51 protein-coding genes (2 of these 51 only partly in view) are annotated in these 57072 nt (G+C 72.4%); 27 read left to right on the top strand and 24 right to left on the bottom strand.

The annotated features are described in order from the left end of the window. A protein-coding gene (locus ABTX18_RS29605; RefSeq protein WP_352125837.1) for a hypothetical protein crosses the window boundary here: on the bottom strand, positions 1–417 show its 5' portion. Its footprint begins 9 nt before the window's first position; the window shows 417 of its 426 coding nt (coding positions 1–417); the start codon lies at positions 415–417; the stop codon falls past the left edge of the window. An 81-nt stretch (positions 418–498) separates the two neighbouring features. On the opposite strand from ABTX18_RS29605, the gene ABTX18_RS29600 reads away from it, so the two are divergent. The 4 genes from ABTX18_RS29600 to ABTX18_RS29585 all read left to right on the top strand — a co-directional run bounded on the left by ABTX18_RS29600 (position 499) and on the right by ABTX18_RS29585 (position 3459). Further along, positions 499–1311, top strand: a complete 813-nt coding sequence (locus tag ABTX18_RS29600; protein WP_503061231.1) for a helix-turn-helix domain-containing protein — start codon at positions 499–501, stop codon at positions 1309–1311. Further along, on the top strand, positions 1308–1487 hold the full coding sequence (locus tag ABTX18_RS29595) for a DUF397 domain-containing protein (protein ID WP_352125836.1): 180 nt from the start codon (positions 1308–1310) through the stop codon (positions 1485–1487). Before ABTX18_RS29600 ends, ABTX18_RS29595 begins: the two co-directional genes overlap by 4 nt. A 4-nt stretch (positions 1488–1491) precedes the next feature. Beyond that, positions 1492–2112, top strand: a complete 621-nt coding sequence (locus tag ABTX18_RS29590; RefSeq protein ID WP_352125835.1) for a hypothetical protein — start codon at positions 1492–1494, stop codon at positions 2110–2112. Positions 2113–2199: 87 nt separating this feature from the next. Beyond that, entirely contained in the window at positions 2200–3459 is a 1260-nt protein-coding gene (locus tag ABTX18_RS29585) for a DUF6357 family protein (RefSeq protein ID WP_352125834.1), read from the top strand. A gap of 53 nt (positions 3460–3512) precedes the next feature. Here ABTX18_RS29585 and speB read toward each other — a convergent pair whose 3' ends face one another. After that, on the bottom strand, positions 3513–4487 hold the full coding sequence (speB, locus tag ABTX18_RS29580; protein ID WP_352125833.1) for an agmatinase: 975 nt from the start codon (positions 4485–4487) through the stop codon (positions 3513–3515). A 228-nt stretch (positions 4488–4715) separates the two neighbouring features. Here speB and ABTX18_RS29575 point away from each other — a divergent pair, with 228 nt between their 5' ends. Further along, entirely contained in the window at positions 4716–6203 is a 1488-nt protein-coding gene (locus tag ABTX18_RS29575; RefSeq protein WP_352125832.1) for a PucR family transcriptional regulator, read from the top strand. A 14-nt stretch (positions 6204–6217) separates the two neighbouring features. Here the strand turns inward: ABTX18_RS29575 and ABTX18_RS29570 are convergent, their stop codons facing one another. After that, positions 6218–6595: a hypothetical protein gene (locus ABTX18_RS29570; protein WP_352125831.1), complete on the bottom strand. Its 378-nt coding sequence runs from the start codon at positions 6593–6595 to the stop codon at positions 6218–6220. A 101-nt stretch (positions 6596–6696) separates the two neighbouring features. Between ABTX18_RS29570 and sigJ the strand changes: the two genes are divergently transcribed. Next, a complete protein-coding gene (gene sigJ / locus ABTX18_RS29565) occupies positions 6697–7605 on the top strand; it encodes an RNA polymerase sigma factor SigJ (protein WP_352125830.1) in 909 nt (302 codons plus the stop codon). 28 nt (positions 7606–7633) lie between these two features. Here the strand turns inward: sigJ and ABTX18_RS29560 are convergent, their stop codons facing one another. The 3 genes from ABTX18_RS29560 to ABTX18_RS29550 all read right to left on the bottom strand — a co-directional run bounded on the left by ABTX18_RS29560 (position 7634) and on the right by ABTX18_RS29550 (position 9578). After that, complete coding sequence (locus ABTX18_RS29560) at positions 7634–8221, bottom strand: hypothetical protein (RefSeq protein WP_352125829.1); 588 nt, start codon at positions 8219–8221, stop codon at positions 7634–7636. Between the two features lie 50 nt (positions 8222–8271). Beyond that, the gene (locus tag ABTX18_RS29555; RefSeq protein ID WP_352125828.1) at positions 8272–8850 is read right to left on the bottom strand and encodes a dihydrofolate reductase family protein; all 579 of its coding nucleotides are present in this window, start codon (positions 8848–8850) and stop codon (positions 8272–8274) included. Between the two features lie 128 nt (positions 8851–8978). Next, positions 8979–9578 (bottom strand): TetR/AcrR family transcriptional regulator, encoded by a 600-nt coding sequence (locus tag ABTX18_RS29550; protein WP_352125827.1) that lies wholly within the window; start codon positions 9576–9578, stop codon positions 8979–8981. Positions 9579–9672: 94 nt separating this feature from the next. On the opposite strand from ABTX18_RS29550, the gene ABTX18_RS29545 reads away from it, so the two are divergent. Then, the gene (locus tag ABTX18_RS29545; RefSeq protein ID WP_352125826.1) at positions 9673–10461 is read left to right on the top strand and encodes an SDR family oxidoreductase; all 789 of its coding nucleotides are present in this window, start codon (positions 9673–9675) and stop codon (positions 10459–10461) included. Between the two features lie 215 nt (positions 10462–10676). Here ABTX18_RS29545 and ABTX18_RS29540 read toward each other — a convergent pair whose 3' ends face one another. Continuing rightward, complete coding sequence (locus tag ABTX18_RS29540; protein ID WP_352125825.1) at positions 10677–11726, bottom strand: endonuclease/exonuclease/phosphatase family protein; 1050 nt, start codon at positions 11724–11726, stop codon at positions 10677–10679. A 186-nt stretch (positions 11727–11912) separates the two neighbouring features. Between ABTX18_RS29540 and ABTX18_RS29535 the strand changes: the two genes are divergently transcribed. Beyond that, positions 11913–13331 carry a collagen-binding domain-containing protein gene (locus ABTX18_RS29535; RefSeq protein ID WP_352125824.1) on the top strand — a complete coding sequence of 473 codons (1419 nt, stop codon included), beginning with the start codon at positions 11913–11915 and terminating at the stop codon, positions 13329–13331. A 19-nt stretch (positions 13332–13350) separates the two neighbouring features. Here ABTX18_RS29535 and ABTX18_RS29530 read toward each other — a convergent pair whose 3' ends face one another. Further along, positions 13351–13851 (bottom strand): DNA gyrase inhibitor YacG, encoded by a 501-nt coding sequence (locus ABTX18_RS29530; RefSeq protein ID WP_352125823.1) that lies wholly within the window; start codon positions 13849–13851, stop codon positions 13351–13353. A gap of 191 nt (positions 13852–14042) precedes the next feature. On the opposite strand from ABTX18_RS29530, the gene ABTX18_RS29525 reads away from it, so the two are divergent. Together ABTX18_RS29525 and ABTX18_RS29520 are read left to right on the top strand one after the other, a co-directional pair. Beyond that, positions 14043–15827, top strand: coding sequence for a serine/threonine-protein kinase (locus ABTX18_RS29525; protein ID WP_352125822.1), 1785 nt, complete (start codon positions 14043–14045; stop codon positions 15825–15827). A gap of 64 nt (positions 15828–15891) precedes the next feature. Next, positions 15892–16887 (top strand): aldo/keto reductase, encoded by a 996-nt coding sequence (locus ABTX18_RS29520; RefSeq protein ID WP_352125821.1) that lies wholly within the window; start codon positions 15892–15894, stop codon positions 16885–16887. A gap of 339 nt (positions 16888–17226) precedes the next feature. Here the strand turns inward: ABTX18_RS29520 and thpR are convergent, their stop codons facing one another. Further along, positions 17227–17790, bottom strand: a complete 564-nt coding sequence (gene thpR / locus ABTX18_RS29515; protein ID WP_352125820.1) for an RNA 2',3'-cyclic phosphodiesterase — start codon at positions 17788–17790, stop codon at positions 17227–17229. Positions 17791–17891: 101 nt separating this feature from the next. On the opposite strand from thpR, the gene ABTX18_RS29510 reads away from it, so the two are divergent. Beyond that, positions 17892–18476 carry a Uma2 family endonuclease gene (locus ABTX18_RS29510; protein WP_352125819.1) on the top strand — a complete coding sequence of 195 codons (585 nt, stop codon included), beginning with the start codon at positions 17892–17894 and terminating at the stop codon, positions 18474–18476. 65 nt (positions 18477–18541) lie between these two features. Here the strand turns inward: ABTX18_RS29510 and ABTX18_RS29505 are convergent, their stop codons facing one another. Continuing rightward, entirely contained in the window at positions 18542–19876 is a 1335-nt protein-coding gene (locus ABTX18_RS29505) for an MFS transporter (RefSeq protein ID WP_352125818.1), read from the bottom strand. Between the two features lie 95 nt (positions 19877–19971). Further along, positions 19972–20412 carry a MarR family winged helix-turn-helix transcriptional regulator gene (locus tag ABTX18_RS29500; RefSeq protein WP_136328961.1) on the bottom strand — a complete coding sequence of 147 codons (441 nt, stop codon included), beginning with the start codon at positions 20410–20412 and terminating at the stop codon, positions 19972–19974. 141 nt (positions 20413–20553) lie between these two features. Between ABTX18_RS29500 and ABTX18_RS29495 the strand changes: the two genes are divergently transcribed. Then, on the top strand, positions 20554–20760 hold the full coding sequence (locus ABTX18_RS29495) for a ribbon-helix-helix protein, CopG family (RefSeq protein WP_352125817.1): 207 nt from the start codon (positions 20554–20556) through the stop codon (positions 20758–20760). 50 nt (positions 20761–20810) lie between these two features. Here the strand turns inward: ABTX18_RS29495 and ABTX18_RS29490 are convergent, their stop codons facing one another. Further along, complete coding sequence (locus ABTX18_RS29490; protein WP_352125816.1) at positions 20811–22265, bottom strand: NCS2 family permease; 1455 nt, start codon at positions 22263–22265, stop codon at positions 20811–20813. A 210-nt stretch (positions 22266–22475) separates the two neighbouring features. Between ABTX18_RS29490 and ABTX18_RS29485 the strand changes: the two genes are divergently transcribed. Further along, a complete protein-coding gene (locus ABTX18_RS29485; protein WP_352125815.1) occupies positions 22476–22790 on the top strand; it encodes a DUF2530 domain-containing protein in 315 nt (104 codons plus the stop codon). Between the two features lie 113 nt (positions 22791–22903). Next, positions 22904–25387, top strand: coding sequence for an HAD-IC family P-type ATPase (locus ABTX18_RS29480; protein ID WP_352125814.1), 2484 nt, complete (start codon positions 22904–22906; stop codon positions 25385–25387). Between the two features lie 13 nt (positions 25388–25400). Here ABTX18_RS29480 and ABTX18_RS29475 read toward each other — a convergent pair whose 3' ends face one another. Next, entirely contained in the window at positions 25401–28607 is a 3207-nt protein-coding gene (locus ABTX18_RS29475; protein WP_352125813.1) for a sacsin N-terminal ATP-binding-like domain-containing protein, read from the bottom strand. A gap of 583 nt (positions 28608–29190) precedes the next feature. Continuing rightward, positions 29191–30117: a DUF3027 domain-containing protein gene (locus ABTX18_RS29470; protein ID WP_352125812.1), complete on the bottom strand. Its 927-nt coding sequence runs from the start codon at positions 30115–30117 to the stop codon at positions 29191–29193. Between the two features lie 408 nt (positions 30118–30525). Between ABTX18_RS29470 and ABTX18_RS29465 the strand changes: the two genes are divergently transcribed. The 4 genes from ABTX18_RS29465 to ABTX18_RS29450 are packed head-to-tail and all read left to right on the top strand — an operon-like array spanning position 30526 to position 34017. Beyond that, positions 30526–31938 (top strand): MFS transporter, encoded by a 1413-nt coding sequence (locus tag ABTX18_RS29465; protein ID WP_352125811.1) that lies wholly within the window; start codon positions 30526–30528, stop codon positions 31936–31938. A gap of 27 nt (positions 31939–31965) precedes the next feature. Continuing rightward, positions 31966–32445 (top strand): DUF2771 domain-containing protein, encoded by a 480-nt coding sequence (locus ABTX18_RS29460; protein WP_352125810.1) that lies wholly within the window; start codon positions 31966–31968, stop codon positions 32443–32445. 29 nt (positions 32446–32474) lie between these two features. Continuing rightward, a complete protein-coding gene (locus ABTX18_RS29455; protein WP_352125809.1) occupies positions 32475–33179 on the top strand; it encodes a futalosine hydrolase in 705 nt (234 codons plus the stop codon). After that, entirely contained in the window at positions 33160–34017 is an 858-nt protein-coding gene (locus tag ABTX18_RS29450) for a 1,4-dihydroxy-6-naphtoate synthase (protein WP_352125808.1), read from the top strand. Before ABTX18_RS29455 ends, ABTX18_RS29450 begins: the two co-directional genes overlap by 20 nt. A 10-nt stretch (positions 34018–34027) precedes the next feature. Here the strand turns inward: ABTX18_RS29450 and ABTX18_RS29445 are convergent, their stop codons facing one another. Further along, a complete protein-coding gene (locus ABTX18_RS29445) occupies positions 34028–34411 on the bottom strand; it encodes a cold-shock protein (protein WP_352125807.1) in 384 nt (127 codons plus the stop codon). Positions 34412–34620: 209 nt separating this feature from the next. Here ABTX18_RS29445 and ABTX18_RS29440 point away from each other — a divergent pair, with 209 nt between their 5' ends. Beyond that, positions 34621–34845: a hypothetical protein gene (locus tag ABTX18_RS29440; RefSeq protein WP_352125806.1), complete on the top strand. Its 225-nt coding sequence runs from the start codon at positions 34621–34623 to the stop codon at positions 34843–34845. Here the strand turns inward: ABTX18_RS29440 and ABTX18_RS29435 are convergent. Beyond that, positions 34831–35661 (bottom strand): MBL fold metallo-hydrolase, encoded by an 831-nt coding sequence (locus ABTX18_RS29435; RefSeq protein WP_352125805.1) that lies wholly within the window; start codon positions 35659–35661, stop codon positions 34831–34833. The genes ABTX18_RS29440 and ABTX18_RS29435 overlap by 15 nt on opposite strands. Before the next feature lie 47 nt (positions 35662–35708). Here ABTX18_RS29435 and ABTX18_RS29430 point away from each other — a divergent pair, with 47 nt between their 5' ends. Then, entirely contained in the window at positions 35709–36134 is a 426-nt protein-coding gene (locus ABTX18_RS29430; protein ID WP_352125804.1) for a MerR family transcriptional regulator, read from the top strand. Between the two features lie 37 nt (positions 36135–36171). Here ABTX18_RS29430 and ABTX18_RS29425 read toward each other — a convergent pair whose 3' ends face one another. Beyond that, complete coding sequence (locus ABTX18_RS29425; RefSeq protein WP_503061230.1) at positions 36172–36792, bottom strand: HAD family hydrolase; 621 nt, start codon at positions 36790–36792, stop codon at positions 36172–36174. 138 nt (positions 36793–36930) lie between these two features. Between ABTX18_RS29425 and ABTX18_RS29420 the strand changes: the two genes are divergently transcribed. From ABTX18_RS29420 to ABTX18_RS29410, 3 genes are read left to right on the top strand one after another with little or no spacing between them, the layout of a single operon-like run. Continuing rightward, positions 36931–37941, top strand: coding sequence for a FecCD family ABC transporter permease (locus ABTX18_RS29420; protein WP_352125802.1), 1011 nt, complete (start codon positions 36931–36933; stop codon positions 37939–37941). Next, positions 37938–39011 carry a FecCD family ABC transporter permease gene (locus ABTX18_RS29415; protein ID WP_352125801.1) on the top strand — a complete coding sequence of 358 codons (1074 nt, stop codon included), beginning with the start codon at positions 37938–37940 and terminating at the stop codon, positions 39009–39011. The genes ABTX18_RS29420 and ABTX18_RS29415 overlap by 4 nt, the downstream gene beginning before the upstream one ends. Further along, positions 39008–39838, top strand: a complete 831-nt coding sequence (locus tag ABTX18_RS29410; RefSeq protein WP_352125800.1) for an ABC transporter ATP-binding protein — start codon at positions 39008–39010, stop codon at positions 39836–39838. Before ABTX18_RS29415 ends, ABTX18_RS29410 begins: the two co-directional genes overlap by 4 nt. Positions 39839–40436: 598 nt before the next feature. Here ABTX18_RS29410 and ABTX18_RS29405 read toward each other — a convergent pair. Next, on the bottom strand, positions 40437–41480 hold the full coding sequence (locus ABTX18_RS29405) for a hypothetical protein (RefSeq protein ID WP_352125799.1): 1044 nt from the start codon (positions 41478–41480) through the stop codon (positions 40437–40439). Positions 41481–41555: 75 nt separating this feature from the next. On the opposite strand from ABTX18_RS29405, the gene ABTX18_RS29400 reads away from it, so the two are divergent. Both ABTX18_RS29400 and ABTX18_RS29395 read left to right on the top strand, forming a co-directional pair. Next, the gene (locus tag ABTX18_RS29400) at positions 41556–44006 is read left to right on the top strand and encodes a helicase-associated domain-containing protein (protein ID WP_352125798.1); all 2451 of its coding nucleotides are present in this window, start codon (positions 41556–41558) and stop codon (positions 44004–44006) included. Between the two features lie 295 nt (positions 44007–44301). Next, a complete protein-coding gene (locus tag ABTX18_RS29395; protein ID WP_352125797.1) occupies positions 44302–45945 on the top strand; it encodes a DNA repair helicase XPB in 1644 nt (547 codons plus the stop codon). Between the two features lie 18 nt (positions 45946–45963). On the opposite strand, the gene ABTX18_RS29390 is transcribed toward ABTX18_RS29395, so the two are convergent. Beyond that, positions 45964–46146 carry a hypothetical protein gene (locus tag ABTX18_RS29390; RefSeq protein WP_352125796.1) on the bottom strand — a complete coding sequence of 61 codons (183 nt, stop codon included), beginning with the start codon at positions 46144–46146 and terminating at the stop codon, positions 45964–45966. Positions 46147–46487: 341 nt separating this feature from the next. On the opposite strand from ABTX18_RS29390, the gene ABTX18_RS29385 reads away from it, so the two are divergent. Then, positions 46488–48560 (top strand): HelD family protein, encoded by a 2073-nt coding sequence (locus ABTX18_RS29385; protein WP_352125795.1) that lies wholly within the window; start codon positions 46488–46490, stop codon positions 48558–48560. A 43-nt stretch (positions 48561–48603) separates the two neighbouring features. On the opposite strand, the gene ABTX18_RS29380 is transcribed toward ABTX18_RS29385, so the two are convergent. Then, positions 48604–51255: a glycoside hydrolase family 9 protein gene (locus ABTX18_RS29380; RefSeq protein ID WP_503061229.1), complete on the bottom strand. Its 2652-nt coding sequence runs from the start codon at positions 51253–51255 to the stop codon at positions 48604–48606. A 289-nt stretch (positions 51256–51544) separates the two neighbouring features. Then, positions 51545–52234, bottom strand: coding sequence for a copper homeostasis protein CutC (locus ABTX18_RS29375; protein WP_352125794.1), 690 nt, complete (start codon positions 52232–52234; stop codon positions 51545–51547). A gap of 246 nt (positions 52235–52480) precedes the next feature. Between ABTX18_RS29375 and ABTX18_RS29370 the strand changes: the two genes are divergently transcribed. Next, entirely contained in the window at positions 52481–54769 is a 2289-nt protein-coding gene (locus ABTX18_RS29370) for a heavy metal translocating P-type ATPase (RefSeq protein ID WP_352125793.1), read from the top strand. Positions 54770–54800: 31 nt separating this feature from the next. Here the strand turns inward: ABTX18_RS29370 and ABTX18_RS29365 are convergent, their stop codons facing one another. The 3 genes from ABTX18_RS29365 to ABTX18_RS29355 all read right to left on the bottom strand — a co-directional run. Continuing rightward, positions 54801–55454 carry a GNAT family N-acetyltransferase gene (locus ABTX18_RS29365; RefSeq protein ID WP_352125792.1) on the bottom strand — a complete coding sequence of 218 codons (654 nt, stop codon included), beginning with the start codon at positions 55452–55454 and terminating at the stop codon, positions 54801–54803. A gap of 154 nt (positions 55455–55608) precedes the next feature. Then, positions 55609–56475: a 5-oxoprolinase subunit C family protein gene (locus tag ABTX18_RS29360; RefSeq protein WP_352125791.1), complete on the bottom strand. Its 867-nt coding sequence runs from the start codon at positions 56473–56475 to the stop codon at positions 55609–55611. Beyond that, positions 56472–57072, bottom strand: partial view of a 5-oxoprolinase subunit B family protein gene (locus ABTX18_RS29355; protein ID WP_352125790.1) — the 3' portion only. Its footprint extends 56 nt past the window's final position; the window shows 601 of its 657 coding nt (coding positions 57–657); its start codon lies beyond the right edge, outside the window — the gene reads right to left on this strand; it ends in the stop codon at positions 56472–56474. Before ABTX18_RS29355 ends, ABTX18_RS29360 begins: the two co-directional genes overlap by 4 nt.

The following is a 57072-nucleotide window of genomic DNA, read 5'->3' as shown; positions in this document are numbered from 1 at the left end:
CGCACGTTTCTCGTCGTCGACCACCTCCCGGAGCAGCTCGAACAGCAGTTCCGCATCCACGAACGGGACTTGGGCGCTGGGCAGGGACCGCCAGCTCAGCGGGTACGTCAGCCCGCGCGCGGCGGGCACCCCCACGAACGCCGCCTCCTCCCGCACCAACGCCTCGGCCCCCACGGGCCATCGGTACGCACGGGCACTCCCGGGCGGCAGCAGGAAGTACACCCCCCGCACGCCGATGAGCGACCGGACGATGGGCCCGGCCCGGAAGTCCGTGAACTGCATGATCTCGTACGCCACTTGCTCGCCCAGGAAGCCGATCATCCGTACGGCGTCGAAGTGGATCCCGGCGAGACGGAGCGCGTGGCCGGTCGCGGGAATCCAGGAAGGCATCAGGTCCGGTGAATTTTTGTAATCCATACGGACAGCGTCGGCGCTCTCACGTAGCGTGACCAGGGACACAAGGCGTCTGTGCACTGTTGTGCACTTGGGGGTGGGGCTGTGCACACCAGTCATAACGGGGGCGGTAACGCCGAGATGTTCGGGGCGTTGTTGCGATTCTTCCGCGAACGGGCCGGGCTGTCCCAGGAGGCCCTGGGCGTGAAGATCGGTTTCTCCAAGTCACAGGTGGCGATGGTGGAGCGGGGGGCACGGCCGCCCAAGGGGGGCTTCACCCCGCAGGCCGACGCCGTACTCGGTGCCGACGGTGCGCTGCTCGCCGCAGGTGAGAAATTGACGTCCAGCCGCGTGGCTTCCTGGTTCGAGCCGTTCGCGGAGGAGGAGTCCACGGCCAGGTCGCGGTACGAGTACGAGTCCCACCTCGTGCCTGGACTGCTGCAGACCGAAATGCACGCACGTGCCCTCTTCAGGGGCGCCTGCCCGCCTCTTGACGACGACGAGATCGAGGAATTGATCGCGGGCCGTCTCGCACGACAGCGCATGCTGACCCGCAAGCCGTTGCCGGACATCAGCTTCGTCCTGGAGCTCAGCCCACTCACTCGCCCGATCGGCGGACGAGACGTACACCGAGCGCAGCTCCACCACATTCTTGAGGTCAGTCGACTACGGCACGTGCACATGCAGGTCATGCCACCTCAGCGGGAGACACACGGGGGACTGAGCGGGCCCTTCGTCCTGCTGGAGACCGATGACCGGCGCCGGTTGGGCTTCCTGGAGGTCCAGACCCAGAGCTTCCTTGTCGACGAACAGGCCGAGCTGGGAGGCCTGTTCGCCCGGTATGGCATTCTGCGGACCCAGGCTCTCGGACCAGAAGAGTCACGCGAACTGATTGAACAGGTAGCAGAAGGACTATGAGTACTGACCTCCAGTGGATGAAGAGCAGCCACAGCAGCACAGAGGGCGGCAACTGCGTCGAGGTCGCCACCCGCCCCCACGCCGTACACGTCCGCGACTCCAAGGACCTCACCGTCCCCGCCCTCACCCTTTCCCCCGCCGCCTGGGCGGCCTTCCTCAAGCACACGGTGGTTTAGCTCGATGACAACCTGGTTCGACGACATGCCCGAAGTCATCACCCGGGCCGATTTCGCGGCCCTGACGGGGCGCCCGCCGCGCAGCATCGAGCTGCTGGCGTACCGAGGCCTGGTCGCAGATCCCGCGTTCCGCAATCGCAACAAGGCCGTCTGGAACGAGGAGGCCGCGCTCGGCTGGTTCCGCTCCCTGCACGACCACGCGGTGATCGTGCCGGCGACCGAGCAGGCCAAGCTCGACCTCGCCGCGCACCGCGCATACATCTGCCCGCTCGACAGCAAGTACGTCGCCCTCGCCCGCCCACGCATGCTCGTGATGTACCAACGGGGCGGCAGTGGAACGGTGTTCGGGGTCGAGGCGGTGGAGACTCTCAACCAGGAGATCGACGGGACCCGCAGCCCGAGCCCGCAGACGCGGCAGATCCTGCGTGACGGGAAGCCCCTGGACGGGGATCCGTTCCCGGGCCGATGGACGGTGTTCCACCTCAAGGAGGCCGGCACGATCGGCAGGATCACGCCGGCGATCCAGCAGGGGCGCTACCTGCGCGTGGACGACGTCCTGGACGCGATGACGTCCGACCACCTCTCGGTCCCCACGCTCGACGAGGCGTTCCCCTCCCGGAAGTGAGCGCGCGGCCGGGGTGGCGCCCGCCGGCGCGAGGGACCACGGGCAGGTGACTCCGGCCCGTCCTGTCCGATGGTGAAGACTGAGTGCATGAGAGACATCGTCTTCGCTCGCCGGAGCGGCTGGATTCCGAACGTCGTCCGCGAGGACGGCGAGCTGAAGCTGATGTTCGGTGCCGGGGCCGACGCCAACCACGAGCCGCGGACGTTCACGTTCCCGATCGGGGAAGCCCACCTTGCGGTGATCCGGGACGACCTGGCCAGGCACTTGCTGCTATGGAGTGCGGTCCTTCCGCTGTGCGACGCCGCCGGAACCCGGGGCCCGCTCGACGAGGACGCCGCCGTCGCGCTCCTGGGCCCGGTCCTCCTTTCCGCACCGGCGGGCGTCGACGCGGCGTTCCGGCGGATCCAGTGGGCCAAGGGGCCACTCATCTCCCACGGAGCCGACATCGACCTGCTGGAGCGGGGCCAGGTCTGCGCGGCGATGCGATCGGCGACAGAGACGTCGGATGCGAAGCGAACTCAGAAGTACTACGCGGACCGCCGTCGCGCCGAGCGCGGGCAGGTACTCGACGTACTCGACACCGCACTCCTGATGTACACGGGCCAGTACCTCCACGGCGCGACGATCCCGAAGCGACTGCCCGACGCCGTCAGCCCCGCGCTGCTGCCCGACGTCATGCGGGTGATCGCCACCGCGGAGCAGGCGTGCGCCGGGATGCGGATCGGCCGCGACCCGCGACGGGGAAAGCGCGGCACGGACAAGCGCGACTGGGAGCGGATGGCGGCGGCGGTCGAAGCGGCCGTGCGCCGTACGCACCCCGCGCTCGTCGACGACGCGGTGCGCAGCGTGAGCTTCCTGATGTGCTCGGAGGCCGCGAGCCGCGCCAAGGACCTGCCGATGGACGATGACGAGGACGCTGCCCCCGAGGACCTCGGCGCAAGCGCGAGGAAGGCGAGCCTGTCGTTCACCGACGACAAGGACAACGAGGAGAAGTGGCACCGGAACCACACCCGCACGGCCACCGCCGAGTTCTGGGAGTTCGTCGCCGACCACTACGGCTCGGGAAACCAGGTGTTCACCGTCGAGGACGAGGCGATGGGCGAGGGTCTCCAGTTCCACTTCTACGCGGACTCCATCGCCCGGATCACGACAGCGCGCAAGGCCGAGGGCGGGTCGGACCCGGAGTACCGGGTCGAGTACAGCCTGGTCGACGGAATGGGCGGGTACCGGAAGCTGCTGAGCGCATTCGTCCGGGGCGGCTGCACCGCGCTCGATGAGCACGGCTCCTGGATGTCGGACGCGGCCGATCTCGAACGTGCACGCCGGCGGCGCGACGCCGCCGAGTAGTCCCGGCGGGGACGCGGGGCCGGGCGCAGCACGCCTGGCCCCGCCCCCGTCTCCTACGCCTCGCGGGCGGCCGCGATCTGGCGGGACATGATCGTCGTCAGCTCGTACGCGGTGTGCGAGGCGGCGACTGCCGTGATCTCCGCGTGGTCGTAGGCCGGGGCGACCTCGACGACGTCGGCGGAGACGAGGTTGCACGAGGACAGGCCGCGCAGGATCTCCAGGAGCTCGCGCGAGGTCATGCCGCCCGCCTCCGGGGTACCCGTGCCCGGCGCGTGGGCCGGGTCCAGGCAGTCGATGTCGATCGAGATGTACAGGGGCCGGTTCCCGATGCGCTGGCGCAGTTGGTCGGCCACCTCGTCCGCACCGCGACGGTAGACGTCGGACGAGGTCACGATGCCGAAGCCCAGCTTCTCGTCGTCCGTGAGGTCCTGCTTGCCGTACAGCGGGCCGCGCGTACCCACGTGGGAGAGCGCCGACGTGTCGAGGATGCCCTCCTCCACGGCCCGCCGGAACGGGGTCCCGTGCGTGTACTCGGCGCCGAAGTACGTGTCCCACGTGTCCAGGTGCGCGTCGAAGTGCAGCAGCGCCACCGGACCGTGCTTCTTCGCGACCGAGCGCAGGAGCGGGAGGGCGATGGTGTGGTCGCCGCCCAGCGTCATCATGCGGGCGCCGGTGCCCAGGAGATCGTCAGCGGCGGCCTCGATCGTCTCGACCGCCTCATGGATGTTGAACGGGTTCGCCGCGATGTCACCCGCGTCCGCGACCTGCGCGAGAGCGAACGGGGACGCGTCCTGCGCCGGGTTGTAGGGGCGCAGCAGACGGGACGCCTCTCGGATCGCGTTGCCGCCGAAGCGGGCGCCCGGCCGGTAGGAGACGCCCGAGTCGAAAGGCACACCCACGACCGCCACGTCGGCGGTGCCCACCTCGTCCAGACGGGGCAGCCGGGCGAACGTCGCCGGACCCGCGTACCGCGGAATCCGGGAAGAGTCGACCGGGCCCACGGGGGCGTTCCTCTGCTCGCTCGTCATGACGCACCTTTCGCTGAACTGGCCTAAGTGTGGGGGAGTTGGGGCTGATCTACGACCGACTCGTACAGCTCGGGGCACCGGTCGCCGAACACGTCGTTGTGGCCGCCGAGCCGGAACGGCGGCAGACGCAACATAACCCCCGGCAGCGGCCGCTTCGATCGCCCCACGGGCGAATTCAGAGCGTGGGCATGGACAGCACGTACATTCGCCATGGGCGACACTGGACGCATGGCGCTGCTGATATCCGACCTGGTCGACCGCCCCGAACTGCATCTGTCCGTCGCCGCGTGCCCCGAGCGCCTCGACCGCCCGGTGCTCGCCGCGCATGCGTCCGAGCTGGTACGCCCCGGCTCGTGGCTGCAGGGAGGCGAGCTGCTGATGACGATCGGGCTGCTGCTGCCGATGGACGTGACGGCCTGCCGTGCCTACGCCGACGACGTCACGGCGGGGGGCGCGCACGCGCTGGCGCTCGGCCTCGGGCCCGACCTGCCGTACCAGGAGGCGCCCGAGCCCCTCGTGACAGCGGCCACCGAGGCGGGGCTTCCGCTCCTCACCGTCGGTGAGGAGGTCCCGTTCATCGCGGTGACCAAGGCCGTGTTCGCCGCGCAGGCCGCCGAGCAGCGGGCCGCCGTGGAGAGTGCCTTCGAGACGCAGCGCCGGCTGACCGCGGCGGCGGCGGCCGGCCACGGGCTGACCCCGACCCTGGACGCGTGGACCTCCGCCACCGGCATCCGCGCCCAGGTCATCGATCCGCTGGGCCGGGTCGTCGCGGCCGACGGCGGCAGGCCGCAGGTGCCGGACCCGGCCGGCGCCGAGCTGATCCGGCGGGTGGCGGCCGGCGGGCTGCGCTCCAGCGCGGTCGCGCCGGGCCTGGAGGTCCAGCCGCTGGGCGCGCGCCGGCTGCGCGGCATGCTCGTGCTCGCCGGGGAGGTCGGCCCCGACGCCCGTCTCCTCGTCTCCGGCCTGGTGTCCCTGCTCTCGCTCGAACTGGAGCGCCGCCACCTGGCCGGCGAACCCGAGCGCCGCCGCAGGGCCGGGCTCCTCGGCCGCCTCCTCGACGCCGCCGGTGCCGCGGAGCAGGCCGCCGACGTGTTGCGCGGGGCGGGACTCGCGGCGGACGCGGTACGCGGCGTCGTCGTCGAGGCGTCCGCCGGCGAGGCCGCCCGTGAGATCGGCGCGGACCTGGCACTCGCCGTGCCCGGCGGGCTCACCCGGACCCGTGGCGCCCTGATCGAGGCGGTCGTCGGCGAGGGCCTCGACCTGGACGCGGTCCTCGCTCGTTTCGCGCCGGGCTGCCCCGCGGGCATCGGCTCCCCGGTGCCGCCGGGCGGGGCCGGCGCGTCCCTGCGGGAGGCGGGCGGTCTGGTCGAGCTGAGCCGCACGGCCGGCCATCCGGTGCGGGCCCGCACCGACCGCTCCAGCGCGCTCCTGCTCGACCTGGGCGACCGGACGGCGCTGGCGGGCTACGCGGACGCGCTGCTCGGCCCGCTGGACACGGCCGACCCGGCCGGGGGGCTCACCCGGACTCTCGCCACGTGGCTGGACACCGGCAGCTCCTGGGACGAGACGGCCCGCCGCCTGGGCCTGCACCGGCACACCGTCCGCAACCGCCTCGACAAGGTCGCCCACCTCACGGGCCGCCGCCTCGACGACGGCGACGACCGCTTCGACCTGTGGCTGGCGCTCAGGGCGCGCAGGGCTGCCCGCCGGGCGTAGTAGCCGCATGCGCTTCAGGGGCGCCGCACCAGCGCCACCAGACTCAGCCCGAACATCAGGACGCCCAGCGGGAGATGGACCGACGGTACGTGCGCGATGCCGAGGACGACCTGGACCGAGGCGAGGACCAGGAAGCCGGACGCGTACCAGATGGGCCGGGGCGAGCCGCCGCCCGGCTTCCAGGCGAGGATCGCCGCGAGGACGTACAGCATCGAGGCCCCGTACATGACGCGGGCTCCGGCGCTGTGCATGGTCTCCCCGTAGGAGGAGGTCAGCAGCAGTCCGGCCGAGATGGCCTGGAGGAAGATGGTCAGGGTCTGCAGGGCGACCGCGATCTGCAGGAACGAGAAGCGGTGCGGTGTCTTCATCACCTGGGCTGCCTGGGTTGTCATGCCTCGGTCCCCTTTTCCCGCCCGGGGGCGGTAGATCGATAAGGTTCTTACCAGCCCGACGACGCGGGCCCGCGAAAGGTAAGGCGAGGGGCGGCCGGAGCATGGGGACAACGGGAACGGCGGGGACGAGCGCCGACGGCATAGCCGGTGAGCGGCGCCAACTGCTCAATGTCGCCTACCGCTTGCTCGGTTCACTGGCCGAGGCGGAGGACGCCGTACAGGAGGCGTACGCGCGCTGGTACGCGCTGCCGCAAGCCCGGCGGGACGAGATCGCGTCGCCCGGCGCCTGGCTGTCGACGGTGACCGGCCGCATCTGCCTGGACGTGCTCGGCTCCGCGCGGGCCCGGCGGGAGCGGTACGTCGGCGCGTGGCTGCCCGAGCCGTTGCCCGACCGCACCGAGTGGGACCGCGGCCGGGGCGCCGACCACACCGATCCCGCCGACCAGATGGTCCTGGACGAATCGGTGACCATGGCCTTCCTGGTCGTACTGGAATCGATGACGCCCGCCGAGCGGGTGGCGTTCGTCCTGCACGACGTGTTCCGCTACCCCTTCGCCGAGATCGCCGGCATCCTCGGCCGGACCTCCGCCGCCTGCAAGCAGCTCGCCGCCTCCGCCCGGCGACGGGTTCGCGTCGCCGAGGCTCCGGTCACGGCGGCCGGGCAGGCGACGGCGGTGCGGCACGTCAAGGAGGCCTGGGAGACCAAGAACATCGCGGCCCTCGTCGACCTCCTGGACCCGGCCGCCGTGATGACGGCCGACGGCGGCGGCCTGGCCGGCACCGCGCTGCGCCCGATCGAGGGCGGTGCGCTCATCGCCCAGTACATGGTCGCCATCGCGGACAAGGCCCCGGGGCTCGAACTGCTGGAGCGGTCGGTCAACGGGCTGCCGGGCCTGGTCGCCCAGCGGGACGGCGTCGTCATGACCGTGGCCTCGTTCGAGGTCGTGGACGGGTGCGTCACCCGGATCTGGGTGGTCCGCAACCCGGAGAAGCTGAGGCCCTGGGTGTGAGCGGGGGAAGAACGAGTCCGGGCCGGTGTCAGGAGTAGACGATCGGGCAGCCCCGCCGCACCGAGTGCTCGGCGGCGCGCAGGAACAGTGCGACGTAGAACGCCGCATCCAGGTCGCGGGCCCACGGCCCCGGCCGGGCAGCGGCCAGTTCCTTCGCTGCTCCTTCCCGGAACCATATGGTCAGATCGAGGTTGTCGCACATGCGCGGGGTCTCCGCCGGCAACTCGATGGCTGTCGCCAGCCGCTGGGCGATCGCCAGGACCTGGGGCGCACCGGCGACCATGGTCGACGACTCGGTGTAGGCGGAGCCGATCGGCAGCCGGATCTCCTCGTCGAGCGAGAACGGAACCAGCACCGACCAGTTGGAAAGGGTCTCCGTCTCCTCCGGTGAGAGGTGCGCCTCGCACAGCGCGTCGAAGCCGTCCATCGAGGAGATCAGCTTCTCTTCGAAGGCCTGCCCGGAGCCACGGACGAAACCCTGCTCATCCGGCACGGACTCGTAGGGCGGCAGGCCTCGTTGCCGCAGGTCGTCGTTGAGCGCCGTAGCGATCTCACCCCACCCGTCCCCCTCGCCGAACCACTCCTGCGCGTCGACACTGATCACGTATACGCCCATGACCGCAACGTACGCCCCGCCACTGACACCACCGACGCGGCCGGCCGCCTTCAGGGGTGCAGCGTGGGCCGGTAGGTGAGTTCCTGGATGTGACCGTCGAGCGTCCGGTGGCCGATCAGATCGAGGTCGAAGTCGGCCGCGCCCTTGAAGATCGGGGCCGCCCCTGTCCGTCCGGTGATCACGGGGAACAGCGTCACTTGCACGCGGTCGACCAGACCGGCCGCCATCAGCGCCCGGTTCATCGCCAGGCTGCCGTGCGAGCGCAACGGGACGTCGGACTCCTTCTTGAGCCGGGCGACGACGTCGACGGCATCGCCGTCGGCAATGGTGGCGTCCGGCCAGTCGAGGGGGCCCTCGAGCGTGGTCGACACCACGGTGGTCGGCAGACTCCTCATCCGCGTCACCCAGGCATCGCGCACATCGGACTCCTCGGTGCTCTCGGCCAGCATCTGCGCGAACAGGCGGTACGTGTTCGCCCCGAAGACCATTCGCTGCTCCTCCCGGTACAGGCCGAGGCGGTGCTCGAGGAGCTCGGGACCCTGCTTGCCCCAGTACCCGGTCCAGTCACCGCCTGCTGCGCCGAAGCCGTCGAGGCTGGAGAAGACGTCGAACGTGTACGTGGCGGTCATGATGCTCTCCTCGGTTCCGGTTGATCGCGTGCTGTAGGTACAGACTGGCGACAACGGCGCAACTCATCGCCCTGCAACACGGGCGTCCCCGCGCTTTGTGAGGCCGAGGGCCGCGCCAACCGGAGCCCTCACCCCCGGATGCCGCGCAGAAGGTTGTCGATCAGTGCGTCCGCGAACGCGGCGTCGAGTGGTTCGTCCGGCAGCATCAGGCGGTGGTAACAGGCGCCCCAGAGCTGGTCCACGACCACCTGGGGATCGACCTCGGCGCGGATCTGGCCCGCGCGCTGCGCGCGGGTCAGCCTGTCGACCGCGAGCCTTCGGCGCGGGTGCGTGTAGTGCTGCGCGAAGGCGTCGGCCAGCGCGGGATCGCTCTGTGCCGCGCCGACGAACTGGGCTATCACGGGTCCTGCGGGCAACTCCGTGAGCAGGCCGACGAAGGAGTGGAGCTGGGCGGCGAGGTCGCGCTCGATGTCGCCGGTGTCCTCGAACGCGAGGGTGTCCTCGACGGCCGCGAAGTACGCCTCGAAGGCGAGCGCCCCCGGCGAGGGCCACCATTTGTAGAGCGTCATCTTGCTCGCTCCGGCACGGGCGGCGACCTTCTCGAAGGTGATCCCGGGCAGGCCCGCCTCGAACAGCAGGGCCCCTGCCGTCTCCAGCACGGCCTGCCGCACTTCCGCCGCCGGGCGCCGGCCCCGGCCCCGTCTGGCGGGTGCCTTCGGCTCGTCCACGTGTCCTCAGCCTTTCGGGCTTGCCGTATATGGACGATCAGTCTACATTTATTTTATGGACGGACCGTCCATAAAAGTTGAGGGAGGCCGCGCCATGAACCCCACGAACGCCACGAGCTCCACCACCGGAACCACACCCGCAGCCGGGTCCGCGTCCGCACCGCGTGTAGCGATCGTCACCGGCGCCTCCGGTGGCATCGGCCGCGCCGTCGCCGAACGCCTGGCTGCCGACGGCCTCTCCGTCGTCGTGCACTACGGGAGGGACAAGGCCCGCGCCGAGGAGGCCGTGGCCGCCGTAGAGGCGGCCGGCGGGGTCGCGGCCCCGGTCGGCGGCGACGTGGCCGACGAGGACGCGATGGCCGCCCTCTTCGCCGCGGCCGAGCAGCTGTACGGCGGCGTCGACGTGGTCGTGAACACCGCCGGGATCATGCTCCTCTCACCGATCGCCAAGCTCGACCTGGCCGACTTCGACCGCATGCACCGCACCAACGTGCGCGGCACGTTCGTCGTCTCGCAGCTCGCCGCCCGTACGCTCCGGCCCGGCGGTGCGCTGATCAACTTCTCGACCTCGGTGACCCGGCTGCAGCAGCCCACGTACGGGGCCTACGCCGCCACGAAGGGTGCCGTCGAGGCGATGACGCTGATCCTCGCCCGCGAGCTGCAGGGCCGCGACGTCACGGTGAACGCCGTCGCCCCCGGCCCGACGGCCACGCCACTCTTCCTGGAGGGGAAGCCGGCGGAGGCCCTCGGCGCGATCGCGTCCCGCACCCCGCTCGACCGCCTCGGATCCCCCGCCGACATCGCCGAGACCGTCGCATTCCTCGCGGGCCCCGGCCGCTGGATCAACGGCCAGATCCTGTACGCGAACGGCGGCATCGCCTGAACCGGCGGTGCGGAAGCGGCCGTTGGCGGCGTCCGGGTGATGCGCGTCCCGGCCTCGGCCTCGCGGAGGAAGCGCTCCCACTCCTCGTCCGGTATGGACGTCCCGTCCTTGGTCACGCTGCTCGCCCCCGTTGTGCGCCCCGCCCGTCCCAGGAGCGGCCGAATGATCCGTGCATCATCACACGGGCGGGGGCCGGGGGCCGGGCCGGTACTCGCTCAGGCCAGTGTGACCCGGGCGGTGATCGGCAGGTGGTCGCTGCCCGTCGCGGGCAGCGTGTGGATGCGGCCGACCGTCGCCGAGCGGGCCAGGATCTGGTCGATCCGGGCCAGGGGGAAGGACGCGGGGAAGCTGAACGCGAAGCCGCGCTCCGAGACGTTCAGCTGTGAGGTCAGCGGGGACAGGCCGCGGTCGTCGACCGTGCTGTTGAGGTCGCCCAGCACGATGACCTTGGCCACCGTCTCGGCAGCGACCGCCCTGCCCAGCAGGTGGGCGCTCTCGTCCCGCCAGGCGGACGCGAATCCGCTCGCTCCGACGCGTACCGAGGGCAAATGGGCGACATAGGCGGCGACTTCGCCCTGCGGGGTGTGGACCACGGTACGCAGGCCGCGGCTCCAGCCCTCCTCGATCCCCTTGGGCTTGATGTCCACCGCGCGCGCGTCGGAGAGCGGATGCTTCGACCAGATCCCGACCGTCCCCCGGACCTCGTGGAACCGGAAGTCCGGGGCGAGGACCTTCTCGTACGCGGGAAGCGCGGCCGGGACCAGCTCCTCCAGCGCGATCAGGTCCGGTTCCGCCTCGGCCAGAGCGCGGGCCGTGCCCGCCGGGTCCGGGTTCACGTCGCTCACGTTGTGCTGCACCACGACGAGGTCACGCGATCCCGCATCCGGTGCGGCGAGGAACAGTCCCCCGAACGCGTACGCCCACGCCGTGCACGGCAGAAGCAGGGACAGCAGCGCCGTGGCCGAGCGGCGCAACAGGGCGCAGGCGAGCAGGGGGACGACCGCGAGGCCGAGCCAGGGCAGGAACGCCTCCAGCAGACTCCCCAGGTGGCCGGGGTGGTTGGGGACCATACCGGGGAACGCGAGCAGGAGTGCCGTGAGGAGAGCGAGTACGGCGATCACCCGGCCTCGCGTCCAGCACCCGGGGCGCTCCCATGCCCGGCGGAGGATGCCGGTCTTCGGTGCCGCGCTGTCCGCAGCGGCCGCGCTATCCGCAGCAGTCGCGCTGTCCGCAGGGGCCGTGCCGCTGTCCGTCCGCTCCGCCATGATGTCCCGTACGCCCCGTCCACTCGTTGACCTTGCTTTCGAGGACGGGCTGCCAGGCCGCACAGTTCCCATCGGCAAACGGCACATGCCAACCGGGGGCCAGTGGGAGCAGCGCGGCGACCGTGCGGGTGACCCCGCGGCCTCGTCGTCCGGTACGGGCCGACCATCACATTTACGTTCTCCCGCATGAAACGCACCACTCTCGCCGCCGCGACCGTCTGTGTCCTGTGCCTGGCCTCCGCCGTCCCCGCTGCCGCCGACTACTCGGGCAACCCGCTGGCCGGGGACAACGGCTTCGGCGTGCTGGTCCAGGACGACGCCCTCCTGGGCAGCACCGAGACCGAGGGTTCGGTGGCCATCGGCGGAAACCTGTCCTACGGCCCCGGGTACAACGTCGCGCTGCACACCCCCGGCACGTTCACCGCACCCGGTGACGACCGCCCGACCGCGCTGCTCGTGGGCGGCAGGGTCGACTACACCGGGACCTCACCGCAGGGTGTGCTGAAGGTCCTCAACGACGGCTATGTGAAGATCGGCGACCCGACGGGGTCGTCCGTCCTGACCCAGGACGCCAACAACGCCGACGTCAACACCCAGGTTGTCGAGGGCGGGGCCCCGTACAACTCGCTGCCACGGATCGAGACGACCGTCCGCCAGCCCGCCGATTCGGTCACCGACACCACGGGGCTGCCCGACCTCGACACGCTGTTCGCGACCTACCGGGACCGCTCCGACGCGATCGACACCTGCGACACCAACGTCGTGCTGCGGGACGCCGCCGGAAACCCCCTGCCCGACCAGACCGGCTTCCCGGCCGGCACGAGCGCGCACGTCATCCTCACCGAGGGGGAGACGAACGTGCTGCGCCTGACCGGTGAGCAGCTGAACAACCTCTCCGAGATCACCTTCGACACCCCGCCGACGGCGTCGACGCCGTTCGTGGTCGACGTCGACACGACGGGTACGGACGGTGTGTTCGTCTGGCACATGCCCAACCTCGCCGGGGCGTCCGGCGAGCAGGCGCCGTACATGCTGTGGAACTTCCCCGACGCCACCGACATCACCATGGCGGACGGCGACTCCCTGGAAGGCACCGTGTTCGCGCCCCGGGCCCATCTCACGGACCTCGACCCCGCCAACATCGAGGGCTCGATCGTGGTGCGGGAGCTGACGGCGGGGCCGCTCAGCGAGGACGGCACGTCCTCCGTGAACGCGGGCGAGATCCACCAGTTCCCGTTCGCCACCGACATCGACTGCGAGGGCGACGAGTCCCCCTCGCCGACGCCCACACCCACGGACCCGACGCCGACACCGACGCCGACCGAACCGACGCCCACTCCGACCGAGCCCACGCCGACACCCACCGAGCCGACACCCACACCCACCGGACACACACCCGCACCCCCCGAGCCCACACCCACGCCTTCCTACACGCACGGCCGCCCCACCCCGCCGCCCGGCCACGGCGGACACGACCACCACAGGCCGGGCGGCGGGCTCGCCGACACGGGTGCGTCCACCGCCCTCTTCGCGTCGAGCGGGGCCCTGCTCCTCGTCGCCACCGGTCTCCTCCTCCTGGGACGGCGGCGCAGGCCCCAGCACTGACACCCGTTGACGGGCAGGGTCAGCGGCCCGGGAAGCGTTCCCCGCACTCGCTGCAGAACTTGGGTGCGGATTCCTGCGACATACGGCCGCACTCGGGGCAGACCCGGTCCAGCGCGCAGGGCGCCTCGCCTCCCTCGTACGTCACCGCGGAAGCCGGCGCGCGCTTGATCGCGAGACCCGGACGGCGGCGGTGCACCGTGAGGTAGGCGAGGCCGTCCGGGCCCGCGGCCAGCGAGCGGCGCGAGGTGCGCGGAAGCCACATGACCGTGGTCGGGCTCAGGGTGAGGGGGGCGCCGCCCCCGCCCGGGGTGAGGCGGCCGCTGCCTTCGAGGACCACCAGGAGGACGTCCAGCACGTCCTCCTGGTGCTCCCCCACCTCAACGCCCGGCGGAAGCCGGACCAGGTTGGCGTCCAATTCGCGGCCTTGGCGGTCGAGTTGCCAGAGGGCTCCGCGGTCGTCGGGAGCTGCGGCGGCGAGCAGTTCGCCGAGTACGGCCAGTACCTCGGGAGTGGAAGTCACGGGCCCAGGCTACGCCGCGGAACACCAGGTCACAGGGTGCCCGGAACCTCCGTGAACCCGGCTCCCGCGCGGAGCGGACGGTGGTCGAGTACGCGGATCACTCGGGCCGGTACGGAGATGTGAGGGTCGTCCGGGCACCCGGCGGGTCATCATGTACGGGGCATGCGGAACGACTTGGGCGGGGGCGACCTATGCGTGGCGAGATTCTCGACGGACGGTACCGGCTGACGGAACCCGTGGGTTCCGGCGGAATGGGCCGGGTCTGGCTGGCCGAGGACGAACGCATCGGGCGCAAGGTCGCGGTCAAGGTCCTCTCCCGCATCGACGAGGACACCTCGGCGACCCGCTTCGCCCGCGAGGCCCGGGTCGTCGGCGGGCTGTCGAGCCCGCACATCGTCACCCTGCACGACTTCGGCGAGGCGCAGGTGGCGGGGGAACGCGTGCTGTACCTCGTCATGGAGCACCTCCAGGGCCGGGACCTCGGCGCCGTACTGAAGAGCCGCGAGCCGGAACTCCCCTCGGTGGAGGAGGTGATGGGCTGGGGTGTCGCGATCTGCGCGGGGCTGGAGACGGCGCACCGGGCGGGCATCGTGCACCGCGACATCAAGCCGGCCAACATCCTGCTCACCGAGGACGGCACCATCAAGATCCTCGACTTCGGGATCGCGCGGATGCTGTCGACCGCCGCCGCGATGACCCGCACCGATCTGACCGCCGCCGGCTTCGTGATCGGCACCCCGCTGTACATGTCGCCGGAGCAGATACGGGCGCCCGACGTCCTGGACAGCCGCAGCGATCTGTACTCCCTCGGCTGTCTGCTCCACACCCTGCTCACGGGCGGGCCGCCGTTCACCGGCGCCGGTACGGCCGTCCTGGCCCAGCACCTCGGCGACATCCCGGAGCCGCCGAGCGCCCGGCGTACGGATCTGGCGGGGTTCGGCCGGCTCGACGCGATCGTCCTGCGGCTGCTCGCCAAGGAGCCGGGTGAGCGGCCCGGGGACGCGGCGGAGACCGCCGCCCTGTTACGGGCCGCGATCGCGGCCGGACCGGCACCCGGACCGACTGCCGCACCGGCACCCGCATCCGCGCCCGCCACCGCACCGCCATCCGCATCCGCCGCCGCACCGCCACCCGCACCCGCACCGCCATCCGCACCGGACACGCCCCGCCCGGCCCCTCCGGACCTCACCCCCACCGTCCTGGGCTCAGTCCCCCACTCCACGGCCCCGGCCCCGGCCTCACCCGCGCCCACGCCCACGCCCACACCCGATCCACCGGCCCCCTGGCCCGCGACCCCGCCCACCGTCCCCTTCCAGCCGCCGCCCGCGTACCCCCACCCCCTGCCCGGCGGCCCGCAGCCGGTCACCGCGCCCCAGCGGCTGCGCATCGCAGGGCCGGGGTCGCGCGACGGGGTGGTCTCCACCCGGACCGTGGCGGCCACCTGGCTCGCCGGGGCCGGTACGGCACTGGTCACGGCCCTCCTGGTGGCCACGTGCTCACCGGCCGGCACGGAAGGGGTGCTCGCCGGCGCCGCCCTCGGGGCTCTGCTGGGCATGGCGGGAGCCCAGGGGTTCACCAACATGTTCGACCCGCAGGACAAGTCGCTGTTCACCCGGCTCGTCTCCGCGCTGCTGCTCGCCCTTCCGCTCGGCGCGGGCGGCGCGGCCCTCGATCACACGGCCACGGACGAGTTCTCCGGGCGCTTCGTCGTCATCGCGTTCGCGGCCTGCGTCGCCGCACTGACGGTGGGCGTACTGATCGCGGACCAGCTCGTCACCCGGCTCCGCCTCTCGCCGCGCGCGGCGCTGATCCTCTCCATGAGCGGCTGGATCAACGGCGTCGCCGCCTGGGCGGTGCTCGCCTACCGCAGCCCGCTCGAGACCATCGGCGCGGTGCCGGTGGCCTGCGGCATCTGGCTCGTCACCGCCGCGGTGCTGGGCCGCGTCCTGGCGCCCCTGCGGCGGCGGACGGGGTGAACCGGTCTCCGCCCCGGAGATCCACCCTTGCTTCGAGCGGACTCCAAGGCGTTGGCTTGTCCCCATGAAGTACACGCAGCTCGGACGCACCGGACTCAAGGTCAGCCGCCTCGTCCTGGGGACGATGAACTTCGGCCCCCAGACCAACGAGAGCGACAGTCACACGCTCATGGACGCCGCCCTGGACGCGGGCGTCAACTTCTTCGACACCGCGAACGTCTACGGGTGGGGCGAGAACAAGGGCCGCACCGAGGAGATCCTCGGCACCTGGTTCGCGCAGGGCGGCGACCGCCGCGACAAGGTCGTGCTCGCCACCAAGGTCTACGGCAACATGGGCGCCGACGGCGAGGCGTGGCCCAACCACGACAAGCTGTCCGCCCTCAACATCCGCCGGGCCGTCGACGCCAGCCTGAAGCGGCTGCAGACGGACCACATCGACCTGTACCAGTTCCACCACGTCGACCGGGCCACCCCGATCGACGAGATCTGGCAGGCCATCGACGTACTGATCCAGCAGGGCAAGATCCTCTACGCGGGCTCGTCCAACTTCTCCGGCTACAAGATCGCCCAGGCCAACGAGCGGGCGCGGCAGCGGGGCAGCTACGGGCTGGTCAGCGAGCAGTGCATCTACAACCTGATGGAGCGCGGCGCCGAGATGGAGGTCATCCCGGCCTCCCAGGAGTACGGCCTGGGGGTCATCCCCTGGTCGCCGCTGCACGGCGGGCTGCTCGGCGGCGCGCTCCGCAAGGAGCGGGACGGCGGCGGCGCCCGGTCCGTCTCGGGCCGCTCGGGCGAGGCGCTGGCCGACCCGAAGGTGCGGGAGCGGGTGCAGGCGTACGAGGACCTGCTGGACAAGCACGGCCTGGAGCCCGGCGAGGTGGGCCTGGCCTGGCTGCTGACCCGGCCCGGCGTCACCGGGCCGATCTCGGGTCCTCGGACGCGGGAACAGCTCGACTCCGCGCTGCGCGCGGTGGAGCTGGAGCTCTCGGAGGAGGTGCTGGGCGCGCTGGAGGAGATCTTCCCCGGCCCGGGCCCGTCGCCGGAGAACTTCGCCTGGTAGGAACCGGCCTCGCGCGGCCGTCCCCGGCGGGCTGATCAGCCGAGGGCGGCCGCCGCTGCCACAACGACGAACATCAGCACGAGCACGGCCGCCATAATGCGGTTTCTGGTCTTCGGGTCCACCCCACGAGCGTAACCGCCCCGCCCACCGCCCCGGCCGCCAGGCTCGTGCCACCTGCCGCGGCCGGCCTGTCGGACGAGAGCGTGCGGGCCGTGGTGGGTCTGGGGTCCGCAGTGGCGCTGTGGGTGTCCGCGTACCACGTGGCCGTGAAGGGCTGAGCAACGCACCTCCGGGGGCGGACTTCGCCGCCTCCCTGCTGCCGCGCACACGGCCCCGCGCTCACCGCCCCAGCGGCCAGGCCCGCACCACGTCGTACCGGGGCTGCTCCCCCGGCACCCCGTCCACCGGAAGTCTGCTGCGTACGAGGCTGAGCTCCCCGGCCTCCCAGTGCAGCCCCTCGAATTCCCCCAGGGCCGCGGTGAACGGGGTGAGGTCGGCCGGGACGCGGCTGCGGGCCAGGGTGAGGTGCGGGGCGTAGCGGCGGTGCTCCTCCATCGGCACCCCGGCCCGGCGGCCGGCGGCGTGCGCGCGCTCGGCCAGCAGCCGCAGCGTGTCGAGCCCTCCCGCGGCCCCCGCCCACAGCGCCCGCCCGTCGAACCGGCCGGCCCCGTGGATCCGCAGGGGCAACGGCTCGGTCCGGTGCGCGGCTCGCTCCAGCCGGCTGTACAGGTCCGGCAGCAGCTCCTCGTCGACGTCCCCGAAGAAGGCCAGCGTGTAGTGCCAGCCGGCCGTCCCGGTCCACCGCAGCGTGTCGGCGCCGGGCAGCGAACGCAGAGGGACCACCGCACGGCGCAGGTCCTCGATGGCGGGAACCGGTGGCAGGACGGCGGCGAAGAGTCTCATGCGCCGAGTCTGTCAGCCCCCCGGCGTGCCCTGCGCCCCGTGAGTATCGTTGTACTACGCGGCTGCCCGCGCCCGTGCGGCAGCGAGGAGGAGCGGGCACGATGACCGTCGTGGACACCGACAGGATCGAGATGGCCGACACCAGCGACGAGCGCACTCTGGACATGATGTTCGAGTGGCTTGAGCCCACCCCCGAGGGATTCAAGGTAGAGATCGTCGAGGGGAACATCTACATGTCGCCGCAACGGCGCACGCACTGGCAGATCATTCTCGACCTCGTCGAGCAGTTGCGCGCCAGGTACCCCAGGGAACAGCTGATGTCCGACGTCCGCATCGACTTCCCCGGGCGGCTCAACGGCTTCGCCTCCGATGTCGTGGCCCTGGCCGAGGGGTCGGCGCCGGCCGCCAACGGCCACTGCCGCTACCAGGACATCGAGTTCGTGGCCGAGGTGATCTCCAAGCAGACCGCGGCCAACGACTACGGCTCGAAGAAGGCCACCTATGCCACCGCGGGCGTTCCGGTGTACGTCATCGTCGACCCGTACACCGGCAAGTGGCACCTCCACACGCTCCCGAAGGACGACGAGTACCGCGGGACGCTGAGCTTCGATTTCGGCACGCCGATCGACCTCACCGCGACCGTCGTCGGCCTCACCCTGGAGACCGGCGGCTTCCCCCGCGACTGACGCCCCCTGCGCGTACGGCCCCGCCCGAGTCCCGGGCGGGGCCGTAGCACGGCGGCAGGCGGCTCTCAGGCCGCGGTCGCCAGTTGCTCGCGGGGGACGAACCGCACGTGCGGGCGGCCCGGTCGCAGGTCGACCTTGAGGCGCAGGCCGCCGACGCGGGCCAGCATGAAGCCGACGCCGAGCGCGGCCACCAGGGAGAACGCCCCGCCGACCGCCATGCCGGTCCGGGCGCCGTACGCGTCGCTGATCCAGCCGACGATCGGGGCGCCCACCGGCGTACCGCCGGCGAAGACCATCATGTACAGGCTCATCACCCGGCCACGCATCTCCGGGTCCGAAGCCATCTGCACGCTGGTGTTCGCGCTGATGTTGGTCGTCAGGCCGATCATGCCGATCGGGACGAGCAGGACCGCGAAGATCCATACGGACGGCGCCAGGGAGGCGACGATCTCCAGCACACCGAAGGCCGTACCGGCGGCGACCAGCATCCGCAGCCGCGAGGAGCGGCGGCGGGCGGCGAGGAGCGCGCCGGCGAGGGAGCCGGCCGCCATGAGGATGTTGAAGAACGAGTACATCCCGGCGCCGCCGTGGAAGATCTCGTCCGCGAAGGCCGTCAGCCAGATCGGGAAGTTGAATCCGAACGTGCCGACGAAGCCGACGAGGACGATCGGCCAGATGAGCTCCGGGCGCCCGGAGACGTAACGCAGTCCCTCACGGAGCTGTCCCTTGGCCCGGGGGACGACGACGGCCTTGTGCAGCTCGCTCGTACGCATCATCAGCAGGCCGACGAGGGGTGCGAGGAACGACAGGCCGTTGAACATGAACGCCCAGCCGCTGCCGACGGAGGTGATCAGCACGCCCGCGACGGCGGGGCCGACGAGCCGGGCGGACTGGAAGTTCGCCGAGTTCAGGCTGACCGCGTTCCGCAGCTGGGCGGGGCCGACCATCTCGGAGACGAACGCCTGGCGGGCCGGGTTGTCCACGACCGTGACCATGCCGAGCAGGAAGGCGATCAGGTAGACGTGCCACACCTCGACCATGCCGGAGAGCGTGAGGACGGCGAGCGCGATCCCGCACAGGCCGAGTGCCGCCTGGCTGAAGAGAAGGAGCTTGCGCTTCGGGAGACGGTCGGCGATGACGCCGCCGTACAGGCCGAAGAGCAGCATGGGGAGGAACTGGAGAGCCGTCGTGATGCCGACGGCGGCGGCGGACCCGGTGAGGCTCAGAACGAGCCAGTCCTGCGTGATGCGGGACATCCAGGTGCCGGTGTTGGAGATCACGGCGCCCGTGGCGAACAGGCGGTAGTTGCGGATCTTCAGCGACGAGAAGGTCCCGCCGGGCTTGCTCTCGTGGGTGGAAGTCGGTGCGGGGGCGGAGTCTGCTCCGGATCCCGTACTCAAAAGGGTTCGCCTCCTCGGGCGTGGACAATGCGCGGGCTGACGGGGATGCGGCGGTGGGGCGGTGCGCCGGTTGCTGTCCGGCGCGGCCCGCTCCGCTACAGGTGGGCGAGCTTCTCCAGCACGGGCGCCGCGTTGCGCAGCGTCTCCCACTCGTCCTCGTCCAGGCCTTCGGCGAGGGTGGTCAGCCAGGCGTTCCGCTTGTTGCGGCTCTCGGCGAGCATGGCCTCGGCCTGCTCGGTCTGGCTGACCATCTTCTGACGACGGTCATCGGGGTGCGGTTCCAGTCTGACCAGTCCCTTGGCTTCCAGCAGCGCGACGATGCGGGTCATCGACGGCGGCTGCACATGCTCCTTGCGGGCCAGCTCACCGGGGGTGGCCGATCCGCAGCGCGCCAGTGTGGCGAGCACCGACATCTCGGTGGGGCTCAGCGACTCGTCGACGCGCTGGTGCTTGAGGCGCCGGCCGAGCAGCATGACGGCGGAACGAAGGGAGCTCACGGCGGCGGCACTGTCGCTGTCGTGGATCAGGTCAGGCATGTTGTTAGCTTAACTCATTACCTACCCTAAAGACAGCCCGTGGTACGCGCGCGGGCCAGAGCACCAATTGATCACCCAAACGAGTGAGTCGAATCCGGAAAGTCACGCGTGTCGGGCCCGCGGGACGTAACCCTGCTTGCCATGGGATCGACAGTGCTCAGCCTGCGGATAGACGGTGAGCTGCTCGACCGGCTCAAGCAGCACGCCGCCAAACGCGGAATGAGCGTCCAGGACTATGTGGTCCGGACGCTCCTTCGCGACGATTTCGACGAGCGCTTCCAGGCGGCCGTCGAGGAGACGGAGAAGTTCTACGGAGCGGAGGAGGTCACGGCCCGGGAGGTCACCTGACGGAGACCTCCCGGGCCGTGGGGCCGCTTCCGTATCCCTTCCTTCCCGGGTTACGTGAGGCCGAGCGCCGGCATCGCGTAGTAGAAGACGAAGACCGCCGACACCACATACATGGCCACCGGGACCTCACGACCGCGTCCGACGGCCAGCCGCAGCACACAGAACGTGATGAAGCCGATCCCGATGCCGTTGGTGATCGAGTACGTGAACGGCATCATGACCATCGCGAGGAAGGCCGGGATCGCGAGCGTGTAGTCGCTCCAGTCGATGTCCCGCACCGAACCCGCGATGATCAGGAAGCCGACCGCCAGCAGCGCCGGAGTGGCCGCCTGCGAGGGGACCATGGTCGCCAGCGGCGTGAGGAACAGCGCAGCCGTGAACAGCAGACCCGTGACGATGCTCGCGAAGCCGGTGCGGGCCCCCTCGCCGACGCCCGCCGTGGACTCCACGAAGCAGGTGCCCGCCGACGCGGAGCTCGCGCCGCCCGCGGCGACCGAGATGCCGTCGACGAACAGCACCTTGTTCATGCCCGGGAAGTTGCCGTCCTTGTCGGTCAGCTTCGCCTCGTCGCCGACGCCCAGGATGGTGCCCATCGCGTCGAAGAAGCACGACAGCAGCACGGTGAAGACGAACAGGATGCCGGTCAGGACGCCGACCTTGTCGAAGCCGCCGAAGAGGCTGACGTCGCCGATCAGCCCGAAGTCGGGCGAGGCGACGGGGTTGCCCGGCCACTCGGGCACGGTCAGGCCCCAGGCGGTGGCCGGCAGGTCGGTGACCGCGTCGATGATCAGCGCGACGCCCGTCATCGCCACGATGGAGATCAGGATCGCGCCCGGCACCTTGCGGACGATCAGCGAGAGCGTGAGCAGCACGCCGAGGACGAAGACCAGGACCGGCCAGCCGTTGAGGTGACCGTCGTTGCCCAGCTGGAGCGGCACGGTGGTGTGGGCGAGGTCCGGGATGCGGGAGACGAAGCCCGAGTCGACCAGGCCGATCAGCAGGATGAACAGACCGATGCCGATCGCGATGCCCTTGCGCAGCGAGGTCGGTACGGCGTTCATCACGCGTTCCCGCAGCCCGGTCGCGACGAGCAGCATGACCACGATGCCCGCGAGGACGACCATGCCCATCGCGTCGGGCCAGCTCATCCGGGGGGCGAGCTGGAGGGCGACGACGGTGTTGACGCCGAGGCCCGCGGCCAGGGCGATGGGCACGTTGCCGATGACACCCATGAGCAGGGTGGAGAACGCCGCGGTCAGCACCGTCGCGGTGACCAGCTGGCCACTGTCGAGCTGGTGGCCGTACATGTCCTTCGCGCTGCCCAGGATGATCGGGTTCAGCACGATGATGTACGCCATCGCGAAGAAGGTGGCGAAGCCGCCGCGGATCTCGCGCGCGACCGACGACCCCCGCTCGGAGATCTTGAAGAAACCGTCCAGACCACCGGTCGGCGTCGGCGACGGGGGCGGCGTGGAGTCGACCGGAGCGGTGGCCGAGGGGGACATGTATGACCTCAGTAGTCGTGCGGAGGGGAGATGAGACAGGCCTAAAACAGGTCTAAAAGTGGTCAGCTTTGGACTTTCACACGAATAATTCGAGACAGTCGTAAGCAGATTCAGTATGAATACATAAGGCGAAGATCGCTATCTCCGCGCGTAGACCCGTGCGCCGACTGGCCCGACGGCACTTATGTACGCGCCGCATACACTGGCCGCATGGCGAAGTGGACACCGAAGCACGAGGCACCCGAGCCCCTGGAGGGGCCGGTCGTCGCGACCATCACCGGCGGCACGATCCTCTGGTTCGTCCTCTTCCTGGTCCAGCTCCCGTTCTACGGCTGGTTCGACGACCACGGACACGTGTGGTGGGTGTGGACGTGTCTGGCCGGGGCCGGACTCGGACTGATCGGCATCTGGTACGTGCGGGGCCGCGACGCGGCGCTCAAGCGGGCCGCGGCGGCGGCCGACGCCTCCTCGGACACCCCTGGTCCCACGGACACCCCTGGTCCCGCCGCTGGCCCCACCGCCTGAGAGGGACGGCCCGCCCGGCCCGTACTGCCAGGGGACCATTCCCCTCCTCCCCCGGTCTGATCTTCCGGCCTCCCGGCAGGTGAACCGGACGTTCCGCCCGTACGGTCGGAACCATGACTCAGCGGGCACTCGATCCCTCCGGGGACCAGCCGACCGGTTCCTCCGGACCCCCGGCCGCCGGCCGGCCGGTGAAGATCGACGCCGGTTCCGAACTGGACCCGGTCCACCCGGTGGACCTGCCCGCCCCGGCCACCGCGCGCGGGCTGAGCGCGGCCGAGGTCGCCGAGCGGATCGCCCGGGGCGACGTCAACGACGTACCGGTGCGCTCCTCCCGGTCCGTGACCGAGATCGTCCGCGCCAACGTCTTCACCCGGTTCAACCTGATCATCGGCGTGCTCTGGGTGATCATGCTGTTCGTGGCGCCGATCCAGGACAGCCTCTTCGGCTTCGTGATCATCGCCAACACCGGCATCGGCATCGTGCAGGAGTGGCGGGCCAAGCGCACCCTGGACAGCCTCGCGGTCATCGGCGAGGCGAAACCCACGGTGCGGCGGGACGGAGTGGCCGCCGAGGTCTCGGTCTCCGAGATCGTCCTCGGCGATCTCGTCGAGCTCGGCCCCGGCGACAAGGTGATCGTGGACGGCACGGTCACCGAGGCCGACAGCCTGGAGATCGACGAGTCCCTGCTCACCGGCGAGGCCGACCCGGTACTGAAGCGGGCGGGCGACCCCGTCATGTCCGGCAGCTTCGTCGTCGCCGGCGGCGGGGCCTTCACCGCCACCAAGGTCGGCCGCGAGGCCTATGCCGCGCAGCTCGCCGAGGAGGCGTCCCGCTTCACGCTCGTCCAGTCGGAACTGCGCAGCGGCATCTCCACCATCCTCAAGTACGTCACATGGATGATGATCCCGACCGCGATCGGCCTGATCATCAGCCAGCTCGTCGTCAAGGACAACAACTTCAAGGACTCGGTCGCCCGGACCGTCGGCGGTATCGTGCCGATGATCCCGGAGGGCCTGGTCCTGCTCACCTCGGTCGCCTTCGCGATCGGGGTCGTACGGCTGGGGCGCAAGCAGTGCCTGGTGCAGGAGCTCCCCGCCATCGAGGGACTGGCCCGGGTCGACGTCGTCTGCCTGGACAAGACCGGCACCCTCACCGAGGGCGGCATGGACGTCACCGAGGTCCGCGCGCTGAACGGGGCGGACGAGGCGTACCTGCGCCGCGTGCTCGGCGCCCTCGGCGCCTCCGACCCCCGGCCCAACGCCAGCCTCCAGGCCATCATCGACACCTACCCGGTCCCCGAAGGCCAGGCGTGGGCCGTCACCGGGACACTGCCGTTCTCCTCGGCCCGCAAGTACAGCGGCGCCGCGTTCGACGAGGGCGGGGGCCGTGACTCGTCCTGGCTGCTCGGCGCCCCCGACGTACTGCTGCCCGAGGCGGACCCGGCGCTCACCGAGATCGAGCAGCTCAACGAGAAGGGCCTGCGGGTCCTGCTGCTGGCCCGGGCCCGGGGCGAACTGGACGCCCCGGGCGTCGCCGACGGGGCCCTGCCGAGCGCGCTGATCGTCCTGGAGCAGCGGCTGAGGCCCGATGCCGGGGAGACCCTCGCCTACTTCGCCGACCAGCGGGTCGCCGCGAAGGTGATCTCCGGGGACAACGCCGTCTCGGTCGGCGCCGTCGCCGCGAAGCTGGGGCTGCCGGGCGCCGAGCACCCCCTGGACGCGCGGCGGCTGCCCACCGACCCGGACGAGATGGCCACCGCCATGGAGGAGAACGCGGTCTTCGGCCGCGTCACCCCGCAGCAGAAACGGGAGATGGTCGCAGCCCTCCAGTCCCGGGGGCACACCGTCGCGATGACGGGCGACGGCGTCAACGACGTCCTCGCCCTCAAGGACGCCGACATCGGCGTCTCGATGGGCTCGGGCTCGGAGGCGACCCGGGCGGTCGCCCAGATCGTGCTGCTGAACAACAGCTTCGCGACACTGCCGTCCGTCGTCGCCGAGGGCCGCCGGGTCATCGGCAACATCACCCGGGTCGCCACCCTGTTCCTGACGAAGACCGTCTACTCGGTGCTCCTGGCCGTCCTGGTGGTCTGCTTCCAGGTCGAGTACCCGTTCCTGCCCCGCCATCTGACGCTGCTGTCGACGCTGACGATCGGCGTTCCGGCGTTCTTCCTGGCCCTGGCGCCCAACAAGGAGCGGGCGCATCCGCACTTCGTGCGCCGCGTCATGCGGTACGCGATCCCGTCGGGCACGATCGCGGCGGCCGCCACCTTCACGATGTACCTGATCGCCCGCAGCCACTACTCCGGCACGGGGGCGCTGGACGCGGAGACGAGCGCGGCCACCCTCACGCTGTTCCTGGTCTCGATGTGGGTCCTGGCGATCATCGCCCGGCCCTACACCTGGTGGCGGATCTGCCTGGTGGCGGCGATGGGCCTGGCGTTCCTGATCGTGCTCGTGGTGCCGTGGCTCCAGGACTTCTTCGCCCTGAAACTCGTGGGGACGACGATGCCGTGGACGGCCGTGGCCATCGCCGTGGTGGCCTCGGCCGCCCTGGAGTACGCCTGGCGGCTGGTGAGCCGCCGCTTTCCCGCGTAGGGCATGGCCCCCGTCAGTCGAACCAGCGGTCCCGGGCGAGTTCGTCCGTGCGGGAAGGGTCCTCCAGCAGGGCCGCGACCTCGAAGCGGCGGGGCCACTGGCCCGCCGCCCATGCCAGGCCCGCCGCGACGCCCTCCAGGGTCGAGGCGTGGACGGCACCGTCCGGGGTGCGGCGCCAGTCCAGTTCGACGCCGCCCGCGCGCAGTTCGCCGTGCTCGACGTACGTGACCGGGGTACCGGGGCCGAGCAGGACGCGCACCGGGTCCGGGACCAGGTGCTCCTCCCCTTCGCTCGTCACCTCCGCCTCGACGCTCTCGCCGAGCCGCCGGACCTGGAACAGCTCGGCCAGCTCCGCCGCGCTCGCCGGTGCGACGGGCAGCAGCGGCACGCCCGCGGTCAGCGGCAGCAGGTCCGGGGCGTCCGCGATCACCGCGTCCGCCGCGTCGACGACCCGCACCTCACCGTCGACGACCGCCCGCAACTCGTCCGGCAGCGTGACCTGCTCCGGATCGAGATCGGCGAGCGCCGTGTACAGGGAATGCAGCTGTACGGGACCGACCGGGCGGTCCTCGTCCGCGAGCCGGCCGAGCAGTTCGGCCGCCCCGCCGGGCTCGTCCAGCAACGCGGCGACCGAGGTCCGTACGCCGAGCGCGCGCAGCACCTGCGCGTCGTCGAAGCCGGTCGCGTCGACGGAGTCGTACAGGCCCGCCAGACGCGGGTCCCCGCCATGGGCGCGCAGACCGGCCGGGCGGCGGCCGTCCAGCACCGGGTGATCGCGCAGCCACCAGGCGGTGTACGGGCGAACGGACTGCGTCGTGCCGTCCGGGAGCAGCACCCGCACCGGCTGGGTCAGCGCGTCCCGCAGCGGCGGCCTCGCCAGGAGGGCGAGCGCCTGGGGCCAGGCGTCGTCGTCGACGAGGTCGAGGTCGCGGACGGCGACGATCTCGGTGGCGACCGGCGGCACCGGGGTGTCCGGGAGCTGATCGAGGATGTCCTCGCACCACACGTCGACGGCGTCGAGCAGTCCGGCGTCGTCGGGTTCGGCGAAGTCCGTGTCGCGGGGCTCGAGTTCGTCCGGGTCCAGAACCACGTCGGTGGCCCGGACCAGGGCGAAGGTGGCGAGCACCCCGCAGGCGGTGAGCGGCTGTTCGCCCCAGCGCTCGGCCAGGTCCGCGTCGCAGTGGGCGAGTTCGCCCTCGCGCATGACGGCGGCGAACGGGCTGCCGGGCAGCACCAGTTCACCCGCCGGCGCCGGCTCGCCGTCCTCGTCGGGCAGGGCGAGCGCGCCGAGCCAGGGCTCGTCACCGGGCGCCAGGTCGGCGTCCCGGACCAGGGTGAGGACGGTCTCGACGAGTTCGTCGCCGTCCAGCGCGTCCTCGTCCCAGATCTCGCCCGCGTCCAGCGAACCGGCGACGGCGGCCCGCACCTGCGGGGTCGTCAGCACGGCACGCGGTGTGGCGGGCAGGGCGCCCAGCTTCTCCAGGAGCGGGTGCGCGGCGTCCGGATGCGCGACCTTCAGCCCGAGCCGGCCGAGCCGCTCCAGGACGGGCCCGGTCAGCGCGTCGGGCAGCGGGAGCAGGACCTGCCGGGGCCCGATCGTCGTACGCGGAACGAGCGGGGCCTCCGGGCCCGGCCCCTTGGACACCGTCCCGGCCAGCGGCACCGGCAGGCCCGACAGCCGGTCCGGCTCGACCCCGGCCAGGCTGTCGTACAGCCGCCGCCACCAACCGGGGTCGCGCTCCAGACCCGCGAGCCGGTCGATCGCCTCGGTCAGCGGCAGCCGGGCGACGCCGAGCGTCCGCAGTTCGCTGCGGCGCTCAAGACCCGCGGGCAGCAGGCAGGGCAGCACTTCCGCCAGCACGGCGACCGTCCCGGCCCCGACACCCTCCAGCACCTCGGCCTCCATGGGCCGCAGCGCGGTGGTCGCCTTGCGGGCGCTCCCCGTCCCCGCGTCCCAGTCGTCCCACCGGTCGGGCTCGGCGGCGGGGTCGCGCGGGGCGGCCGGTTCCAGGAACGCGACGCGCGGCAGCCGCTCCAGTACGGCGCCCCGCAGCGCTCCGTCCAGTCCGCCCTTGCCGAGCGGACCCGGCACGAGCCCGATGGTGGCGACGGTCACCGGCTGCCAGTCGGCGAGCAGTTCCGCGTACGCGTCGGCCGCGCGCTGCACCAGGAAGTCGGTGAGCGGGCCGGGCGCGGGATGCCGGCGGGTGGTGTCCAGCGGCAGCGAGGCGATGAGCAGCGCGGGAATGCCGAGCGGTTCGTCGGTGGGCGTCGGCGCGTGCACAACGGGGGCGGTACGGGGGTGGACCGGGGCGCCCTCCGCGTCCACGGGCACCGCCCACGTCACCGACCAGTGCGGGCGCAGCCGTTCCTCCAGCGGCCGGTCGGCGAGCAGGGCGGGCTCGACGGGTCCGTGGTGGGCGACGGTCCGCCAGCGGTTCGTGCCGTGCGCGGAGTCCTCGATGTGCGTGTACGGGCCGTGCTGCGAGCGGCGCAACGTCCGTACGGTGTCCGGGGTCTCCACGACGATCTCTTCGAGACCGGCCAGGGTGAGGAGCAGCGCGTCGTCGACGGCGCCGAGCAGCCGGCCGACCAGGTCCTCGGCGACACCGTCGCGCAACGGCAGGACGACGACGGTGTCGTAGCCGTCGGGGGCGGTGCCCTCGGCGGGCAGCGGAAGCCGCAGCAGCGGTACGTGGCCGTCCCGGCGGCGCAGTTCGTCGCCGAGCCCGGGGCTGCCGCCGGCTGCCTCACGGGCGAGGTCCCGGGCCTCGGCGAGGGACCAGCGCACGCCGCCGTGCCGGCCGACGACGGCCGGTTCGTCGCTCACCGCGAGCACGGCGGCGAACCCGACGCCGAACCTGCCGACGGCCCCGTCATGGCCCTCGCGCTTGGCGGACGCCCGCAGCGTGGACAGCGACTCGACGCCGGAGGCGTCCAGGGGCGCGCCCGTGTTCGCGGCGGCGAGCACGGCGGGGGCGGCGCCGTTCGCCGGGTGCAGGGTCAGGCGGAGCCGGCCGGGTACGTGGGCGCGGGCCGCGGCGTCGGCGGCGTTCTGGGCCAGCTCGACGACGAGGCGGTCGCGGTAGCCGCCGAGCGCGAGGTCCTCCTCGGCGTTGGCGTCCTCCCGGAACCGGGCGGGGCCGGCGCCCCAGGCATCGAGCACGCCGCGTCGCAGCCGCGCGGTTCCGAACGGGTCGGCCCGCTCCGTCGCATCCATGCGTCTCCCTTGTCCGTGGTCGGTACTTGTACCCCGCGCTGCCCAGTGTGCGCTTCCCGGTCCGGGGTGCGGGCCCCCTCGCGGGGTTGCCCCGGTCCGGGGCGCGGGGTTCCGTCCTCAATCGCCGGACGGGCTTTTTGTGCGGGTGCTCCGCGTTGCGCGGGGCGCCCCTGTCCGGTGGGTGGGGGTGGGGTCCCTCCGGGGAGACTCCTCAGAAATGGCATGTGCGGCCAGGTGGACATCCGACCCCCGTCGTACGCCATTTCCTGCGGGGACTCCCCTGCACGCCCCCACCCAGGCCGCCCTGCGCCTGTACGCCGGCGAATCGACTGTCGCAGACGCGGGACGGCCGGGTCCGGGGGCGTGCAGGGGAGTCCCCGCAGGACGACGAACAGATACCCGGGTCCATCACGTACCCGCGGAACGTTCGTCGTTTGAGGAGACGCCCCGGAGGGACCCCGGACCCCCACCCACCGGGGTGGGGCGCACCCCCGCGCAACGCGGAGCACCCGCACCAAGCCCGTCCGGCGATTGAGGACGGAACCCCGCACCAAGATGGACCCGCACCCCGCAGGGGACCGGCTCAGGAGTGGCCGAGGTCCTCCGTGGGCGCGTCCGGTTCCGCCGGGACGGAGCCGGAATCACGCGAAGGACGCAACGGGTACTCGTCCACCTGCATCGTGTCCAGCGCATGCGGCGCCGGCTTCGGCGGCTTCGGCATGACCGCCGCCTCCGAGTGCCCGCCGCACCCGTAGGACAGGGACACCACGTGCCCGTCCGCCGGACCGAATTCGTTCGCGCACACCCCGAAGGCCTGCTTCAGCGAGCCTGCGAGCGGCACCAGGAAGGCGCACGACACGCACGTCGCCGGGGCCGCCTGAGCCATCGGCGTCTTCGCGCCGAAGCCCTCGTCCCAGCGGTCGGCCGCGATGTGGAGCCCGTACCGGGAGAGCACCCGCGCACGCCTCATGCCCAGCTCGTCCGCGACCGCCGCGATCGAACCGCGGCGCGGCGGGTCGGGGCGCGTCGTCAGTTCCGCGTCCTCGGACTCGACGAGGTCGGCCAGCTCGCCCGAGACCGGGGAGTTCGGCGGGACCTCGTCCTCGCCGGTGTAGCCCGGCTCCAGGCGCAGGTCGTCCGCCTCGGTGGGCAGCAGATCGCCCGGCCCCATGTCGCCGGGCCGCAGCCGCTCGCTCCAGGGCACCCATTCCGGCGCGAGCAGCGCGTCGGTGCCCGGCAGCAGAACCGTCTCGTCCAGCGTGACGTTCTTCGCGCGGGAGGCCCTGGCGACCGTCACCGCCCAGCGCCAGCCCCGGTAGGCCGGGTCCTCGCACTCGAAGTAGTGCGTGACGACCCGGTCCCCCTCGGGGACCACGGCCACATGCTCACCCACCACCCCGGGCGCGGCCGCTTCCTGGGCCGCCGCGCGGGCGAGGTCTACGGCCTCGGCGCACAAGCGGTCGGGAACGGGGGTACGGGCCGTACGGCTTCGCGTCGTCGCAGCACTCACAGGTCTCGCTTCTCTCCTACGCCAGTCTCACGAGCGCGCCAGCACATCCATCGATTTCGGCCATACGGTTGCGGGCGGAGCGGACCTGGGGGCCGCGTCGACGTCCACACCCGTTGTGCCTGCCTCGGGCGCACCTTCTGCGATCCATTCTGCGGGATCGCCGAGAGGCGCGCGGCCAAGAACAACCGCCGGTGGCGCGCTACGCACGCTACCCTCTCCGCCGCCCCCCGCCCACCTGCCCGTCCCAAACGACGCCGCATCCGATGCCGGATCGCGCGCTCCGGTCACCCCGTTCCAGGCCTCCGTACCCCCTGCGACCTGGCCGATCACTGACCCGACGGGGCGGTACCGACCGCGCCTCGCCCCGTTCTCGGTTCGTGACGCCGGGTCCTGGGGCAGTATGACCAAGTGGCTTCTGCCAGGTCGCACGACGCATCCGGCCCGCTCCGCAGAACGGGCCGGTCGATCGGTCATGCCCTGCACACCCCGTTCACCGGAACCGCCCGGGGCATCCGCAAGGCGACCCACGCCCACGGGGCCGGGGAGTCGGGTCTGGGCAAGCTGATCGAACTGCACGCGGTGAACGGCGCGGGGGACGTGATGATCACCGTCGCGCTCGCGTCGACCGTGTTCTTCTCCGTACCGACGGACCAGGCGCGTGGCCGGGTCGCGCTGTATCTCGCCGTGACCATGGCGCCGTTCATCCTCCTCGCCCCGGTCATCGGCCCGCTCCTGGACCGCCTGCCGCACGGCCGCCGCGCCGCGATGGCGGGCTCCATGCTGGCCCGGGCACTCCTGGCGCTCACGATGTCGGGGGCGGTCGCGACCGGTGGCCTGGAGCTGTATCCGGCCGCTCTGGGCGTACTGGTGTGCTCGAAGGCGTACGGAGTGGTGCGAAGCGCCGTCGTACCGCGGCTGCTGCCACCCCGTTTCTCCCTGGTGAAGGCCAATTCGCGGGTGACGCTCGCCGGTCTCCTGGCGACCGGCGTCGCCGCGCCCATCGGGGCGGGGCTGCAGACCATCGGACCGCCGTGGCCGCTGTACGGCGCGTGCGCGATCTTCGGCGGCGGCGCGGTCCTCGCCTTCACGCTGCCGCACAAGGTGGACTCCGCGAAGGGCGAGCGGAAGGCGCACCTGGTGCCGCCGCACGGCGAGGGCGCCGACCGGCCCGAGCCGCTCCGGAAGTCCAAGGGCAAGGAGAAGAACGGCGAGAAGGAGAAGCGGCCGGGACTGCGGTCCGTGGGCCCGTCGGTTCTGCACGGGCTCCAGGCCAACGCCTCGCACCGGGCGCTCTCCGGGTTCCTGATCTTCTTCCTGGCGTTCCTGCTGCGCGAGCACCCGCTGGCGGGGCAGAGCGCCGCGATCTCGCTCGGCATCGTCGGGGTGGCGGCCGGGGTGGGAAACGCGCTGGGGACCGCCGTCGGCTCCTGGCTCCGGGCCCGCGGCCCCGAGATCATCATCGCCTCGGTGCTGGGTCTCGCCCTGGGCGTCGCCGTGCTGGCCGCCGTCTTCTTCAGCACGGTGATGGTCGCCGCGCTCGCGGCCATGGCGGGTTTCACCCAGGCCCTGTCGAAGCTGTCGCTGGACGCGATGATCCAGCGCGACGTGCCGGAGGAGGTGCGGACGTCGGCCTTCGCCCGCTCGGAGACGCTGCTCCAGATGGCCTGGGTGGCCGGCGGCGCGATCGGGATCGCCCTCCCCCTCAACGGAGTACTGGGCATGTCGGTCGCCTCGGGCATCCTCGCACTGGGCGCCGCAGCGTCCGTACGGGGTCTGCTGGCCGCCGCGCGGCGCGGCTCGCCGCACCCCCGCGTGGCGTGAGCCGGGGCGACCGATAGCCTTCGGCCCATGACCGTTGCGTTCTTCTCAGGTAAGGGCCGTCGAATCGGCGTCGCTCTTGGTGCCGTGTCCGCGGGCCTCCTCGTCCTGTCCGCCTGCGACAAGCCGACGCCGCTCGCCACCGTGACGGTCGGCGACAACTCGGTGACTGCCGAGGCGTCCTGCTACAACGACGGCAAGCCGCTCAAGGAATCCGAGATCGAGGGCTGCCTCAACAAGAAGGCGGAGAAGACCGTCAAGGTCGCGATGGACGACAAGGTCCGCTTCGGCGTCGACCCCGAGGTCGCGGACAACGGCTGGACCCTCTTCATCAACGGCCAGCAGGCCGAGCAGGAGCCGTACAAGAAGACCTACCGGTCGATCCCGGGCAGCGCCTTCTTCTCCAGCCAGACCGGCGAGACCATGAAGCAGACGCAGATCAGCATCGTGGAGACCAAGGGCAAGCAGCTGACCGGCGTCTGGCACTTCGAGCTCAAGAAGACCGACTGATCCCCTCCTGACCTCGGAGGACTCCCCTCGTGCGTGTGCTTGTCGTGACCGCTGTCCCGGTGGAACGGGACGCGGTCACGCGTGCGTCCGGGCCCGATGGCGAGGTGTCCGTGCACCGGGTGCGGGGCGCGGAGATCCACCGTGCGGGCCCCTACGACGTCGTCGCGGGCGGGGCGGGACCGGCCGCCGCGGCGGCCTCGGCGGCGTTCGCGCTGGCCTCGGACACGTACGACCTGGTGATCTCGGCGGGAATCGGCGGCGGGTTCACCGGCGTGGCCCCCGTCGGCTCCCTGGTCGTGGCCGGCCGCATCGGCGCGGCCGACCTCGGCGCGGAGACCCCGGCGGGCTTCGTGCCCGTCACCGGACTCGGCTTCGGCCGCGTCTGGCACTTCCCGCCCCGCTCGCTGGTGAGGGCGGTGGCCGGCGCGACCCACGCGGTGACCGGCGACGTCCTCACCGTCTCCACGGTGACCGGCAGCGCCGGCCGCGCCGCCGCCCTCCTCGCCGCACACCCCGGCGCCGTGGCCGAGGCCATGGAGGGCTTCGGGGTGGCGGAGGCGGCCGACCTGGCCGGCATCCCCGTCCTGGAGATCAGGGCCGTATCGAACGCCGTCGGCCCCCGCGACCGCGACGCCTGGCGCATCGGCGACGCGCTGGCCGCGCTCACCGGGGCGTTCGGGACGCTCATCCCCGTACTGGAAGGCTGGATCCACCATGACCGACACGACTCCTGACCCGCTGCGGATCGCCTTCTCGCCGTGCCCGAACGACACGTTCGTCTTCGACGCCTGGGCACACGGAAGGGTCCCCGACGCGCCCGCGCTCGACGTCACGTTCGCGGACATCGACGTCACCAACGGCATGGCCGAGCGCGGCGAACTGGACGTGCTGAAGGTGTCGTACGCCGTACTCCCCTGGGTCCTCGACGAGTACGCGCTGCTGCCGTGCGGCGGCGCGCTGGGGCGGGGCTGCGGGCCGCTCGTCCTCACGAGGGAGGCGGGCACGGATCTGACGGGGAAGACGGTCGCCGTGCCGAGCGAGCGCTCCACCGCCTACCTGCTCTTCCGCCTCTGGGCGGCCGAAGTGGTGCCGGGCGGGGTCGGCGAGGTCGTCGTCATGCCGTTCGACGAGATCATGCCGGCGGTGCGGGACGGCAAGGTCGACGCCGGTCTCGTCATCCACGAGGCGCGCTTCACGTACCGGAACTACGGCCTGCACAACCTCGCCGACATGGGCCGGCACTGGGAGGACACGACGGGGCTGCCGATCCCCCTCGGCGCGATCATCGCCAAGCGCTCCCTGGGCGCGGACACGCTGAAGCTGCTGGCCGAGTCGGTGCGCACATCGGTCCGGATGGCGTGGGACGACCCGGAGACGTCGCGCCCCTACGTCCTGGAGCACGCGCAGGAGATGGACCCCTCCGTCGCCGACCAGCACATCGGTCTGTACGTGAACGAGTTCACCGCCGACCTCGGCGAGGACGGCTATGCGGCGATCCGCGGCCTGCTGACGCGCGCCGCGGCCGAGGGCCTGGTTCCGCCCCTCGGCCCGGACGCGCTGTCGTTCGTCTGAGGGCCCCCGCTCACACGTCGAGCTGGTCCGCGACCGCCCGCAGCAGGCCGGCGATCTTGGCGCCGGACGCCTTGTCGGGGTAGCGGCCGCGCTCCAGCATCGGCGTGATGTTCTCCAGCAGGGTCGTCAGATCCTGCACGATCGACGCCAGTTCGTCCGGCTTGCGGCGCTGGGCGGCCGCGACGGACGGGGTGGGGTCGAGGATCGCCACGGAAAGCGCCTGGTCACCGCGTTGCCCGGCGACGACGCCGAACTCGACGCGCTGGCCCGGCTTGAGTGCGTCGACTCCGTCGGGAAGCACGGACGAGTGCACGAAGACGTCACTGCCGTCGTCGCGGGAGAGGAAGCCGAAGCCCTTCTCACTGTTGAACCACTTGACCTTGCCAGTCGGCAAAGCACGCACCCCATCTCAACCCGTATGCCGGAACAAAGCCCTCAGCAGGTCAGGCCGTCCTGTGGTCGTGCTTCCCCTGCTGGCAGAAGCCTCCACAGGTGAAGTACCCCTCGTCAAGCCTGGTCATCCGGACTCTGTCCGGAAACGGCACTTGCCTCGTCCACCGGCGCTGTGAGTGGCCGGCCGCCGCCGGGAACTACCATCACGGGGTGAGCACTCCCTCTTCCCGCGCAGGCGACCGGCTGGTCCGCGTCGGCGCGATCGTCTTCCTCGTCGGCGCCCTGTCGACCCTGGCCACCATGGCCCCGCTCTTCCTCGGCACTGACCCGCTGCCGTCCATCGCGTGGTCCCTCTGCATGCTGATGGGCGTCGGCTTCCTGATCGCCGCGGCAGGCGTGGTCCGCTCCGCGCGCGCGGCGTCACCGAAGCGGTAGCGCACCCGCGCCCCCGCCGGCCGTGTAGCGGGCCAGCTCCCATGGGTCGTGCGCGGAGAAGGTCTCGACCTGGTCGCCGTGGTCCCGGAGCAGTTCGCGGAGCCGGGCCCGGGTTCCGATCCGGAGGTCGCGGTGTACCTGCGAGCTCGTCTGGACGACGTCGAGCAGCGGGTGGGTTTCCGTGAGGGGACCGACCTCGCGGTGGTAGTAGTACGCGTCGCCGCAATGAAGAAGCCATTGGTCGCCGTCCCGTACCGCGATCCCCGTGTGGCCGGCGGTGTGGCCGCCGAGCGGGACGAGCCTGATCTCCGGTCCGAGTCCCTTCGGCTGCAGTGCGGTGAACCCGAACCAGTCCTCGCCGGACTCGGGGTCGTACGTGACCCACCGCGGTTCGTGCGCCCAGTGGGCGGCCCGGTAGCGGAAGCTGGGCGCCTCGGCACGTGCCGCGTCGAGCTCGGACGCGAGTACGTGGACGTGGGCACCGGGGAAATCGGGCAGGCCGCCGCTGTGGTCGACGTCCAGGTGCGTGACGAGTATGTGGCGCACGTCCGAGGGGTCGTACCCGAGGCGGGCGACCTGGCGGAGGGCCGTCTCCTCCTCGTCGAGCGCGGGCTCGGCCATGCCGACCCAGTCGGCACCGAGCGTGCCGGCCGGGTCCCGGACGTCTCCGAGCCCGAGGCCGGTCTCGACCAGGACCAGGCCGTCGGCGGGAGTCTCGATCAGCAGGCAGTGGTTCACCGCGGGAGCGGGCTGCGGGCCCGCGTACGTGGCTTCGATCGTCCGGAGGGATCCACAGTTCAAGTGATGAATCTTCATGGCGACTAGGCTGCAACTTGAACCGCGATTCAAGTCAAGGGGCGTCGATGACCGAACCGCTGCTGGACATCTCCGAGGTCGCACAGTGCTCCGGCCTGGCGCCCTCGGCGTTGAGGTTCTACGAGAGGAAGGGCCTCATCGCCCCTGCGGGCCGCAACGGCCTGCGGCGTACGTACCACCCGGACGTGCTGGACCGGCTCGCGCTGATCACGTGCGCGCGCGGCGCCGGGCTCTCCGTCGCCGAGATCGGCCGGTTCCTCGTTGCGCAGCCGTCGGACGCGACTCTGCGTGCGCGCATGGCCGCCCGGGCCCGTGACCTCGACGAGCAGGTCGGCCGGCTCACGCGCCTGCGGGACAGTCTGCGCCACGCGGCCGTCTGCGACCACGAGCCGATCGTCGACTGCCCCGAGTTCAAGCGGGCCGTCGGCAATGTGTCCGTACCTGTGACCGCTCCGGGCGCGCCGGCGCTCTGAGCCCACCGAGGGCTTCCGGCTGCCGCCCGGCCGCCGGCTACTGGGCGGCCGTGTACGTCTTCAGCCAGGCCGGGAACTCCGTGAGGGACGTCAGGACGACGTCCGCGCCCGCCGCGCGCAGTTCCGCCTCGTCGCACGGGCCCGTCGTCACGCCGACGGAGAAGGCGTTCGCCGCCTGGGCGCCGCGGACATCGCCCGTGTGGTCGCCGACGTACACCGACGCCCCGTGCTCGCGCAGTGCCACCGCCTTCGCCTCGGCCCACAGGTCCCCGACTATCACATCGGGTTCGATGCCGAGGTGGGCCAGGTGGAGCTTGGCGTTCGGTTCGTACTTGGCGGTGACGACCATCGTCCGGCCGCCCAGCGCGCGTATCGCGTCGATCGACTCGCGGGCTCCGGGCATCGCGAGCGAGGGAGCGATCGCGTACGTGGGGTACATCCGGCGGTAGCGGTCGGCGATCTCGGCCACGTCGGCGGCCGGGAACCAGTGCGCGATCTCCTGCTCCAGCGGCGGGCCGAGACGGCTCACCACCAGATCCGTGTCGATGAACGCGCCGGTCTCGGCGGAGAGGGCCCGGAAGGCGGCAGCGATACCGGGCCGGGAGTCGATGAGCGTCATGTCCAGGTCGAAGCCGACCGTCAGTGCGTGGGAAGCCATGGCGTCCATTGTGCCGAGCCCGCACCCGTCCCCGGTACACCGCCGGACGCCCCCGGACAGCCCACGCTTAGACTTAGCCAAGCCTTACTTGGCCTTACCTAGCTTTGTCTGTCGCTCGTCGCTTGCTGATTGGGTCCGATGCCAGCCGCCGCTCCACGCCGCTCCAGACGCGCTCTCGCGACGGCGGCGGCCGTCGTGGCGCTGCTGATCGCGGTCCTGCTCAGCCTCGCCGTCGGGGCGCGCTCCATACCCCCGTCGGAGGTGGTCGACGCCCTGCTCCACGGCGGCCACTCCGACGCCGCCGAGGTCATCCGCAACATGCGGGTGCCCCGCACCCTGATCGGCCTGATGGTCGGCGCCTCCCTCGCCCTGGCCGGCACGGTGCTCCAGGGCATCACCCGTAACCCCATCGCCGACCCCGGCATCCTCGGCATCAGCCAGGGCGCCTCGGTCGGGGTGGTGCTGGCCATCGCCTACGCGGGCATCCACACGCTCACCGGATACGTCTGGTTCGCCTTCGCGGGGGCCGCGATCGCCTCCGTCGCCGTGTACGCCATCGCATCCAGCGGACGCGGCGGCGCCACCCCCGTGAAGCTCGCGCTCGGCGGCGCCGCGATCAACGCGCTGCTCGTCTCCGTGACCATGGCCGTGCTGACGACGAAGGCCTCCGCGCTGGACGAGTTCCGGTTCTGGCAGGTCGGCTCGATCGCCGGCCGCGAGGCCGAGGTGGCCCAGCAGATCTGGCCGTTCCTGCTGCTCGGCACGGTGCTCGTGCTCTGCGTCGCCCGCGGCCTCGACGCGCTCGCGCTCGGCGAGGACATGGCGAAGGGCCTCGGGCAGAAGATCGCGACCGTACGGATCGTGGGCGGCATCGGCGCCACCGTGCTCACCGGAGCCGGGGTCGCCGCGGCCGGTCCGATCGCGTTCATCGGTCTCGCCGTACCGCACATCGCCCGCGCCATCGTCGGCAGCGACCACCGCTGGGTGCTCCCGATGGCCGCCCTGACCGGACCCGTGATGCTGCTCGTCTCCGATGTCATCGGCCGGGTCCTCTTCCCGCCGAGCGAGGTACCCGCCGGGGTCATGACGGCCCTGATCGGGGTGCCGTTCCTGGTCACGCTGGTACGCCGGAACGCGGTGCCCGCATGAGCGCCCCCACGGCCGCCGTACGGCCCGCCGGGTACAGCCTCGTGACGATCGGGACGCGCGGGCGGTTCCTCCTCCACCGCAGGGCCACCCTGGTCGCCGCCTCGCTCGTCGTACTGCTGGCCGCCGTCTGCGTCGCGTACCTCTGCGTCGGCGAGAGCTTCGTCGCCCCGCCCGAGGTCCTGAACGTCGTCCTGGGACGGCCCTCCTCCGCCGAACTCGTCGTGGGCACGCTGCGGCTGCCGCGCATGGTCGTCGGCCTGCTCGTCGGCCTCGCGTTCGGGATCGCCGGCGCGCTGATCCAGACCGTGGCCCGCAACCCGCTCGCGAGCCCCGACATCATCGGCATCAGCCAGGGCGCGAGCGCGCTCACGGTCGGCGCGATGACGTTCGGGATCACCTCGTACACCGTGCTGCCGTACCTGTCGGTGATCGGCGGGGTCGCCGCCGCCGCACTCGTCTACGCCTTCGCATGGCGCGGCGGGCTGCACGCCACCCGTTTCGTCCTCATCGGCATCGGCTTCGCGATCGCGCTCCGCTCCGTCACCACGCTGTTCCTGACCAAGGGCGACTACCTCGTCGCCCAGCAGGCCCAGATCTGGATGACCGGCTCGCTCAACGGCCGCGGCTACGACGAGGCCGCGCCCCTCGGCTGGACCCTACTGATCCTGCTGCCCGCCGTCCTGTGGGCCGCCCGCGCCCAGCGCTCCGTCTCCCTGGACGACGACACGGCCACCGCGCTCGGGGTCCGGCTCGGGCGGGTGCGGCTGGGGCTCGTCGCGCTCGGCGTGATCCTGGCGTCCGTCGCCACGGGGACGGCGGGACCGGTCGACTTCGTCGCGTTGCTCGCCCCGCAGATCGCCCGCCGCATGACCCGCACCGCGCAGATCCCGCTGCTCTGCTCGGCGCTGCTGGGCGCGGTGATCGTCGTCTTCGCGGACCTGCTGGCCCGCAGGCTGTTCTCCCCCACCGAACTGCCGGTGGGCGTCCTCACGGCGGCGGTCGGCGCCCCGTACCTGATCTGGCTGATCATCCGCGGCCACGGTGGCCGCCGCCCGGGAGGCAACGCATGACCACGACCCGGCAGGACGCCGCGACCAGCCGGCTCACGGTGCGCGGGCTGACCCTCGCGTACGAGGACCGCACCGTCGTCCACGAACTGGACCTCGCCGTCCCCGACGGCAAGGTGACCGTCATCGTCGGACCGAACGCCTGCGGCAAGTCGACGACGCTCCGGGCACTCGGCCGGCTCCTCAAGCCGCGCGGCGGGGCGGTGTTCCTCGACGGCACCGAGCTGTCGAAGATCCCCACGAAGAAGATCGCCCAGTCCATCGGGCTGCTCCCGCAGACCCCCGTGGCCCCCGAGGCAATCACCGTCTCCGACCTCGTCGCCCGCGGCCGCCAGCCCCACCAGCACTGGTGGCAGCAGTGGTCCCAGGAGGACGAACGGGCGGTCGCCTCGGCCATGGAACGCACCGACATCACCGCGCTCGGCTCCCGCTCGGTGGACGAGCTGTCCGGTGGTCAGCGCCAGCGCGTCTGGATCGCGATGGCCCTCGCCCAGGACACCGACCTGCTGCTGCTCGACGAGCCGACCACGTACCTCGACATCGCCCACCAGGTGGAGGTCCTCGACCTCGTGCGCCGGCTCGCCGCGCCGGCCGCGGACGGCACGCGGGGGCGGACCGTGGTGACGGTGCTGCACGACCTCAACCAGGCGGCCCGGTACGCCGACCACCTGATCGCGATGAAGGCGGGCCGGATCGTCGCCGAGGGGCCCCCGGCGGACATCGTCACCGCCGACCTCGTCCGCGACGTCTTCGGCCTCGACGCGGTGATCGTCCCGGACCCGGTGACGGGCTCCCCCCTCGTCGTCCCGGGCCCGCCGTGGCGGGCGTAGCGGGTCCCCTGCGGGGTGCGGTGCCCCTCGGTGTGGTTGCCCGGGTCCGGGGCGGGGGTCCCCTGCGGGGTGCGGGTTGCTCCGGCGGGCCGGTTCCGTCCTCAATCGCCGGACGGGCTTGGTTGGTGCGGGTGCCCCGCGGGGCGGCGCGCTACCCCCGTTGTGGGGGTCCGGGGTCCCTCCGGGGCGTCTCCTCAGACGACGAACGTTCCGCCGGTACGCGAGGGGCCCGGGTCGATGTTCGTCGTCCTGCGGGGACTCCCCTGCACGCCCCCGGACCCGGCCGCCTCGCGTCTGCGACAGTCGCAGGGCCGGTGTGCAGACGCGGCTGGGCCCGGGTGGGGGCGTGCAGGGGAGTCCCCGCAGGAAATGGCGTACGACCCGGGTCAGACAGCCACCCAGCCGCCCACGCCATTTCTGAGGAGACGCGGGTCCCCTGAGGGGCGGGTCCCCTCGCGGGGCGCGGCCCACCGGGGCGGCGGGGTTCCGTCCTCAATCGCCGGACGGGCTTGGGGTGTGCGGGTTTCCTGCGGGGTGCGGGCGCCTTTGCCCGGTGGGTGGGGGCGGGGTCCCTCCGGCGCCCCCGCACGGGGGCCCCTCAGCCACCGCCCGGGCGGGGCCCCCGCGCGCGCCAGACCAGGTACAGCGCGGAGGCCACCGCCGCGCCCCGGAGCACCCACGGCCACGCCTCGCCGATCGCCGGACCCATCCGGCCCTCCGCGATGGGCGCGCCCCACCGGCCGTCCATCCGGCCCCAGAGCCAGACGAGCGCGCCCGCCGCGACGACCCCGGGCAGCCCCATCACCGCCCATTTCGCCTCCGTGCGCGAGAGCGTCCGGGAGTAGTACGTGAGCAGCCAGCCGACCCCCAGGACCGGCAGGCTCTGCGGGATGTTCATCACCGCACCGGCGACCAGCAGCGCGGCGGCCAGCAGGAGCAGGGGGTGCGCGAAGCCGCGCGGCGCGGCGTCCTCACGGCGCCGGCGCCGGCGCAACCGTGGCAGCCGCCGCCGACGCGGCTCCTCGGCCTCCTCCTCGTCCTCGTCCTCGTACGCGTCGTCCTCGTCCTCTTCGTCGTCCGGCACCGGCACCGGCGGCCTCAGCACCGCCGGGATCTCCACGCCGCCCCGGAACCCCGGCACGTCGGTGCCCGCGCCGAACTCGCCGGTGTCGCCGAACCGGCCCGGGCCCACGCTCCACCAGTCCGTGTCGTCCCCGGACGCGCCGAGCTCGTCCGAACCCGCCCGGTGCGGCGGGGACGGCACGGCCGCGGTCCGCGAAACGTCCTCGGACGCCTCCGACGCGCCCTTGCGTGAACCGTCTTTGCGGAGCCTCGCCCGGCGCGGGCGCGGGATGCCCGCCGCCTGCGCGTCGCCCGTGTCCGGCTCCTGAGGCGGCAACGGTGACCCGTCGGCCGACGAGGCCGCCGCCGCGACCAGTTCGTCGGGGGTGCCGAGCTTCCCGATGATGCGGCGCACCGCCGCCGGCGTGTCCGCGGCCTGCTTCACCCGTTGCCGGTCGATCTCGCCGCGCAACGCCGAAACGAGCCTCATCCGGGTGCCCGAGGACAGCTGTTGCTGCTGGGCGAGGTCGCCGACCCGGCTCAGGTAGTCGTAGACCAGCTGGTCGCTCTCGATCCCCACGCGATGGTTCCCCTCTACGGCCCTGCACCGACGGTAGCGTCCTCGGGCCTGTCCGGAGCGACTACCGTGGGACGGATGGGGATGACCACACCACCGCGGACGCTCGCCGAGGCTCTGCGCGCCCGGGACGACGAGTCACTGGCCGGGCTGCTGCGCGCCCGGCCGGATCTCCTCTCCCCCGTGCCCGGCGACATCACCCAGCTCGCGACGCGCGCCGGCACCCGTGCCTCCGTCGTCCGCGCCCTGGAGCACCTCGACCGTTTCGCTCTGCAGACCGCCGAGGCGCTGGCCGTCGCACCCGACCCCGCGCCGTACGACATCCTGCTCGGCCTGCTCACGGGCGACGGCCAGGACGACGGGGAGCACCGGGGTGACGCGGGCGCCGCGATCGTGGCCGCGCTGCCGGGCGCCCTCGGGACGCTGCGCGAACAGGCCCTCGTCTGGGGGGAGAACGACCGGCTGCGCCTGGTGCGCACCGCCCGTGAGCTGCTGTCGCCGTCCCCGCAGCACCCCTCACCCACCGGTCTCGGGCCGACCGTCGCCGAGGCCACCGCGGGCATGTCGCCCGGCAGGCTCCAGGAGATCCTGCACGCGGCCGGGCTGCCGGCCACCCATGACCCGGTCTCCGCGGTGAGCGCCCTGACCGCGCTGTTCACCGACCGCTCCCGGATGGGCGAACTCCTCGACACCGCCCCGGTGGAGGCGCTGTCGGTGCTGGACCGGCTGGTCTGGGGCCCGCCGTACGGCGAGGTGACGCCGAACCCCACCCCGCCCGTGAAGTGGCTGCGCGACCGCGGGCTGCTGCTGCCCGTGTCGACCCGCACGGTCGTCCTGCCGCGCGAGGCCGCGCTCCATCTGCGCGCCGGGCGCGCCCACCGTGTGCCCGAACCGCAGCCGCCCGCCGTCGTCGCCGTCGCCGAGCGCGATCCACAGGCTGTGGACAGCGCGGCCGGCGGCCAGGCGTTCCTCGCGGTGTCGACCGTCGAGGAGCTGCTGAAGAGCTGGAACGGCGGCGGCCCCGCCATACTGCGGGCCGGCGGCCTCAGCGTCCGCGAACTGAGGAAGACCGCCGCCGCCCTGGACGTCCCGGAACCCATCGCCGCGTTCTGGATCGAACTCGCGTACGCGGCCGGGCTGCTGGCCTCCGACGGCGAGGCGGACGAACGGTACGCACCGACTCCCGCGTACGACGACTGGACGGAACTGTCCGCGCAGGACCGCTGGGTGGAGCTCGCCTCCGCCTGGCTCGCCGCCACCCGCACCTCCGGACTCGTCGGCGGCCAGGACGCCAAGGGCCGGGCCCTGTCCACACTCGGCCCCGAACTCGACCGCTCCGCCGCGCCGGAGGTCCGCCACCGGGTCCTGGCCCTGCTCGCCGCGCTGCCGCCCGGCACCGCCCCCGACCCGGAGTCCGTGCTCGCCCGGCTCCGCTGGGAACGCCCGCTGCGCGGCGCCTCGGTCTCCGCCGGGGACACCACCGACCTGCGGTCCCGGATCGCCCTGTGGACGCTGAACGAGTCGGAGCTCCTCGGTATCACCGGCCGCGGCGCCCTCGCCTCGCAGACCCGCGCCCTGCTCTCGGACGGCCCCGCCGAGGCCGCCGCCCGGCTCGCCCCGCTCCTCCCGGAACCCCTCGACCACGTCCTGCTCCAGGCCGACCTCACGGCCGTCGCCCCCGGCCCGCTGGAACGGCCCCTCGCCGACATGCTCGGCGTTCTCGCGGACATCGAGTCCAAGGGCGGTGCGACGGTCTACCGCTTCACCCCCGGCTCCGTACGCCGCGCGCTGGACGCCGGCCAGTCCGCCGCCGACCTGCACGCCTTCCTCGCCGTGCACAGCCGTACGCCGGTGCCGCAGCCCCTCAGCTACCTCATCGACGACGTGGCCCGCCGCCACGGCCATCTGCGGATCGGCGCCGCCTCCTCGTACGTACGCTGCGACGACGAGGCGGTCCTCAACGAGATCCTCGCCGACAAGCGATCCGCGACCCTGCGCCTGCGCCGCCTCGCCCCGACGGCCCTGGCCGCCCAGATCGATCCGGCTTCCCTCCTCGACGGCCTGCGCGACATGGGGTACGCGCCCGCCGCGGAGTCCGCCGAAGGCGATGTCCTGATCACCCGCGCGGGCGCCGTCCGCACGCCTCCCCGCACCGCACCCGTCCCCGTACCCGAGGGCCCGCCCGTCCCCGACCCCACGCTCCTCGGGGCGGCGGTCAGGGCGATCCGGGCCGGAGACACGGCGGCGACGGTCGTCCACAAGGACACCGGCCCCGCGTCCCCTGCGGGCGCCCTGCCCCGTACGACCTCCGCGGAGACCCTGGTCACCGTCCAGGCCGCGGCGATGACGGGCTCGGCGATCTGGATCGGCTACGTCAACGCGGAGGGCGCGGCCAGCCAGCGCGTGATCGCCCCGGTCCGCGTGGAGGGCGGCTACGTGACGGCGTACGACCACACGGCGGACGAGGTCCGCACGTATCCCCTCCACCGGATCACGGGCGTGGCAGAACTGGCCGACGAACCGTCGTGACGTTGCTGCGGTCCGGGGTGCGGGTCCTTGTCCTCAATCGCCGGACGGGCTTGTGTGCGGGTGCCCTCGCGGGGTGCGGGTGCACCACGCCGGTGGGGGGGGCGGGGTCCCCTCCACCCGGGGGCAGGGGCGCCCGCACCGGCGGGGCAAGCCGCACCACTCCAAGCCCGCCCGGCGATTGAGGACGGAACCGGCCCGCCGGACCGGGGCGAGCAACACCACCCCGCCCAGACATACGGCACACTGGAGTTTTGGCCGGTACACGGCCGCCCCGCCACAGAAAGGGCCGAAGCGCGTGACCGGACCCCTCATCGTCCAGAGCGACAAGACGCTGCTCCTCGAGGTCGACCACGAGCAGGCCGACGCCTGCCGCAGGGTGATCGCCCCCTTCGCGGAGCTGGAGCGTGCGCCCGAGCACATCCACACCTACCGGCTGACCCCGCTCGGCCTGTGGAACGCCCGCGCCGCGGGGCACGACGCCGAGCAAGTCGTCGACGCGCTCGTGAAGTACTCGCGCTACCCCGTTCCGCACGCGCTGCTCGTCGACATCGCCGAGACGATGGACCGGTACGGCCGTCTCACGCTTTCCAAGCACCCGGTCCACGGGCTGGTGCTGACCTCCACGGACCGCCCGGTCCTGGAGGAGATCCTGCGGTCGAAGAAGGTGCAGCCGCTGGTCGGGGCCCGGATCGACCCGGACACCGTGGCGGTGCACCCGTCCGAGCGCGGGCAGGTCAAGCAGACGCTGCTGAAGCTGGGCTGGCCCGCGGAGGACCTGGCGGGGTACGTCGACGGCGAGGCGCACCCGATCGATCTGGACGAGAGCGGCTGGGCGCTGCGGCCCTACCAGCAGCAGGCCGTCGAGGGGTTCTGGCACGGCGGGTCCGGGGTCGTCGTGCTGCCCTGCGGTGCGGGGAAGACGCTGGTCGGGGCGGGCGCGATGGCGCAGGCGAAGGCGACGACGCTGATCCTGGTCACGAACACCGTGTCGGCGCGGCAGTGGAAGCACGAGCTGGTGAAGCGGACGTCGCTGACCGAGGAGGAGATCGGCGAGTACAGCGGTACGCGCAAGGAGATCCGGCCGGTCACGATCGCGACGTACCAGGTGCTGACGACCCGCCGTAAGGGTGTGTACGCGCACTTGGAGCTGTTCGACTCCCGCGACTGGGGGCTGGTGATCTACGACGAGGTGCATCTGCTGCCCGCGCCCGTCTTCAAGTTCACCGCCGATCTGCAGGCGCGGCGCCGGCTCGGGCTGACCGCGACGCTGGTGCGGGAGGACGGGCGGGAGTCGGATGTGTTCTCGCTGATCGGGCCGAAGCGGTTCGACGCCCCGTGGAAGGAGATCGAGGCGCAGGGCTACATCGCGCCCGCCGACTGCGTGGAGGTGCGGGTCAATCTGACGGACTCGGAGCGGCTGGCGTACGCGACGGCCGAGCCCGAGGAGAAGTACCGGTTCTGCGCGACGACCGCGACGAAGCGGAAGGTCACCGAGGCGCTGGTGCGCAAGCACAAGGGTGAGCAGACGCTGGTCATCGGGCAGTACATCGACCAGCTCGACGAACTGGGCGAGCATCTGGACGCCCCGGTGATCAAGGGCGAGACCAGCAACGCCCAGCGGGAGAAGCTGTTCGGCGCGTTCCGGGAGGGCGAGATCAGCGTGCTGGTCGTGTCGAAGGTGGCGAACTTCTCGATCGACCTGCCGGAGGCGACCGTCGCCATTCAGGTGTCGGGCACGTTCGGCTCGCGTCAGGAGGAGGCCCAGCGGCTGGGCCGGGTGCTGCGGCCGAAGGCGGACGGGCACGAGGCCCGGTTCTACTCGGTGGTCGCCCGCGACACGATCGACCAGGACTTCGCGGCGCACCGCCAGCGCTTCCTGGCGGAGCAGGGGTACGCGTACCGGATCGTGGACGCGGACGAGCTGCTGTCCGACAGCTGAGGGCGGCGGGGGCGGGCGTCAGCGCGTGCGGCGGACGCCCGCCTCCTCCGCGTACTCGCCGAGGACGACGACGCCGAAGGCGGCCTGTGCGTAGACCTTGAGGGCGCGCAGCGCGTCCGAGGCGCGGTGGGGGTGACCGGTGGCCGCGGACGCGCCGTGCGCGGGGCCGGTCCTTCGGGGGTTCACGGTGAGGGTGCTCATGTCTTCCATGGTGCTCCGCCCGGACGGCGCGGGCGTCGGTCCGCAGGGGGAAGCCGGGGCACGTGCGGCTACCCCTCTGGTCGCATGCCGTCCCCTACGGGACGGACCCGCGCGATATTCGTTCGCGCCGGGCGGGGGCGGTCGATACAATCGCCGGTCTGCCCGCCTCCCGCACCGTGGTACCGGCCGTCCGCCAGGACGTGTGCCGGCAGCCGGGGGAGCGCCGCCGACCGGACGGAAACCGGCCGACTGTCATACGTACGCCCCCCGAGCGGACCGCATCGCCCCCGAGCACGGGGGTGGCGGTCCGCCGTCCTGCGTTGAATGCCGGAGGCAACACCGTGCCCGCGCACGCCCACGAAAGCGACACCACCACCGACCCCCTCGCCCATGAGCGCGCCCATCTCGCCGCCTCGCGCGCGGCGCTGCGCGCCATGCGGGAGGACGCCCAGGCCCTCAACATCCGTGATGTGACGGCGAACTGGGTGAACGCCGCGGTTCTGCAGGCGCAGATCGCCGACCGCATCAAGTCGCTCGCCGACCTCTCCCACACCCCGCTCTTCTTCGGCCGGCTGGACTACCTCCATGTGGTCGGTGCGGCGCAGGCCGAGGGTGCGGAGGGCGAGCAGTTCTACATCGGGCGCCGCCACGTCCATGACGCCGACGGTGATCCGATGGTCATCGACTGGCGTGCGCCGGTCTCGCAGCCGTTCTACCGGGCGTCCCGGAAGGATCCGCTGGACGTGGGTCAGCGGCGCCGCTTCGGCTATACGGGCGGCGAGCTGACCGCGTACGAGGACGAGCACCTGACCGACCCGACGGAGGCGGCGCAGACCAGCAAGCTCCTCCAGGCGGAGATCGAGCGCCCCCGTGTCGGTCCGATGCGTGACATCGTCGCGACGATCCAGCCCGAGCAGGACGAGATCGTCCGCAGCGAGCTCGGCGGCACCGTGTGCGTACAGGGCGGGCCCGGCACCGGGAAGACGGCCGTCGGCCTGCACCGGGTGGCGTATCTGCTGTACGCGCACCGCGAGCGCCTCGCCCGCACGGGCACTCTCGTCATCGGGCCGAACAAGTCGTTCCTGCACTACATCGAGCAGGTCCTGCCGGCCCTCGGGGAGCTGGAGGTGAAGCAGGCGACCGTCGACGACCTGGTGACGGCGCACGTCGAGGTCCGGTCCACCGATGAGGCGCGGGCCGCCGTCGTGAAGGGCGATGCCCGGATGGCGGAGGTGTTGCGGAGGGCGATCCGTTCGCATGTGACGATGCCGGCGGAGCCGGTCATGGTGGTGCGCGGATCAAGGCGCTGGCGGGTCCCGGCGTACGAGATCGAGGAGATGGTCAAGGAGCTGCTGGCCAGGGACATGCGGTACGGGGCCGCGCACGAGGCCCTTCCGCTGCGCATCGCGCACGCCGTGCTCGTGCGGATGGAGGAGGCGGGCGAGGCCCCCGACGACCGGGTGCAGAACGCGGTGGCGCGCACCTCGGCGGTCAAGGCCGCGGTGAAGGCGATCTGGCCCGCGGTCGACCCGTCGAAGCTGGTGCTGCGGCTGCTGTCGGACCCGGAGTTCCTGGCCGCGCACGCGGACGGGCTGCTCAGTGAGGACGAGCAGAAGACGATCCTGTGGACGAAGCCCGCCCGCAGTGCGAAGTCCGCGAAGTGGTCGGCGGCGGACGCGGTGCTGATCGACGAGGCGGCCGACCTGGTGGCGCGTACGCACTCGCTCGGCCATGTCGTGGTCGACGAGGCCCAGGACCTGTCCCCCATGCAGTACCGGGCGGTGGGCCGGCGCTGCTCGACCGGTTCGGCCACCGTGCTCGGGGATCTGGCGCAGGGCACGACGCCGTGGTCGACGCAGAGCTGGGAGCAGGCGCTGCACCACCTGGGGAAGTCGGACGCGGTGGTGGAGGAGCTGACGGCGGGCTTCCGTGTGCCGCGCGAGGTGATCGCGTACGCCTCGCGGCTGCTGCCGGTGATCTCACCGGGTCTGGCGGCGGTGGAGTCGGTGCGTGAGTCGCCCGGTTCGCTGTCGGTCCGGGAGGTGGCGGGCGCGGAAGCGCTGGACGCGGCCGTGGTCGCGGCGTGCGAGGAGTCGCTGACGCACGAGGGCTCGACCGGCCTGATCGCGGCCGACGCGCGGATTCCGGCACTGGCGCAGGCGCTGACGGCGGCGGGGCATCAGTACCTGTCCCCCGGCGAGGAGACGTCCGCCGAGTCCCGGCTGACCCTGGTCCCGGCGTCGCTGGCGAAGGGCCTGGAGTACGACTACGTGGTGCTGGACGAACCGTCGGCCGTGGTCGACGGCGAGCCCGACGAGCGCACGGGGCTGCGCCGGCTGTATGTGGCGCTGACCCGTGCGGTGTCGGGGCTGATCGTTCTTCACGCCGCCCCGCTCCCGGAGGAGTTGGCCTGAGAAGGGGGCGGTGTGCGGGGGCCTTCCCGCACACCGCCTCGGCTCAACCCGCCGTACAGGCCCTCCCGTTCAGCTTGACCGTGCCCGGGTCCGCGGCCGCGCCCGTGACGCTGCTGTTGAACCCGAAGTCGACCGCCGCTCCCGGCGCGATGGTGCGGTTCCAGGACAGCGGTGCGGCGGTGACCGTACGCCCGTACTGGGCGAGTGCGGCGCTCCAGGTGTGGCTGAGCTTCTGGTCGCCCGGCAGCAGCCAGGTCAGGGACCAGGGGGTGATCGCCTCGGTCCCGGTGTTCTTCACCGTGACCGTGGTGGTCGAGCCCGTGCTCCACGGGTGCGAGGAGTACGTGACACGGCAGGACCGCGCCGGACCCGTCCCGTCACCGGCGTCGTCCAGGTAGGACGCGATGAACGCCAGCGGCGCGTTCCAGTTGATGGCGACCTCGTTGGTGGCGTACGAGCCGATGTCGTCGAGGTAGCACATCGCCGCCGCGCACCCGGTGAGCTTCGCCGCGGCCTCCGGGTCCCCGGAGGTGGGAGCGGTGAGGTTCGGGCCGCCCGCGAGGGAGCCGGCGGGCGGGTGGGGCAGGTCCGGGTCGCTCTGGTGCGCCCAGGTCCGGTGGTGCTGGTTCTCGGAGTCGCGCTCGCCGTAGCCGGTGACGTACGACTGGTTGAGCGGGTTGCGCCCGAAGAGGTAGTCCGCGCCGCGCAGCACCGCGTCGCGGTACCCGGCCTTTCCGGTGAGGTCGGCGGCGGTGGCCAGCACCATCATGTTGTTGAGCACCTGGCTGTTGGAGCCCCAGGCGTAGTTCTGACCGGCCGGGGCGTACGGCACGCCGTACAGCTGGTCCTCGGTCTGAGCGGCGTAGCGGTCGGCGGCCGTCGTCACCACGGAGCGGACCCGGGCGAGCTGGTCGGCCGTCAGATTGTTGGGCACGGTCGCCAGGGTCAGTACGCCGAGTCCCGCGGTTCCGCCCCACCAGATACCGCCGTCGGCCGGGAAGGCCGCGTCGGTGTTGCCGTGCAGGGGGGAGGCGAGGAGCGCCTGGCGGTAGGTGTCGGCGCCGGTGGTGGTGAAGAGTTCGGCGGCGGCCCAGTAGAACTCGTCGGAGACGTCGTTGTCGCTGTACGTCCCCCCGCCGGTGCCGTCACTGGGGTCGGCGAGCACGGCCGGGTGGGCCTTCGCCGCGCTCCACGCCGTCTCGGCGGCCGTACGGCACCGGGCTGCGAACGCCGCGTCGTACGGGGCGAAGAGCCGGGCGCACTGGGCGGCCGTGGCGGCCATGTTGAGCGTCGCCGCGGTGGACGGCGGGTGCAGCTCGCGCTGCTGCGGGTCCAGGTGCGGCATCAGCGGCAGGCCGGTCCACTGGGCGTCGTGCATCTTGTGGTGGACCATTCCGGCGAGCGGCTGCCCGGCCGGGACCTGCATGCGCATCAGGAAGTCGAGCTCCCAGCGCGCCTCGTCGAGGATGTCCGGCACGTGGTTGCCGCGCTCGGGCACCCGTAGCGCGCCGTCGCCGAGTTCGGCGGACTCCGCGCTGTCGGCCGTCAGGGTCCGCTCGTAGGTGTCCATCAGCTGGGCCACCGCGATGCCGCCGTTGACCACGTACTTGCCCTGGTCCCCGGCGTCGTACCAGCCGCCCCGCACATCGAGCCGGTAGTCGCAGACGCCCGGCTGGCAGGGCACGTCCGTGTCGCCCTTGTTGGGGGCGACGCCGAGGTGCCCGGCCGGGCGGGCGTACTGCTCGCCGACGAGGTCGGCGTCGATCTCGATGCCGCTGCGGTTCTGGTAGAAGTACGCGAGCGAGTCGCCGCGCAGGGTGTCGTACAGATCGGCGCGGATCGAGAAGGGTTCGCTGACCTGCCCGTCCGCCTCGACGGTGTAGCCGTTTCCGGCGGTGGTGACGTCACTGAAGTCGAAGGTGTGGACGTTCTGGCGCGAGGTCGGGTCCACGCCACCGGGGCGGGTGGTGCCGGTCGCGGCGGTGGTTCCGTCGGCCGCCTTGAGGGTCCAGGGCAGCGGGTCGGCCGCTTCGGTGACCAGGGTGCCGTTCTTGGGCCCCTGCGGGAGGTAGCCGACCTGGTTGACGCGGACGCGCGAGCCGGTGTCGGGCACGTACACGGGCGGTTCGGCGCCGCCGCGCAGGGAGACGTCGTCGAGGCAGAAGGTGGCCGCCTCGTCGCTGCCGCCGATCTGGAACGCGAGCTGGGCCGCGTCGCGGTCGGCGGTCGCGGTGAAGACGTGCGTGACGGGAACGGCCTCGGTGCCGATCTGGTCGGTCGAGGACAGGTCCGTGGTCCACGGGTCGACGGCCAGCTGCACATTGGTGTGGATGGACAGCGGGGTGGTGGAGGTGGCGGTGTAGGTGAGGCTGTACGTCTCCCCCGCGACGAGCGGGATGTCGTTCTGCCCGACGATCACGTCCCACGGGTTGGCCGTTCCGGCCGGGACGTCGGTGCAGAGCCGTCCGTCCGTGACGGCGGCGGCCGTGTTGGCGGTCCACCACCAGGGCGCGGTGCCGGCGGCGAAGTCACCGTTGGTGATCTGCTCCGGCGCCGGATCGGGGTCCTCGGCTGCGGCACCGGGCGCGGTGAGGGCACCGCCGAACAGTGCGGTGAGAGCTAATGTCCCGAGCACACGGCGCCCGCGCCGGGCGCGGGTGCGACCGGTGGGGGACGGGAGCGGAGAGGCGTTCACCGGGGGGGCCTTTCGGTAGGGGCTGACGGTGGTACGACGCACGACGGATGAGCGGTGGGAACGCTCCCATGAGCAGAGGAAGACGCCGGGGAGGCACCGTGGGAGCGTTCCCACACCGCCGTGGCGCCATTGTGGAGCCCGGGGCGTTTGTTGCGCCAGGGTCATGACAGCACCAGCCTGGCGGGCAGCTCACCGGAAGCGGACGAGCCCTCGCACAACAGGGCGGGGCGAGGCGCCGTTTCCGGCACCTCGCCCCCGCTAACCACGCGTACGCCTTGCGCGCGACGCCCTATACGTCGAGCACGTTCCGCCACTCCCTGACCGCGGCCACGTCCACCGGCCCCGCCCAGCCGGCCGGCCGGGCGGCTCCGCCGATGTGGAAGGCGTCGATGCCCGCGGCCAGCAGCTCCGGCAGGTGGTCCAGCCGCAGGCCGCCGCCGACGAGGATCTGCGGCTCGTAGCCGGGCTCACCCTTGCGCGCCGCCTCGACGGTCAGCGTCGGGATGCCGTCGTCCACCCCGGCGGCCGAGCCCGCCGTGAGGTACGTGTCCAGACCCGGCAGGTCGGCGAGCGCCTTGCGCAGGGCGTCCCGGTCGATGGCGCGGTCGATCGCACGATGGAACGTCCAGTTGCAGCCCTCCAGCTCGGCGACGATCCGCTCGACCGCGACGAGGTCGGGGTGGCCGTCCTGGTCGAGGAAGCCGAGCACGAACTCGTCCGCACCCTCGGCCCTCAGCTCGCGCGCCTTGCGTACGAGTACGCCGACGTCGCCGGCCGCGAAGCCGTCCGCCACCCGGAGCATCACCCGCAGCGGGATGTCCACCGCCGCGCGGATCGCCGCGAACGTCGCGCAGGACGGGGTGAGGCCGTCCGCCGCCATGTCGGTGACCAGCTCAAGCCGGTCCGCACCACCCGCCTGGGCCGCGACCGCGTCCTCCGCGTCGAGAGCGATCACCTCCAGGACTGCACGGTTGCTCATGGGAACCCAATCCTCCAGAAACCATCTATAGGTCTAGTCCAATGCCAGCCTACGGGGCAGTAGGCCGGGGGCGCAGCCTCACCGTGAACGCGAACATACGCGAGGCCGCCCGCGCGGCAGGCGACCAGCGGCCCACGGTGCGCGCCGCCCGGGTGGATCACCCTTGCGCTCAATAGGGGGAGGGGGTATACCTGAGGCAAGAGAGATACCCCCCTAGGGTATAAAAGACGGATCGAAGGAGGGCCCGTGTCCGCGCAGACCGCAGCAGCCACCACCGGCACCGCCCCCGGTACCGGCCCCGCCGCAGAGGTCGAGCTCGCCATCGGCGGCATGACCTGTGCCTCGTGCGCGGCCCGTATCGAGAAGAAGCTCAACCGGATGGACGGGGTCGAGGCCACCGTCAATTACGCCACCGAGAAGGCCAAGGTCAGCTACCGGGGCGAGGACGTCTCCGTACAGGACCTGATCGCCACGGTCGAGAAGACCGGCTACACCGCGCACGAACCCGCTCCCCCGGTACGTACCGGAGACGCAGCGCCCCGGACGGACGAGGCGGACGAGCTGCGGCCCCTGCGGCAGCGGCTGCTCACCGCGGTCCTGCTCGCGGTGCCGGTGATCGCGATGGCGATGGTCCCGGCGCTCCAGTTCGACAACTGGCAGTGGCTCTCCCTCACCCTCACCGCCCCCGTCGTCACGTACGCCGCGTGGCCCTTCCACCGCGCCGCGTGGACCAACGCCCGCCACGGCGCGGCCACCATGGACACGCTGATCTCGGTCGGCACCTCGGCCGCGTTCCTCTGGTCGGTGTGGGCGCTGTTCTTCGGCACCGCCGGAATGACCGGCATGACGCACCCCTTCGAGCTGGCCATCGGCCGCACCGACGGCGCTGGGAACATCTACCTCGAAGCGGCCGCCGGAGTCACCGCGTTCATCCTGGCCGGGCGCTACTTCGAGGCCCGCTCCAAGCGGAAGGCGGGCGCCGCGCTGAAGGCCCTGCTCGAACTGGGCGCGAAGGAGGTCACCGTCCTGCGCGACGGCCACGAGGTCACCGTGGCAACGGCCGAACTCCGGGCCGGCGACCGGTTCCTCGTGCGCCCGGGCGAGAAGATCGCCACCGACGGCACCGTGGTGGAGGGCAGTTCGGCGGTGGACGCGTCGATGCTCACCGGTGAGTCCGTCCCCGTCGAGGTCGCGGTCGGCGACGCCGTGACCGGGGCGACGCTGAACGCGGGCGGCCGGCTCGTCGTCGAGGCCACCCGGGTCGGCGCCGACACCCAGCTCGCCCGGATGGCCAAGCTGGTCGAGGACGCGCAGAACGGCAAGGCGGCGGCCCAGCGACTGGCCGACCGGATCTCGGCGGTGTTCGTCCCCGTCGTCATCGCGCTCGCCCTCGGCACGCTCGGCTACTGGCTGGGCAGCGGGGAAGGCCTGACGGCCGCCTTCACGGCCGCCGTCGCCGTACTGATCATCGCCTGCCCCTGCGCCCTCGGCCTCGCCACCCCGACAGCCCTCATGGTCGGTACGGGACGCGGCGCCCAGCTCGGCATCCTCATCAAGGGCCCCGAGGTCCTGGAGACGACGCGTCGCGTGGACACCATCGTCCTCGACAAGACCGGCACGGTCACCACCGGCAAGATGACCCTCCAGACCGTCCACACGGCGGACGGCGTCACCGAAACCGACGTCCTGCGCCTCGCCGGAGCCCTGGAACACGCCTCCGAACACCCCATCGCCCAGGCCGTCGCCACCGGAGCCGCCCACCGCACCGGAGCCGCCCTCCCCACCCCCGAGGACTTCACCAACGTCCCCGGACTCGGCGTCCAGGGCATCGTCGAAGGACACGCGGTGCTGGTGGGCCGCGAGGCGCTGCTGGCCGAGTGGGCGATCCACCTGCCCGTGGATCTGGCCCGTCGCAAGGCCGCGGCGGAGGCCGCGGGCCGCACCGCGATCGCGGTCGCCTGGGACGGGGAGGCGCGGGCGGTCCTGGAGGTCGCCGACGCGGTGAAGGACACCAGCGCGGAGGCGATCCAGCGGCTGCGCGCCCTCGGCCTGACCCCGATCCTGCTGACCGGCGACAACCGGGCGGTGGCGGAGGCGGTCGCGGCGGAGGTCGGCATCGAGGAGGTGTACGCGGAGGTCATGCCGCAGGACAAGGTCGACGTCGTCAAGCGCCTTCAGGGCGAGGGCCGTTCGGTCGCGATGGTCGGCGACGGGGTCAACGACGCGGCCGCCCTCGCCCAGGCCGACCTGGGCCTCGCCATGGGCACGGGCACCGACGCGGCGATCGAGGCCGGCGACCTGACGCTGGTGCGCGGGGACCTGCGGGCCGCCGCGGACGCGATCCGGCTGTCGCGGAAGACGCTCGGCACCATCCGTACGAACCTGTTCTGGGCCTTCGCCTACAACGTGGCCGCACTGCCGCTGGCCGCGATGGGGCTGCTGAACCCGATGATCGCGGGCGCCGCGATGGCGTTCTCGTCGGTGTTCGTGGTCGGCAACTCGCTGCGGCTGCGGGGGTTCCGGGCGGCGGTGTAGAGACCTCGCACGCGGCGCGGGCGGCCGGGCTTCAGCTTCCGACAGGGAGCCGGGCCCCCGGCCGCCCGCTGCCGCGTGCGATGCGCTCCCCCAGCCGGGCCCGGCGCTCCGGCCACTCGTCCGCCGTGATCGAGAAGATCGCGGAGTCCCGCAGCCGCCCGTCCTCGCCGGGCGCCCACGACCGGGACCAGTTCCGCAGAACCCCCTCGAAGCTCACGCCCGCCGCCTCGATCGCGGCCCGGGAACGGCTGTTGCGGGCATCCGTCTTCAGGTCGACCCGGGCCACGTCCCACACCTCGAACGCGTGCCGGAACAGCAGGTACTTGGCCTCCGCGTTGATCCCCGTGCCCTGCGCGGAGGCGGCGAGCCAGGTGAAGCCGACCTCGATCGCGCTCAGCGTGTCCTCGTCCAGCCAGTACCGGGGCTCCCAGTAGGCCGTGACCCCGACCGCGCGCCCGGACGCCCGGTCGATCTGCGCGTACGGGAACAGCTTCCCGGCCGCGACGCGGGCGAACTGGGCGTCGAAGTACTCCTCGACCTCATGGGCACGCGGCACCCACGTGAACCGGTACGAACTCCGGTCCTCCTCCGCGGCAACCGCCAGATCCTCCGCATGCCGGCGCTCCAGCGGCTCCAGGCGCACGCGCGCACCCTCCAGAACCGGCCCCACCAGTGCGAAAGTCATCGCTCATCCATCCAGTCGCTCGGACGCTCCATGCGCGGGCGCGGGCCCGCGTAACGGAGCGTTCCAGAGGCGTCCGGCCCTGTCGCGCGAATATCGGGGCGGCGCCCCGCATGACGGCGCCCACATGACAGCGCCCACGGGGCGGCGCGCGGGCTCACCTCGCCGCGCGTACGAACCGCACCACCGTCCCCGGCCCCGCCTGGGCCGCCGCCGCCAGCGCCGGCTCGGACACGACGCCCACGACCGGGTAACCGCCCGTCGTCGGATGGTCGTTGAGGAACACCACCGGCCGGCCGTCCGGAGGGACCTGGACAGCTCCCAGCAGCATGCCCTCGCTGGGCAGTTCACCGGTACGGGCACGCTCCAGCGGCGGGCCCTCGGTGCGCAGGCCGATGCGGTTGCTCTGCGCGGAGACGCGGTACGGCTCGGTCGTGAACGTGACGAGTGCGGCGGGCGTGAACCAGGTGTGGCGGGGGCCGAGGTGGACCGGCAGGACGAGCACCGCGGATGCGCCCGGCCACGGCACCGCGTCGACGGGCGGGGCGCCGGCCGGCGGACGGGGTCCCAGGGGCAGCACGTCCCCGTCGCGCAGGGGCGGCGGGCCCAGCCCGGAGAGCAGATCGGCTGACCGGCTGCCGAGCACCGGGGCCGGCGCCACGCCGCCCGCGAACGCCAGGTAGCTGCGCAGCCCGTGCACCGCGGGCCCCGCGTCCAGCACCGCACCCGCCGGGACATGCACCGCGGCGCCCCATGCCACGGGCCGTCCGTCCACCGTGACCCGGCACGGCGCACCGCCGACGACCACACGCACCGCACGGTCCGGGCGGACGGCGCAGCCGGTGGCGGTCGTCTCCAGAACGGCGGCGGCGACCGGGTTGCCGGCCAGCCGGTTGGCGAGCGCGGCGGCGGGTGCGTCGAGGGCGCCGGCCCGCCCGACGCCCAGGTGCGCGAGTCCGGCGCGGCCCTCGTCCTGCACGGTGGTCAGTGCCCCGGCCCGGACGACCTCGAACGACGCCGTCACCGTGCCGCCTCCACGAAGCGCACCCGCGCGCCCGGCTCCAGCAGTGCGGCGGGCTCGCGGTGCGGGTCCCACAGCCGTCCCGGGTCGGGCATCCTGCCGACGAGCTGCCAGCCCCCGGGGGACGGGCTCGGGTACACCCCGGTGTACGGGCCGGCCAGCGCCACCGCACCCGCCGGGACCCGGGTACGCGGTGTCGCCCGGCGGGGCAGGTGGAGGTGGTCCGGGAGGCCGGTCAGATAGCCGAAGCCGGGGGCGAACCCGCAGAAGGCCACCCGGAACTCGATACCGGCGTGGATGCCGGGCACGTCGGCGGCCGCCACCCCCCATGCCTCGGCGACATCGGCCAGATCCGGCCCGTCGTAGACGACCGGGAGCTCCACCGTCTCGCCCGCGTCGTGACGGGGCGGCGGTATGGGCCAGGTCTCCAGCTCCCGGGCGAGCGCGGTGGCGTCCCGCGCGATGCCGTCGAGCAGCACGGTCCGCTCGCCGGGCACGATGTCGCGTACGCCCGGCAGCTCGCCCGCCGCGCGGCGCCGCAGCACCTCCGCGTGGAACGCCTCCGTGTCCTGCCGGCCGTCCAGCTCGACCAGCAGCGCC

Origin of the sequence: Streptomyces sp. NPDC096323 (assembly GCF_040302845.1) — a bacterium.
Classification (GTDB): domain Bacteria; phylum Actinomycetota; class Actinomycetes; order Streptomycetales; family Streptomycetaceae; genus Streptomyces.
This window is presented reverse-complemented; position numbering and strand designations above follow the sequence as displayed.

Coding starts and splice junctions, on each gene's coding strand:
- ABTX18_RS29595 (WP_352125836.1), top strand. CDS start 1,308: ATGAGTACTGACCTCCAGTGGATGAAGAGCAGCCACAGCAGCACAGAG.
- ABTX18_RS29590 (WP_352125835.1), top strand. CDS start 1,492: ATGACAACCTGGTTCGACGACATGCCCGAAGTCATCACCCGGGCCGAT.
- ABTX18_RS29585 (WP_352125834.1), top strand. CDS start 2,200: ATGAGAGACATCGTCTTCGCTCGCCGGAGCGGCTGGATTCCGAACGTC.
- speB (WP_352125833.1), bottom strand. CDS start 4,487: ATGACGAGCGAGCAGAGGAACGCCCCCGTGGGCCCGGTCGACTCTTCC.
- ABTX18_RS29575 (WP_352125832.1), top strand. CDS start 4,716: ATGGCGCTGCTGATATCCGACCTGGTCGACCGCCCCGAACTGCATCTG.
- ABTX18_RS29570 (WP_352125831.1), bottom strand. CDS start 6,595: ATGACAACCCAGGCAGCCCAGGTGATGAAGACACCGCACCGCTTCTCG.
- sigJ (WP_352125830.1), top strand. CDS start 6,697: ATGGGGACAACGGGAACGGCGGGGACGAGCGCCGACGGCATAGCCGGT.
- ABTX18_RS29560 (WP_352125829.1), bottom strand. CDS start 8,221: ATGGGCGTATACGTGATCAGTGTCGACGCGCAGGAGTGGTTCGGCGAG.
- ABTX18_RS29555 (WP_352125828.1), bottom strand. CDS start 8,850: ATGACCGCCACGTACACGTTCGACGTCTTCTCCAGCCTCGACGGCTTC.
- ABTX18_RS29545 (WP_352125826.1), top strand. CDS start 9,673: ATGAACCCCACGAACGCCACGAGCTCCACCACCGGAACCACACCCGCA.
- ABTX18_RS29540 (WP_352125825.1), bottom strand. CDS start 11,726: ATGGCGGAGCGGACGGACAGCGGCACGGCCCCTGCGGACAGCGCGACT.
- ABTX18_RS29535 (WP_352125824.1), top strand. CDS start 11,913: ATGAAACGCACCACTCTCGCCGCCGCGACCGTCTGTGTCCTGTGCCTG.
- ABTX18_RS29525 (WP_352125822.1), top strand. CDS start 14,043: ATGCGTGGCGAGATTCTCGACGGACGGTACCGGCTGACGGAACCCGTG.
- ABTX18_RS29520 (WP_352125821.1), top strand. CDS start 15,892: ATGAAGTACACGCAGCTCGGACGCACCGGACTCAAGGTCAGCCGCCTC.
- thpR (WP_352125820.1), bottom strand. CDS start 17,790: ATGAGACTCTTCGCCGCCGTCCTGCCACCGGTTCCCGCCATCGAGGAC.
- ABTX18_RS29510 (WP_352125819.1), top strand. CDS start 17,892: ATGACCGTCGTGGACACCGACAGGATCGAGATGGCCGACACCAGCGAC.
- ABTX18_RS29500 (WP_136328961.1), bottom strand. CDS start 20,412: ATGCCTGACCTGATCCACGACAGCGACAGTGCCGCCGCCGTGAGCTCC.
- ABTX18_RS29495 (WP_352125817.1), top strand. CDS start 20,554: ATGGGATCGACAGTGCTCAGCCTGCGGATAGACGGTGAGCTGCTCGAC.
- ABTX18_RS29490 (WP_352125816.1), bottom strand. CDS start 22,265: ATGTCCCCCTCGGCCACCGCTCCGGTCGACTCCACGCCGCCCCCGTCG.
- ABTX18_RS29485 (WP_352125815.1), top strand. CDS start 22,476: ATGGCGAAGTGGACACCGAAGCACGAGGCACCCGAGCCCCTGGAGGGG.
- ABTX18_RS29480 (WP_352125814.1), top strand. CDS start 22,904: ATGACTCAGCGGGCACTCGATCCCTCCGGGGACCAGCCGACCGGTTCC.
- ABTX18_RS29475 (WP_352125813.1), bottom strand. CDS start 28,607: ATGGATGCGACGGAGCGGGCCGACCCGTTCGGAACCGCGCGGCTGCGA.
- ABTX18_RS29460 (WP_352125810.1), top strand. CDS start 31,966: ATGACCGTTGCGTTCTTCTCAGGTAAGGGCCGTCGAATCGGCGTCGCT.
- ABTX18_RS29450 (WP_352125808.1), top strand. CDS start 33,160: ATGACCGACACGACTCCTGACCCGCTGCGGATCGCCTTCTCGCCGTGC.
- ABTX18_RS29435 (WP_352125805.1), bottom strand. CDS start 35,661: ATGAAGATTCATCACTTGAACTGTGGATCCCTCCGGACGATCGAAGCC.
- ABTX18_RS29430 (WP_352125804.1), top strand. CDS start 35,709: ATGACCGAACCGCTGCTGGACATCTCCGAGGTCGCACAGTGCTCCGGC.
- ABTX18_RS29425 (WP_503061230.1), bottom strand. CDS start 36,792: ATGGCTTCCCACGCACTGACGGTCGGCTTCGACCTGGACATGACGCTC.
- ABTX18_RS29420 (WP_352125802.1), top strand. CDS start 36,931: ATGCCAGCCGCCGCTCCACGCCGCTCCAGACGCGCTCTCGCGACGGCG.
- ABTX18_RS29415 (WP_352125801.1), top strand. CDS start 37,938: ATGAGCGCCCCCACGGCCGCCGTACGGCCCGCCGGGTACAGCCTCGTG.
- ABTX18_RS29410 (WP_352125800.1), top strand. CDS start 39,008: ATGACCACGACCCGGCAGGACGCCGCGACCAGCCGGCTCACGGTGCGC.
- ABTX18_RS29400 (WP_352125798.1), top strand. CDS start 41,556: ATGGGGATGACCACACCACCGCGGACGCTCGCCGAGGCTCTGCGCGCC.
- ABTX18_RS29390 (WP_352125796.1), bottom strand. CDS start 46,146: ATGAGCACCCTCACCGTGAACCCCCGAAGGACCGGCCCCGCGCACGGC.
- ABTX18_RS29375 (WP_352125794.1), bottom strand. CDS start 52,234: ATGAGCAACCGTGCAGTCCTGGAGGTGATCGCTCTCGACGCGGAGGAC.
- ABTX18_RS29365 (WP_352125792.1), bottom strand. CDS start 55,454: ATGACTTTCGCACTGGTGGGGCCGGTTCTGGAGGGTGCGCGCGTGCGC.